This window comes from Paraburkholderia sp. BCC1884, from assembly GCF_900996225.1.
Classification (GTDB): Bacteria; Pseudomonadota; Gammaproteobacteria; order Burkholderiales; family Burkholderiaceae; genus Paraburkholderia.
Genome location: NZ_CAAJGL010000101.1, coordinates 170,698 through 228,368 on the forward strand (window position 1 = coordinate 170,698; position 57,671 = coordinate 228,368).

At 63.1% G+C, this 57,671-nt stretch carries 45 protein-coding genes (2 of these 45 only partly in view); 28 read left to right on the forward strand and 17 right to left on the reverse strand.

Annotated features, from left to right (window positions below):
* Positions 1-1,037 carry the 3' portion of a homogentisate 1,2-dioxygenase gene (hmgA, locus tag FQ705_RS23200; RefSeq protein ID WP_144144675.1) on the forward strand. 310 nt of this gene lie to the left of the window's left edge, so the window shows 1,037 of its 1,347 coding nt (coding positions 311-1,347); the start codon falls outside the window, past its left edge; it ends in the stop codon at positions 1,035-1,037.
* The gene (gene fahA / locus FQ705_RS23205; protein ID WP_144144677.1) at positions 1,034-2,341 is read left to right on the forward strand and encodes a fumarylacetoacetase; all 1,308 of its coding nucleotides are present in this window, start codon (positions 1,034-1,036) and stop codon (positions 2,339-2,341) included. Before hmgA ends, fahA begins: the two co-directional genes overlap by 4 nt.
* Positions 2,342-2,442: 101 nt before the next feature.
* Here the strand turns inward: fahA and FQ705_RS23210 are convergent, their stop codons facing one another.
* Both FQ705_RS23210 and FQ705_RS23215 read right to left on the reverse strand, forming a co-directional pair.
* A complete protein-coding gene (locus FQ705_RS23210; protein ID WP_144144679.1) occupies positions 2,443-3,603 on the reverse strand; it encodes an MFS transporter in 1,161 nt (386 codons plus the stop codon).
* A 107-nt stretch (positions 3,604-3,710) separates the two neighbouring features.
* Positions 3,711-4,874, reverse strand: a complete 1,164-nt coding sequence (locus tag FQ705_RS23215) for an MFS transporter (RefSeq protein WP_144144681.1) — start codon at positions 4,872-4,874, stop codon at positions 3,711-3,713.
* A gap of 435 nt (positions 4,875-5,309) precedes the next feature.
* On the opposite strand from FQ705_RS23215, the gene FQ705_RS23225 reads away from it, so the two are divergent.
* Positions 5,310-5,927, forward strand: coding sequence for a plasmid fertility inhibition factor family protein (locus FQ705_RS23225; RefSeq protein WP_144144683.1), 618 nt, complete (start codon positions 5,310-5,312; stop codon positions 5,925-5,927).
* Between the two features lie 90 nt (positions 5,928-6,017).
* Here FQ705_RS23225 and FQ705_RS23230 read toward each other — a convergent pair whose 3' ends face one another.
* Positions 6,018-7,016, reverse strand: coding sequence for a 2-hydroxyacid dehydrogenase (locus FQ705_RS23230; RefSeq protein ID WP_144144685.1), 999 nt, complete (start codon positions 7,014-7,016; stop codon positions 6,018-6,020).
* A gap of 105 nt (positions 7,017-7,121) precedes the next feature.
* Between FQ705_RS23230 and FQ705_RS23235 the strand changes: the two genes are divergently transcribed.
* The 5 genes from FQ705_RS23235 to FQ705_RS23255 all read left to right on the forward strand — a co-directional run bounded on the left by FQ705_RS23235 (position 7,122) and on the right by FQ705_RS23255 (position 14,180).
* Positions 7,122-7,415 carry a hypothetical protein gene (locus FQ705_RS23235; RefSeq protein WP_144144687.1) on the forward strand — a complete coding sequence of 98 codons (294 nt, stop codon included), beginning with the start codon at positions 7,122-7,124 and terminating at the stop codon, positions 7,413-7,415.
* A gap of 129 nt (positions 7,416-7,544) precedes the next feature.
* Positions 7,545-9,227 carry an aspartate-alanine antiporter gene (gene aspT / locus FQ705_RS23240; RefSeq protein ID WP_144144689.1) on the forward strand — a complete coding sequence of 561 codons (1,683 nt, stop codon included), beginning with the start codon at positions 7,545-7,547 and terminating at the stop codon, positions 9,225-9,227.
* Positions 9,228-9,320: 93 nt separating this feature from the next.
* The gene (gene aspT / locus FQ705_RS23245; protein ID WP_144144691.1) at positions 9,321-11,003 is read left to right on the forward strand and encodes an aspartate-alanine antiporter; all 1,683 of its coding nucleotides are present in this window, start codon (positions 9,321-9,323) and stop codon (positions 11,001-11,003) included.
* A gap of 91 nt (positions 11,004-11,094) precedes the next feature.
* Positions 11,095-12,759 (forward strand): bifunctional aspartate transaminase/aspartate 4-decarboxylase, encoded by a 1,665-nt coding sequence (locus FQ705_RS23250; RefSeq protein ID WP_144144693.1) that lies wholly within the window; start codon positions 11,095-11,097, stop codon positions 12,757-12,759.
* A 185-nt stretch (positions 12,760-12,944) separates the two neighbouring features.
* Positions 12,945-14,180: a pyridoxal-phosphate-dependent aminotransferase family protein gene (locus FQ705_RS23255; RefSeq protein WP_144144694.1), complete on the forward strand. Its 1,236-nt coding sequence runs from the start codon at positions 12,945-12,947 to the stop codon at positions 14,178-14,180.
* Here FQ705_RS23255 and FQ705_RS23260 read toward each other — a convergent pair.
* A complete protein-coding gene (locus FQ705_RS23260; protein WP_144144696.1) occupies positions 14,168-15,499 on the reverse strand; it encodes a DUF1996 domain-containing protein in 1,332 nt (443 codons plus the stop codon). The two genes, FQ705_RS23255 and FQ705_RS23260, sit on opposite strands and share 13 nt — an antisense overlap.
* Positions 15,500-15,779: 280 nt before the next feature.
* Positions 15,780-16,991, reverse strand: coding sequence for an MFS transporter (locus FQ705_RS23265; RefSeq protein ID WP_144144698.1), 1,212 nt, complete (start codon positions 16,989-16,991; stop codon positions 15,780-15,782).
* A 390-nt stretch (positions 16,992-17,381) separates the two neighbouring features.
* Here FQ705_RS23265 and xdhA point away from each other — a divergent pair, with 390 nt between their 5' ends.
* The 3 genes from xdhA to xdhC are packed head-to-tail and all read left to right on the forward strand — an operon-like array spanning position 17,382 to position 21,929.
* Positions 17,382-18,911 carry a xanthine dehydrogenase small subunit gene (xdhA, locus tag FQ705_RS23270; protein ID WP_144144700.1) on the forward strand — a complete coding sequence of 510 codons (1,530 nt, stop codon included), beginning with the start codon at positions 17,382-17,384 and terminating at the stop codon, positions 18,909-18,911.
* Positions 18,912-18,949: 38 nt separating this feature from the next.
* Positions 18,950-21,316 carry a xanthine dehydrogenase molybdopterin binding subunit gene (gene xdhB / locus FQ705_RS23275; RefSeq protein ID WP_144144702.1) on the forward strand — a complete coding sequence of 789 codons (2,367 nt, stop codon included), beginning with the start codon at positions 18,950-18,952 and terminating at the stop codon, positions 21,314-21,316.
* 46 nt (positions 21,317-21,362) lie between these two features.
* On the forward strand, positions 21,363-21,929 hold the full coding sequence (gene xdhC / locus FQ705_RS23280; RefSeq protein WP_144144704.1) for a xanthine dehydrogenase accessory protein XdhC: 567 nt from the start codon (positions 21,363-21,365) through the stop codon (positions 21,927-21,929).
* 90 nt (positions 21,930-22,019) lie between these two features.
* Here xdhC and FQ705_RS23285 read toward each other — a convergent pair whose 3' ends face one another.
* The 3 genes from FQ705_RS23285 to FQ705_RS23295 form a co-directional block, all read right to left on the reverse strand.
* Positions 22,020-23,000: a LysR substrate-binding domain-containing protein gene (locus FQ705_RS23285; protein WP_144144706.1), complete on the reverse strand. Its 981-nt coding sequence runs from the start codon at positions 22,998-23,000 to the stop codon at positions 22,020-22,022.
* Positions 23,001-23,240: 240 nt separating this feature from the next.
* Complete coding sequence (locus tag FQ705_RS23290; protein WP_144144708.1) at positions 23,241-23,891, reverse strand: 2-hydroxychromene-2-carboxylate isomerase; 651 nt, start codon at positions 23,889-23,891, stop codon at positions 23,241-23,243.
* A 93-nt stretch (positions 23,892-23,984) separates the two neighbouring features.
* Positions 23,985-25,424: a TAXI family TRAP transporter solute-binding subunit gene (locus FQ705_RS23295; RefSeq protein ID WP_260854599.1), complete on the reverse strand. Its 1,440-nt coding sequence runs from the start codon at positions 25,422-25,424 to the stop codon at positions 23,985-23,987.
* A 575-nt stretch (positions 25,425-25,999) separates the two neighbouring features.
* Between FQ705_RS23295 and FQ705_RS23300 the strand changes: the two genes are divergently transcribed.
* Together FQ705_RS23300 and FQ705_RS23305 are read left to right on the forward strand one after the other, a co-directional pair.
* Positions 26,000-26,350, forward strand: a complete 351-nt coding sequence (locus FQ705_RS23300; RefSeq protein WP_144144710.1) for a BON domain-containing protein — start codon at positions 26,000-26,002, stop codon at positions 26,348-26,350.
* A gap of 230 nt (positions 26,351-26,580) precedes the next feature.
* Entirely contained in the window at positions 26,581-26,829 is a 249-nt protein-coding gene (locus FQ705_RS23305) for a hypothetical protein (RefSeq protein ID WP_144144712.1), read from the forward strand.
* Between the two features lie 32 nt (positions 26,830-26,861).
* Here FQ705_RS23305 and FQ705_RS23310 read toward each other — a convergent pair whose 3' ends face one another.
* Together FQ705_RS23310 and FQ705_RS23315 are read right to left on the reverse strand one after the other, a co-directional pair.
* Positions 26,862-27,650: a sulfite exporter TauE/SafE family protein gene (locus FQ705_RS23310; protein ID WP_144144714.1), complete on the reverse strand. Its 789-nt coding sequence runs from the start codon at positions 27,648-27,650 to the stop codon at positions 26,862-26,864.
* A gap of 182 nt (positions 27,651-27,832) precedes the next feature.
* Positions 27,833-28,480 (reverse strand): LysE family translocator, encoded by a 648-nt coding sequence (locus FQ705_RS23315; protein WP_144144716.1) that lies wholly within the window; start codon positions 28,478-28,480, stop codon positions 27,833-27,835.
* Between the two features lie 228 nt (positions 28,481-28,708).
* On the opposite strand from FQ705_RS23315, the gene FQ705_RS23320 reads away from it, so the two are divergent.
* From FQ705_RS23320 to FQ705_RS23335, 4 genes are all read left to right on the forward strand, one after another.
* A complete protein-coding gene (locus tag FQ705_RS23320) occupies positions 28,709-29,602 on the forward strand; it encodes a LysR substrate-binding domain-containing protein (protein ID WP_144144718.1) in 894 nt (297 codons plus the stop codon).
* A gap of 220 nt (positions 29,603-29,822) precedes the next feature.
* Positions 29,823-30,800 carry a hydroxymethylglutaryl-CoA lyase gene (locus FQ705_RS23325; protein WP_144144720.1) on the forward strand — a complete coding sequence of 326 codons (978 nt, stop codon included), beginning with the start codon at positions 29,823-29,825 and terminating at the stop codon, positions 30,798-30,800.
* Positions 30,797-32,035, forward strand: coding sequence for a CaiB/BaiF CoA transferase family protein (locus tag FQ705_RS23330; protein ID WP_144144722.1), 1,239 nt, complete (start codon positions 30,797-30,799; stop codon positions 32,033-32,035). Before FQ705_RS23325 ends, FQ705_RS23330 begins: the two co-directional genes overlap by 4 nt.
* Positions 32,036-32,114: 79 nt before the next feature.
* Entirely contained in the window at positions 32,115-33,599 is a 1,485-nt protein-coding gene (locus tag FQ705_RS23335) for an MFS transporter (RefSeq protein WP_144144724.1), read from the forward strand.
* Between the two features lie 441 nt (positions 33,600-34,040).
* Here FQ705_RS23335 and FQ705_RS23340 read toward each other — a convergent pair whose 3' ends face one another.
* Positions 34,041-34,502 carry a hypothetical protein gene (locus FQ705_RS23340; RefSeq protein WP_144144726.1) on the reverse strand — a complete coding sequence of 154 codons (462 nt, stop codon included), beginning with the start codon at positions 34,500-34,502 and terminating at the stop codon, positions 34,041-34,043.
* 314 nt (positions 34,503-34,816) lie between these two features.
* Here FQ705_RS23340 and FQ705_RS23345 point away from each other — a divergent pair, with 314 nt between their 5' ends.
* Both FQ705_RS23345 and FQ705_RS23350 read left to right on the forward strand, forming a co-directional pair.
* Positions 34,817-35,095, forward strand: a complete 279-nt coding sequence (locus FQ705_RS23345; RefSeq protein ID WP_260854600.1) for a POTRA domain-containing protein — start codon at positions 34,817-34,819, stop codon at positions 35,093-35,095.
* Positions 35,065-35,535: a hypothetical protein gene (locus tag FQ705_RS23350; RefSeq protein WP_186307967.1), complete on the forward strand. Its 471-nt coding sequence runs from the start codon at positions 35,065-35,067 to the stop codon at positions 35,533-35,535. The genes FQ705_RS23345 and FQ705_RS23350 overlap by 31 nt, the downstream gene beginning before the upstream one ends.
* 25 nt (positions 35,536-35,560) lie before the next feature.
* Here the strand turns inward: FQ705_RS23350 and FQ705_RS23355 are convergent, their stop codons facing one another.
* Complete coding sequence (locus FQ705_RS23355) at positions 35,561-36,538, reverse strand: helix-turn-helix domain-containing protein (protein WP_144144728.1); 978 nt, start codon at positions 36,536-36,538, stop codon at positions 35,561-35,563.
* Between the two features lie 228 nt (positions 36,539-36,766).
* Here FQ705_RS23355 and FQ705_RS23360 point away from each other — a divergent pair, with 228 nt between their 5' ends.
* Together FQ705_RS23360 and FQ705_RS23365 are read left to right on the forward strand one after the other, a co-directional pair.
* On the forward strand, positions 36,767-37,540 hold the full coding sequence (locus tag FQ705_RS23360; protein ID WP_144144730.1) for an SDR family NAD(P)-dependent oxidoreductase: 774 nt from the start codon (positions 36,767-36,769) through the stop codon (positions 37,538-37,540).
* Positions 37,541-37,607: 67 nt separating this feature from the next.
* Positions 37,608-39,146 carry an amino acid permease gene (locus FQ705_RS23365; protein WP_144144732.1) on the forward strand — a complete coding sequence of 513 codons (1,539 nt, stop codon included), beginning with the start codon at positions 37,608-37,610 and terminating at the stop codon, positions 39,144-39,146.
* 121 nt (positions 39,147-39,267) lie between these two features.
* On the opposite strand, the gene FQ705_RS23370 is transcribed toward FQ705_RS23365, so the two are convergent.
* Positions 39,268-41,220 carry a hypothetical protein gene (locus FQ705_RS23370; RefSeq protein WP_144144734.1) on the reverse strand — a complete coding sequence of 651 codons (1,953 nt, stop codon included), beginning with the start codon at positions 41,218-41,220 and terminating at the stop codon, positions 39,268-39,270.
* Positions 41,221-42,065: 845 nt separating this feature from the next.
* On the opposite strand from FQ705_RS23370, the gene FQ705_RS23375 reads away from it, so the two are divergent.
* Entirely contained in the window at positions 42,066-43,151 is a 1,086-nt protein-coding gene (locus FQ705_RS23375) for a glycosyltransferase family 4 protein (RefSeq protein WP_144144736.1), read from the forward strand.
* A gap of 26 nt (positions 43,152-43,177) precedes the next feature.
* On the opposite strand, the gene FQ705_RS23380 is transcribed toward FQ705_RS23375, so the two are convergent.
* From FQ705_RS23380 to FQ705_RS23390, 4 genes are all read right to left on the reverse strand, one after another.
* Positions 43,178-45,562 carry a PIG-L family deacetylase gene (locus FQ705_RS23380; RefSeq protein WP_144144738.1) on the reverse strand — a complete coding sequence of 795 codons (2,385 nt, stop codon included), beginning with the start codon at positions 45,560-45,562 and terminating at the stop codon, positions 43,178-43,180.
* Between the two features lie 153 nt (positions 45,563-45,715).
* Positions 45,716-46,168 (reverse strand): GDP-mannose mannosyl hydrolase, encoded by a 453-nt coding sequence (locus FQ705_RS23385; RefSeq protein WP_144144740.1) that lies wholly within the window; start codon positions 46,166-46,168, stop codon positions 45,716-45,718.
* Positions 46,169-46,243: 75 nt separating this feature from the next.
* Positions 46,244-46,393, reverse strand: a complete 150-nt coding sequence (locus tag FQ705_RS34195; protein ID WP_186307969.1) for a hypothetical protein — start codon at positions 46,391-46,393, stop codon at positions 46,244-46,246.
* 154 nt (positions 46,394-46,547) lie between these two features.
* A complete protein-coding gene (locus FQ705_RS23390; protein WP_144144742.1) occupies positions 46,548-48,857 on the reverse strand; it encodes a hypothetical protein in 2,310 nt (769 codons plus the stop codon).
* Between the two features lie 800 nt (positions 48,858-49,657).
* Between FQ705_RS23390 and FQ705_RS23395 the strand changes: the two genes are divergently transcribed.
* The 6 genes from FQ705_RS23395 to gmd all read left to right on the forward strand — a co-directional run.
* A complete protein-coding gene (locus tag FQ705_RS23395) occupies positions 49,658-50,659 on the forward strand; it encodes a helix-turn-helix domain-containing protein (protein ID WP_144144744.1) in 1,002 nt (333 codons plus the stop codon).
* 91 nt (positions 50,660-50,750) lie between these two features.
* Positions 50,751-52,328 (forward strand): sugar phosphate nucleotidyltransferase, encoded by a 1,578-nt coding sequence (locus FQ705_RS23400; RefSeq protein ID WP_144144746.1) that lies wholly within the window; start codon positions 50,751-50,753, stop codon positions 52,326-52,328.
* A 58-nt stretch (positions 52,329-52,386) separates the two neighbouring features.
* Positions 52,387-53,772: an undecaprenyl-phosphate glucose phosphotransferase gene (locus FQ705_RS23405; protein WP_144144748.1), complete on the forward strand. Its 1,386-nt coding sequence runs from the start codon at positions 52,387-52,389 to the stop codon at positions 53,770-53,772.
* Between the two features lie 68 nt (positions 53,773-53,840).
* The gene (locus FQ705_RS23410) at positions 53,841-54,980 is read left to right on the forward strand and encodes a polysaccharide biosynthesis/export family protein (RefSeq protein ID WP_186307971.1); all 1,140 of its coding nucleotides are present in this window, start codon (positions 53,841-53,843) and stop codon (positions 54,978-54,980) included.
* A 49-nt stretch (positions 54,981-55,029) separates the two neighbouring features.
* Complete coding sequence (locus FQ705_RS23415) at positions 55,030-57,264, forward strand: polysaccharide biosynthesis tyrosine autokinase (RefSeq protein WP_144144750.1); 2,235 nt, start codon at positions 55,030-55,032, stop codon at positions 57,262-57,264.
* 77 nt (positions 57,265-57,341) lie between these two features.
* Positions 57,342-57,671 carry the 5' portion of a GDP-mannose 4,6-dehydratase gene (gmd, locus tag FQ705_RS23420; protein ID WP_144144752.1) on the forward strand. It continues 789 nt past the right edge of the window, so the window shows 330 of its 1,119 coding nt (coding positions 1-330); the start codon lies at positions 57,342-57,344; its stop codon lies off the right edge, out of view.

The window sequence follows — 57,671 nt, forward strand, 5'->3', positions numbered from 1 at the left end:
CCCCGCCGAACCAGTTGCGTTGGGACGCCTTGCCGATGCTGACCGAGCCGACCGATTTCGTCGATGGCTGGGTGACGATGGCAGGCAACGGCGCGGCCGAATCGATGAACGGTTGTGCGATCCACCTGTACGCGACGAACAGTTCGATGAAGGACCGCTTCTTCTACAGCGCCGACGGAGAATTGCTGATCGTGCCGCAGGAAGGACGCCTCGATATCGCGACCGAAATGGGCCGGCTCGAAGTCGGGCCGTTCGAGATCGCGGTGATTCCGCGCGGCGTGCGTTTCGCGGTGGACCTGCCGGACGGCGCGGCGCGCGGCTACATCTGCGAGAACTTCGGCGCGTTACTGCGCTTGCCGGACCTCGGTCCGATCGGCTCGAACGGCCTCGCCAATCCGCGCGACTTTCTCACACCGCACGCGGCCTACGAAGACCGTGAAGGCGACTTCGAACTCGTCGCCAAGATGAACGGCAATCTGTGGCGCGCGGACATCGGCCATTCGCCGCTCGACGTGGTCGCGTGGCACGGCAATTACGCGCCGTACAAATACGATCTGCGCCGCTTCAACACGATCGGCTCGATCAGCTTCGACCATCCGGACCCGTCGATCTTTCTGGTGCTGCAATCGCAAAGCGATACGCCCGGCGTCGATACGATCGACTTCGTGATCTTTCCGCCGCGCTGGCTCGCCGCTGAAGATACGTTCCGTCCGCCCTGGTTCCACCGCAACGTGGCGAGCGAATTCATGGGCCTCGTACACGGTGTCTACGACGCCAAGGCCGAAGGCTTCGTGCCGGGCGGCGCGAGTCTGCACAACTGCATGTCGGGTCACGGGCCGGACGCGGATACGTTCGAAAAGGCCTCGCATAGCGATACCTCGACGCCGAAGAAAGTCGGCGACACGATGGCCTTCATGTTCGAGACACGCACGCTCATCAAGCCGACCCGCTTCGCGCTCGAAACCGCGCAATTGCAGGCGCATTACTACGAGTGCTGGCAAGGCCTCAAGAAACACTTCAACCCGGAGCAACGATGAACGCATTGAGCGATCTTCAGGCGACGCTCGATCCGTCGCGCAAGAGCTGGGTCGAGTCGGCCAACGATTCGACCAGCGACTTTTCGATTCAGAATCTTCCGTTCGGTGTTTTTAGCAGCAAGCGGGACGGCCAGGGCGGCGCGCGTCGCGTGGGCGTGGCGATCGGCGATCAGATCGTCGATCTCGCGGCGTTGCAGGCCGCCGGTTTGCTGAACGTGCCGGCGCAAGGCGTGTTTGCACGCGAGACGCTAAACGATTTCATCGGGCTCGGCCGCGATGCGTGGCGCCGCGTGCGGGTCCAGTTGAGTCATCTGCTCGCAAGCGACACTGCGATCTTGCGCGACGATGTCGCTGTGCGCTCAAAAGTCCTGGTGAGCCAGGCCGATGCGCAATTGCATCTGCCGGTTCAGATTCCGGGCTACACCGATTTCTATTCGTCGAAGGAACACGCGACGAATGTCGGCTCGATGTTCCGCGATCCGAAGAACGCACTGCTGCCGAACTGGTCGGAGATGCCGATCGGTTACAACGGACGTGCGTCGTCGGTGGTGGTGAGCGGCACGCCGGTGCGTCGGCCGAATGGGCAGTTGAAATTGCCGGATCAGGATCGTCCGGTATTCGGCGCGTGCCGCAAGCTCGATATCGAACTGGAGACCGGCTTCGTGATCGGCGCGGGTAATGCATTGGGCGAACCGGTGGCGTGTGCCGAGGCCGAAGCGCACATCTTCGGCATGGTGCTGCTCAACGACTGGAGCGCGCGCGATATCCAGCAGTGGGAATACGTCCCGCTCGGGCCGTTCAACGCGAAGACGTTCGCGACCACGATCTCGCCGTGGATCGTGACGCTCGACGCGCTCGAACCGTTCCGCGTCGCGCAGCCCGTGCAGGAGCCGCAGCCGCTCGCGTATCTGCGTCACGAGGGCAAGCACGCGTTCGATATCGAACTGGAAGTGACCCTGCGGCCGAAGCAGGCCACCCAGGCCAGCACGATTGCGCGGACCAACTTCAGGCACATGTACTGGACGATGGCGCAGCAGCTCGCGCATCACACGGTGTCGGGTTGCAACACGCGAGTGGGCGATCTGATGGGCTCGGGCACGATTAGCGGTCCGACGGAAGATTCGTTCGGCAGCCTGCTCGAGTTGACCTGGAACGGGAAGAATCCGCTGGAATTGAAGGAAGGCGGAACGCGTGGTTTCATCGAGGACGGCGATGAATTGACGTTGGCCGGATGGTGTCAGGGCGCGGGCTATCGCGTAGGGTTTGGCGTGTGCGTTGGGGAGATTTTGCCGGCGCGCACTTAGCAGGCAGCGTCACTGGGACAAACGGGGAATCCCTTGATCGAGGCTTCCCCGTTTTGCAATTTGCGGTTCGTCAAACGACGTCTTTCACCGAAGCTCGATGGCTAGCCCGCCGCCCGCATCGGCGCACGTCGCTTTTCCCACCAGACCGCAGCCAGAAACGCCAACGCCGTGACCACCAGCACGCCGACCATCGCGTCGTTCCCCACGCTCTTCATCAGTGCACCTGCTACCAGCGGTCCGCCAAAACTGGCTGCGCTCCATGCCGCGCCCACCAGCGAGCTCGCCGACACCAGGGCGACGCCGCGAAAGCGCTCGCCGCATGCCACCAGCGACAGCGTATAAATTGCCCCCGCCGCCGCACCGAGCACGTACAACAGCGGCCAGCACAGCCAAGGCGACTCGATCGCCAAAGGCAGAAACGGCAACAGCGCGACTGCCACCACGCCACAGCCGATATGCACCCGTTCCCGGCCAAGCCGGTCGGCAAGCCAGCCGATCGGGAATTGCATCGTCGTATCGCCGAGCAGCAGAGCCGACGCGAACAGCACGGCCACTTCACTGGTGATGCCATGTGACATGGCGAATAGCGGCAGCAGCGAAAGCGCGATCGTGTCGAACAACGCGAAAAAACCCGTGCCGATCACGAGCGCCGGCATCTGCGGCAGAACGTGACGCCAGCTGCCGTGCGCCGCGTGTTCCTCTGCCGACGCTTGCGGCGTCGTGCGAATTGCGGCGAGCATGGGCAGCGCCAGCAGAAAAATCACGCCGCAGATCAGGAAGCGCGACTGGGTCAGAACATCGATCTGACTGACCAGCACTGGCCCCGACATCTGGAACAAGGTGAAGGCGGTCGCGTAGATCGCGATGACGCGCCCACGCGAGGCGTCGTCGGCAAGCTGATTGACCCATGCCTCGCCGATCGTGAACAGCAGCATCAATGCCGCGCCGCACAGCACGCGTAGCGCGGCCCAGAGCCAGAGATTCGACGTGAACTGCATCAGCGCGGTGGCGAGCGCCACCGCCAGCACCGCGCCGACGATCACCTGCCGCCCGCCGAAGCGCGCCGCGATCCAGCCGGCCAGCGGCACGACGAGCAGACCGCCGCCCGCTTGCGCGGCCGTCAGCAGGCCGACGACGTCGGTGCCGTAACCGGCCTGGGTGAGCGCGAGGGCAGTGAGCGGAAGCGTCGCGCCGCTGCCGAGTCCGACCACGGCGACGCTGAGAATGAGGGCGAGGAAATCGCGAGTGAAGATGACTTTCATCGGCCGAGATGCTACTACGGCCCCAAGTCATAAGCGAATGGCAATAGCGCAGCAGGGCAACGCGGCAGGCGTTGAGCCGGAGGTGAGCGCCAACAGCGGCGTGAACCTCAGCCCGGGACGGCCATCCGTTCGCGCCGATCGATCGACACCGACCATAGCGTCAGCACCAGCGCGCCGATCGAGGTCGCCACGCCGACCCACGGCAAGGTCGTGAGCGGTGCACCCGCGCCGATCGCCATGCCGCCGAGCCAGGCGCCCGTCGCGTTGCCGAGGTTGAAAGCGCCCTGATTCAAGGTCGACGCCAGGTTCGGTGCGTGACTCGCCCGGTCGACGATCAGCATTTGCAGCGGCGGCACGATCGCGAAGGCCAGGATGCCCCACACGAAGATCGTGATCATCGCCGGGATCTCGGCGTGCATGGTGCCCGCGAAGATCGTCAGGATCACGACGATCGCCAGCAGAAACGCCACCAGCGAAGGCATCAGCCGCCAGTCGGCCAGCTTGCCGCCGAGCGTGCTGCCCACCGTCAGCCCGAGGCCGAACAGCAGTAGCACGAGCGTGACCGCATGCGGCGTGAAACCGGTGACGTCTTCGAGGATCGGCGTGATGTAGGTGAAGGTGGAAAAGAGACTGGCCGAGGCGAGCACGCTGATGCCGAGCACCATCAACACTTGCGGGTTCTTCAACACGCTGAATTCGCGGACGAGGCTCGCCTTCTGCATCTCGATCTTCGCCGGCAGGCACACCGCGAGCGCGGCCGCCGCGACAATGCCGATGCCGGTCACCGCCCAGAAGGTGGCGCGCCAGCCGACGGCCTGGCCGAGCGCCGTGCCGAGCGGTACACCCAGCACGTTGGCGAGCGTGAGGCCGGTGAACATCAATGCGATGGCCTGCGCGCGACGGTTCGGCGCGACGAGGCCGGCAGCCACCACCGAACCGATGCCGAAGAACGCGCCATGACAGAACGCCGTGACGATGCGCGCGGCCATCAGCACCGCGTAGCCCGGCGCGACCGCGCACAGCAGATTGCCGATGATGAACACGCCGATCAGGCTCATCAGCGCTTTCTTGCGCGGCATGTTGGCCACGGCGATCGCGACGATCGGCGCGCCGATGGTGACGCCGAGCGCATACGCCGACACCAGCATGCCGGCTGCGGGAATCGAAACGGACAGATCGCGCGCGACGTCAGGCAGCAAGCCCATGATCACGAATTCAGTGGTACCGATGCCGAAAGCGGCGACGGCGAGGGCAAGCAGCGGTAAAGGCATGGTGGCGGAGCGTGAATCGGCGCGACGGGGAATGTCGCGCAGCTGGCGCGCGTTTTCGGGGCGAGAACGCCTGCGCCATGCAAAGGGTAAAGCAGTAGGGGATTCTACCTAAGTCAAAACAGCCTTGCCGATTGTCAGGCTGGCTGTTGTTTTTTGCTTAATGTCGCGGGACGACGTGCGGAAACCCGTACTTGTGCGGTGCGTTCCGGCGTAGCGTCGTGTCTGATCTGGGCGCATCGCGCGGCGCAGGCCGCTCAAGGACGAACGTCGTCACGCCGTTATCCTGGTTAGCTTCGATGCGCACGTGGTCATTGAAATTTTGCGTGGTTATCATCGTTGTCATTCTGAAGGTCAGCGTCCGCCCGTCGTCCCGGGTTCTTGTGCAGTGCGCTCGTGCAGTGTCGTCATGCAGGGCAATTAATACCGTGGCTTGACATGCTTCTTTCACAATCGACTCGTAGCGTTAGCGCACTTTTAATGCGCTGGCGGGTTTTTGCCAGCTTTGCGAGCCTGCCTTTGCCCCTGTCCCATTCACCATCGGCCGCTGCGCCGGGTTGCGCCGAAACGGTCTGGCAAGTGCCGCTGCCCGAACACTCATGGTTCGACCATGTCCGGCTGAAACGCGTTTTCGTCACCGACGGCACGCGGCATCAGGTGGTGCTTATCGATGTGCGCAAACTGCTTGCGTGCGCAGATCGCGACAACACGGATTACGTATTGAAGCCGGTCGCCGAATGGCATGCGGGCAAGGTGCGCGGCATCCGCGAATTTCTCGACCCCGAGAATCCGCGCGTTCCGCAGATGCCCTACGTGACGATCTGCACGCGTCGCGCGCCGGGCCTGCTGGGCTGGCTGGGTCTGGAGCGCGAAGGCGTCGTGTCGTTCCGCAACGGCCAGCATCGTGCGCGCTACCTGGCCGATGCGGGCGCCCGCTGGTTCCCGGTGGAAGTCCACGAACGCGAAGCCGCGTTGCTGCGCGAAATTTGCGGAGCGGCAGACGACGCGCGCACTGCCATCCGCTCGGCGCCGCTGGGCAGCGAGGGCGGCGGTTAAACACGGGCGGACGCCGCGAAGTGCGGCCGGGCTCGCCGGAGCGCTTCGCATTGCATCTGCGGCGCACGCCGGGCACTCCTGAACAGCACCCTAGGCTTGCGGGTGCACCACGTTGCGTGGCGCGCCGGCATGCCACGCCGCGACGTTGTCGAGCGTGGTCTGGGCGATCTCGTTCATTGCCTCGCGCGTGAAAAACGCCTGGTGCGCCGTGACGATCACGTTGGGGAACATCAGAAGCCGCGCCAGCACATCGTCCTGCAGCGGCAGATTCGAGTGGTCTTCGAAAAACAGACCGCCTTCTTCCTCGTACACATCCAGCCCCAGATTGCCCAGCTGGCCGTCCTTCAGCGCGCCGATCAGCGCATTGCTTTCGACCAGTCCGCCGCGGCCGGTGTTGATCAGCATCGCGCCGCGCTTCATCCTGGCAAGCGCCGGTCCGTCGATCAGGTGGTAGGTCGCGGGCACGAGCGGGCAGTGCAGGCTGACGACATCCGATTCGGCCAGCAGCGTAGGCAGCGGTACGTAACGTGCGCCGAGCGCCAGCAGGTCCTCGGCGGGCGTGCCGGGATCGTGCGCCAGCACCTGCATGCCGAAACCCGCCATGATGCGGCCGAACACGCGGCCGATCATGCCCGTGCCGACCACGCCGACCGTCTTGCCATGCAGATCGAAGCCGAGTAGCCCGTGCAGTGAAAAGTCGCCTTCGCGGGTGCGCGCGACCGCGCGCGGCAGCCGCCGGTTCAGCGCCAGAATCAGGCCGACCGCATGTTCGGCGACCGCGTGCGGCGAGTAAGCCGGCACCCGCGCGACGATCATGCTGAGTCGCTCGGCGGCGGCCAGGTCGACGTGATTGAAGCCCGCCGAACGCAGCGCGATCATGCGCGTGCCGCCCTCGTGTAGCCGCTCGAGCACGGCGGCGTCGACGTTGTCGTTGACGAACGGACAGACTACCTCGTAGCCGGCGGCGAGCACGGCGGTTTCGGCGTCGAGATGGGATTCCTGGAAGTGCACTTCGTAGCCGTGCGTGGCGTTGGCCTCGGCGAACGTATCGCTATCGTACTGGCGGCTGCTGAACAGGATGATGCGCATGGCGGGCTCCCAGAAAACATGCCGCCCTGCAAAAGGGCGACGACCGGCGGGCGTACGAGCAGGTCAGTATAAGGGACCTACCGCGGTGTGCAAGGCGCCCTCCCCATGATTCGCACTTTGCTAAAGATCGTTTTTTGCGAAGACCAAACGGTGGCAAATGAAAATAACATTGACAGCGGTGCAGAACTGCAATATTTATTAAAAAAGCAGTCCCAAAAAAGCATGTTCATTCAATCATGCTTGAAAGAAACGGCCACCAGCAGACTATGTCTTTTTCAAGGCGTTAGGCAACTTCGCGAGGGAAGCGTGACTGTCGATCTTTCAACAACGATTTTCCGTAATATCGCCGCAGTGCGGCATATCTTCTGCAGCGCGCCTGACGTCATCTCATTGCCATAAATTGCTTTTAGCGAATTGCTATGCCGGCTGAGTAATTTCTACGCTATGCCGGCTCAAAGCGAATTCGTTTGAATTGTGTTGAGCAATTTTCAGCCTTTTGCTAATAAACCCATAAATTGGCGAGCTGACATGATCGGTGAATTGCTGAGATCTCAACCGGAGATCGCGCTGTTCGCAAGCCTTGCTATCGGATATTTCATTGGTTCGTTTCGCGTGGGACCAATTCAGCTCGGCGGCGTCTGCGGCACTTTGATCGTTGCGTTGGTATTGGGGCAGACCGGCGCGCGCCTTGCGCCCGATCTGAAGAACATCGCATTCGCGCTGTTCATCTTTGCGCTGGGCTTCACCGGCGGACCACAGTTTTTCGCCAATATCGGGCGTGGCTGGCGTTACGGCTTGCTGTCGGTGGTCGAGATCGTCTCGGTGCTGGCGCTGATCATGATCGCGGTGCTCGTCATGCGGCTCGACGTCGGCACGGCGGCCGGCCTGCTGGCCGGCGCCGCCACGGAGTCGGCGGTGATCGGCACGGCCTCGGAGGCGATCTCCAAGCTCGGTCTTGGCGACACGGAAACGCTGCGCCTGCAGGCCAATATCGTGACCGCCTACAGCGTGAGCTACCTGTTCGGGTTGATCACGATCGTGCTGTTCACGAGCCAGTTCGCCCCTTTGCTGCTACGTGTGAATCTGCGCGACGAAGCCGAGCGCGTCTGGCGCAAACTCGGTGGCAGCGGTGCGTTCAGCGAAGGGCAACGGGCCGCCGCGCCGGCACTGGTGGGCCGCGCGTTCCGGGTGGGGCGCGCGGGCGGCACTACCGTGGTCGCGTTCGAGCAGCAGTACGGCTTCAATCTGACGATCGAGCAGGTACGGCGCGACGGCGTCGACGTACCGGTCGAGCCGCAACTGGTCCTTGCGCCCGACGATCTCATCATGGTCGGCGGCCGGCGCGAAGCGATCGTGACGGCGTCGGCCCAACTCGGTGAGGAAGTGAACGGTGCGCAGTTCAGCCAGCTCTTCGCCGAGAGGGTGGACATGGTGTTGACGCGGCGTGACGCGCACGGCCTCACGATTGCCCAGTTGCGTGAACGGGCGGTGCCGGAAGAGGGCCGCGGCATCTATATCGCGGCGGTGACGCGGCTCGAGAACACCGTGCCCGCGCTGCCCGGCACCGAACTGAATCGCGGCGATGTCATCACGCTGGTAGGGGCAAAGGCCGACGTCGAGCGCGGCGTACGGCGCCTCGGCTACGCGCTGGTCGCGACCAACAAAACCGACTTCATCTATCTCGCCTTGGGCGTGCTGGTCGGCATGGCGATCGGCCGGCTTGGCGGGACGATCGGCGGTATCTCGCTCGCGCTCGGCACCGGCGGCGGTTGCCTGCTCTCGGGCCTGCTGTTCGGCTGGATCCGCTCGCGCTATCCGGTGATCGGTTCGCTGCCGTCGGCGGCCGCGCAGATTCTCAAGGATTTCGGGCTGGCCACCTTCATCGCGGCCGTGGGTTTGTCGGCCGGCCCCGATGCCATCAAGCTCGTGCGCGTCTACGGTCTGGCGTTGCCGCTGGTAGGGATTCTGATGGTGCTCGTACCCGGCTTGCTGTCGCTGTGGATCGGCCGGGCGTTTCTTAAGCTCGAGGCACCCATGCTGCTCGGCGCGATTGCCGGCCAGCAATGCAGCACGCCCGCGATCAGCGCGCTGGTCGGCGTGACCGGCAACTCGACACCGGTGATCGGCTACACGATCACCTACGCACTCTCGAACATTCTGTTGCCTTTGATGGGGCCCGTGGTGGTGGGCCTCGCCGGCAAATTCGGCTAGGCACGCAGACGAATCGCGCGGAATACGACACGCATCACTTCGAGGCAGCAGCATCCAGTACTCAGTATCGCAAACTAATCTAGCGAGGGCACGATGGACTGGCTACACCACATCTTTCAGAAATCACCTGAGATCGCGCTGTTCTTGTCGCTTGCAGCCGGTTACTTCATTGGGCAGATCAACTTCGGAAAATTCCAGTTGGGCGGTGTGGGCGGTTCGCTGCTGGCGGCGGTCGTCATCAGTCAGGTGGGCGTGACGATCGACAACGGCGTGAAGTCGGTGATGTTCGCCGTGTTCATCTACGCGGTCGGTTACGACTCCGGTCCGGGCTTCTTCAATTCGCTGAACCGCAAGACGCTGCGTGAAATCGCGATGGCGGTGTTTCTCGCCGCGTCGGCGCTGGTCACCGTGGTGGTCTGCGCCAAGCTGTTCCATCTGAACAAGGGCCTCGCGGCGGGTCTGGCGGGCGGCGCGCTGACGCAATCGGCGATCATCGGCACGGCGGGCGACGCGATCGCGCGTCTCGGCTTGCCGGCCGATCAGGTCAAATCGCTGCAATCGGACGTGGCGATCGCCTACGCGGTGACCTACGTGTTCGGCTCGCTCGGGGCGATCATCGTGTGCGTGAACATTCTGCCCAAGTTCATGGGCCAGAGTCTGCGCGATGCGTCGATCGAAGCGGAACGTGAGCTGGCCTCCGGGTCCGCGGCACAAGCGCCAGGGCAGATCTCGGCGATGCCGGAACTGGTGGGACGCGCCTACCGGATCGATGTCAGTGCGGGCAAGACGGTGCAGGCCGTCGAGACGCAGCACCAGGATATGTTGACGATCGAGCGGATCAAGCGTGACGGCGCGCCGCTCGACCCCGTTCCCGACCTCGTGTTGAAACTCGACGACGTCGTGCTGGTGGTCGGCCGTCGCGATGCGGTGGTGGCGTTTGGCGCGAACGGCAGCGAGATCGCCGACGTCGAGGACATGGGCGTGGTGATGCAAACGCGCCAGGGCGTGTTCACGCGCAAGGGCATGAACCACACGACGATCGCCGCCGCCCGGCAAGTCGTGGATCGCGACATGCGTCATGGCGTCTACCTGCAAAGCGCGACACGCGCCGGCCAGCCGCTGCCGATCCTGCCGGAGACCACGCTGGAACACGGCGACGTGATCACCTTCTATGGCTCGCCGAAAGACACCAAGCGCGCCGTCGATGCGGCGGGCTATGAACTGCCGTACAGCATCAAGACCGACTTCATCTACATGGGTGTCGGCCTCGTGCTCGGTTTGCTGGTTGGGCTGATCGTCGTCAACATTGGCGGCATTCCGCTCACGCTCGGCTCGGGCGGCGGCTGTCTGCTGGCCGGCCTGCTGTTTGGCTGGATGCGCGGCAAGCACCCGATGTATGGCGTGATGCCGTCGGCGGCCTCGCGGCTGCTGCAGGACTTCGGTCTGGCGACGTTCGTGGTGGTGGTGGGTCTCAATTCCGGTCTGCAAGCCGTGGTGACGGTCAAGCAACTCGGTATCACGATCTTCCTGCTCGGGGTGTTCGTCACGTTGTTCCCGCTGCTGCTGACCATGCTATTCGGCCGCTACGTACTCAAGTACAACAATGCGGCGATTCTGGCCGGGGCGCTATCGGGCTCGCGCAGCGCGAATCCGGCTTTCGGCGGCGTGCTCGACAAGGCGGAGAGCGCCGTGCCGACCGCATCGTTCGCGATCTGCTACGCCATCGCGAACGTCGCGTTGACGCTGCTGGGTCCGCTCGTGGTCGGACTCGTGTAGCACGCGTTTTATCGATCTCTTTCACGCCGGCGGTAACGGGGCGTTGCGCCCGACACGCCGGCGTCTTTCACTTGGCTCAGGAGAACGCATCATGGCAAAAGAGAAGGGCGACAAGAAGCACGCGGATATGTCAGCACCGGGACTTTCCGCACTCAGTCCGTTCGAGCTGAAGGATGAGCTGATCAAGGCGGCCGGCGGCGGCGCCGTGGAGCGTGCCGCGAATGCATCGATGCTCAACGCAGGCCGTGGCAACCCCAACTTCCTCGCGACGATTCCGCGTCACGGCTTCTGGCAACTCGGCCTCTTCGCGATGCGCGAGTCGGAACGCTCGTTTGCTTACATGCCCGAGGGCCTCGGCGGTTTTCCGCGACGCGAGGGTCTCGAAGAGCGCTTCGATCTGTTCATTCGCGAAAACAAGGGCGTGGCCGGCATCGACTTTCTGCGCGGCGCGGTGTCGTACGTGCGCGATCAACTCGGTTACTCCGCGGGCGACTTCCTGTATGAAATGTGCGAGGGCATTCTCGCTTCGAACTATCCGGTGCCGGACCGCATGCTCAAGCTGTCCGAACTGATCGTCGGACAGTATCTGCGCCGAGAGATGATCGGCAACCATCCGTTTGTCGGCGAATTCGACGTATTCGCGGTGGAAGGCGGCACGGCCGCCATGACGTACATCTTCAATACGATGCGCGAGAATCACCTGATCAAGGCAGGCGACACGATCGCGCTCGGCATGCCGATCTTCACGCCGTACATCGAGATTCCGCGCCTGAACGACTACCAGCTGAACGTCGTCAATCTCGAAGCGGACGTGGCCAACGGCTGGCAGTATTCGAAGAAGGAACTCGACAAGCTGCGCGATCCGAAGGTGAAGGCATTCTTCCTCGTGAATCCGAGCAATCCGCCTTCGGTGAAGATGGACGACGAGAGCCTTCAGTACATCGCCGACATCGTCAAGGAACGGCCCGATCTGATCCTGTTGACCGACGACGTGTACGGCACCTTCGCCGACGACTTCGTGTCGCTTTTCGCGCTGGCGCCGAAGAACACCATTCTGGTCTACTCGTACTCGAAGTATTTCGGCGCGACCGGCTGGCGTCTCGGCACGATTGCAACGCATCGCGACAACGTGCTCGACAAGCTGATTGCCGAATTGCCGAAGGAACAGAAGAAGCAGTTGCACGAGCGCTACGAATCGATCACGACCGAGCCGGACAAACTCAAGTTCATCGATCGTCTGGTGGCCGATAGCCGCACGGTTGCACTGAACCACACGGCGGGTTTGTCGACGCCGCAGCAGGTGCAGATGGTGCTGTTCTCCCTGTTCGCGCTAATGGACACGCCCGACGCGTACAAGAACGCATTGAAGCGCTTGATCCGCAAGCGCAAACAGGCGCTCTACGAGGAAGTCGGCATCTCGTTCGAAGACGACGATCCGAATCAGGTCGACTACTACACGATTCTCGACATCGAGTTCCTCGGCGAGAAGATGTTTGGGCGTGAGTTCGTCGACTGGTTGCTGAAGAACACCGAGCCGTCGGAACTGCTCTTCCGTCTCGCGCGTGAAGCGCGAGTGGTGCTGTTGCCAGGTCGCGGGTTCGGTACACAGCATCCGTCGGGGCGTGTGTCGCTCGCGAATCTGAACGAGTCGGACTATCGGCAGATCGGACGCGCGCTGCGCAAATTGATCGAAGAGTACATCGAGCGCTTCAACGCGGCGACGGGAAAAAAGCTCGATAAAACGAAGGTGAAATAACACTCGAATCGCGCTTGTTAGTGCAGTAGCAGCCGGCGTTGTCGAATGAGCATTAAAAGCCGGAAGTACTGCCAAAAACCTTGCGCAATCGCGTGGATCAGTGAATGATCGCTCAGACGGCCTCGCCAGAATCACTGTTGGCGAGGCCGCTTGTTACTTTGCGTTCCGACATTCACGTACCGATCATGCCGACCTCCTCATTCACTTCCGCTTCGTCCGCAGTGCCTTGCCCGGTTGTCGAATCGCTCGACGCCATCCTTCCCGAAGAGCCGTTACTGATGATGGGCGCCGGCCCCGTGCCGATTCCCGCTGCCGTGGCCAAAGCGAACACGATCGTGATCAACCATCTGGGCGGCACGATGGTGAAGGTGATCGGTCAGGTGAAGACGATGGCGCGCTATGTGTTCCAGACGAAATCGAAATGGGTGCTGGGTGTCGCGGGTCCGGGCTCGGCGGCGATGGAGATGGCGATTTCCAATCTCGCGTGGGAAGGCACGCGGGTGCTGAGCATCAAGAACGGCTTTTTCAGCGAACGGATGGCGGAGATGGGTCGCCGTGTCGGCGCACGCGTGAGCACGCTCGAGGTCGACGACGGCACCGTGGCGAGCCTCGAACAGGTGGCCGAGGCGATTCGCCGCGAGCGTCCCGAGATTGTGACGGTGGTGCAGGGCGAGACCTCGAACACGGTGTGGAACTATCACCTGAAGGACATCGCTGCGTTGGCGAAAGCCGCGGGCGCGCTGGTGATCGTCGACGCAGTCTGCACGCTGAGCACGATGCCGCTGGAGATGGACGCGTGGGGAATCGACGCGGTGATCACGGGCGGGCAGAAGGGCTTGTCGTCGATTCCGGGCGTCTCGCTGATTGCGTTTTCCGATGCGGCCTGGGCGCGGGTCAAGGGACGGACGGCGCCGAACGCGCATTGGTGTCTGGATGCTTCGCTGGCTGAGAACTTCTGGCACAACGCGGGGTATCACTACACGGCGCCCGTTTCCGGCGTGCTGGCTTTGCACGAGGCTTTGCGGCTCGTGTGTGCCGAGACGCTGGAAAAGCGGTTTGCGCGGCATCTGAAATGTTCGCTGGCCCTGCAGGAGGGGATCGCCGCATTGGGCCTGCACCTGTACGCGCCTCAGGCGTGCCGACTGAATTCGGTTGTCGGCATCGAGGTGCCGCACGGTTTGAGTCCCGCCGATATCTGCGGCCATATCTCGCGACATCATCAGGTCGAGATTTCCGGCTCGTTCGGTTTGCCGATCGTGCGGATTGGCCAGATGGGCGAGCAATGCCGCGAGCACAATCTGTTCAGAACGCTGCATGCGCTGGGACGCACGATGCTGGATCTCGGCGCGACGGTGGATCTGCCGGCTGGAGTGGCGGCCTTGGAGAAGTCGCTGTCGGGCGGCGCGCGTCATTTGAAATAGAGCGCTGGCGCCCAATTACCTTCGCGCGATGAAAACTGCACCGTTCGGCCGCTTCCGTTGCGCAGACAGATGCCGATGAGCGAAGCGCCCGCAGCGACCTGTGAGGCGATGTAGCTGTCCACATCATTCAGCCGGACTTGCGGTGCGTTGTCGAGATAGATCCCGCCGATGCGTTGGTTGGTGCAGGCCGAAGCGGGCGGCAAGTGCGTCGTGTCGTCCCAACCGGTGGCCGCCGCGTAGAGATCGAGCATGACTGCGCTGGCGTCGGTGACGTTTTGCCCGAGCGTCTGGAGGGACGCGCTCGTATAAGGGTAGTCGCCGAGGCCGGCGGGTGTCGGGAACTGCATCAGCACCACGCTGTTCGGTGCGGAGGTCAGCGTTGCGTCGCCTCCATGCACCACATCGTTCGCGTCCACCCACGCGTCCGCGCTAGCGGCGGCGTAATGCGTCGGAATACTCTTGTCGCAGGTAGAGCCCGGCGTGACTGGCGCATTCATGCATCTGTCGATCAGGTACTGCATCGTGTCCACTTTCCAGACATTGATGAAATCGCCGTGCGCCGTGTACATCCCGCCCCATTGCGCTTCCCATTTGCCCTCCCTCCACGTTGGGTCCATCGACAACTGTGCGCCGGACAGATCGCCGTCCTGGCGGAGGTCGTAGGCGACGCTCATCTGTAACTCGGGAAGCTTGATCGGGTAGGCGCCCGGACAGGTGCCGTCGCTCTGACGATAAGCCATGTTCGATATGCCGCTGGCCGGGTTCGGCGCAAGCGTCCTGCCGTCCCAGCAATCCGGAAAGTGGACCGCAATATCGAGTTGCGCGAAGGTCCCGTTGTTGTCCATGACGACGGGACAATTGGTGGGCGCCGTGGTGGAGTACGAGCCGCCGCGGCACAAGAAATTGATGTGCGGATTCGGCGCGGCTCCGCGGTGATTGCCAGCCAGCATTTCGAGGCCGGCCGGGATGGCCTGAAGCGGGACGACTGGCTGGTCGTTCTTGTAGTACGTCTTCTGATACTGCGGTGCGACGATACCCGAGGCACGTTTCAATTGCGGAGCCCAATAAGCCGAGACGTCGGCGCTCGCGTCGCAGGTGGTGACTTTGTTGGCGGTCAGCGACGTGTATGTGCTGTAGGCATTCGTGCCCGTATTGCCAAAAAAATCATGACCCATGGCCCGACCGGGTTGCCCGGCGTGGACGATGGGATCGTCCGGCAGGCTATGAGAATAGCCGCACTGCACGTTGAACTGATTGCCCGCGTGGGCCGAACCTGCGGTCAGCGTCAGCGCGAGGCAGAGTTGGGCAGCTAACTTCATATGAGACTCCGAAGCAGGACGACAGGACGACGCGATGCCACACCGGGTGACTTCGCCGCCAATTGATTCGGAGTGTTGAACGAACCGGCGACGAAATCCTGTGAGCGAGGAGCATCGTAGGTCGAACTTCGGTGCGCTTCCAGCCAGGCAAACAGATAGGTCGGCTAGACCGAGTTTTAGGCGTGGGACTGTTGTTTCAAGTTGCTGGGCGAGGAGACAAGGCCGCATCCGGCGCGGCGAGCCGCGCGAGATGGGTTAGAGGCAGGGACTTGCGTGAAACTCAGGTTGCCGCAGGTGAAACGGGCACGCGGGCATTGCGCAGATACATCATCGTCGACAACACGACGGCGGCGGCGGAAGCCACTGCGGCAAAAAGGAACACCGAGCCGTAGCCGAACTCACCGGCGATATAACCGGCCAGAGGCCCGGTAATCCCGAGCGACAAGTCGAGAAACACCGAATAGGCCGACAACGCCGCGCCACGGCTCGCCGGTGGCACGAGTCCCACGGCTTCGACGCCCAGAGCCGGAAACACCAGGGCGAATCCGAATCCGGTCAACGCCGCGCCGGCCAGCGCGATATGCGGTTCGGGCGCGAGCCACAGCATCAGCAAGCCGGCGCATTCGAACGAAAACGATGCAATCGCGACCCGGAAGCCGCCGTAAGTCTTGATCGTGCTGGCAAACAGCAGGCGCGCGCCGATGAACAGCGTGCCGAATACCGTCAGCGACAACGCCGCATTCGGCCAATGCCTCGCGGCGTAGAAGAGCGTGATGAAGGTAGCAATCGAGCCGAAGCCCGCCGAGCCGAGTGCCAGGCCAATCCCGTGCGGCAATACGCGCGTGAAAACGCTGCGGTACGACATGCGTTCACCGTGCACGATCGGCACCGGCGCGATCGGGCGGGCGAGATAGAAGCCGAGCGCGGCGAGCAGAATCACCAGAATGCCCAACGCCGCAAAACCGACGCTATGCGCAATCGCCACCCCAAGCGGCGCGCCAACGGCCAGTGCGCCATACGTCGCGATCCCGTTCCACGAAATCACCCGTGCGTTGTTGCTCACGCCCACCCGGCCGATGCCCCACAGAATCGCGCCCGTGCCGCACAGGCTTTCGCCGAAGCCGAGCACGAGACGGCTGCACACCAGCAAGACCAGGCTTAGCACCGGCCAGCGTCCGCACAGTACCGCCAGGAGCAGCAGAATCCCGCTCGCGCCACAGCCCAGCAGGCCGATCGTCACGGTGCGCTTTGGCCCCAACGTGTCCGCGGAACGGCCGGCGAGCGGGCGCGAGGCGAGTGTCGCCAGATACTGGACGCTGATTGCCGCGCCGGCCAGCACGGCGCTATAGCCGAGGTCGTCGTGGACGTAGCCGGGCAGCACCGCAAGCGGAATGCCGATCGTCAGGTAGCAAAGAAACGTGAAAAAGACGACCGGAATGATCTGCAGGGTCGTCGCAAATTCGCTGCGGGGTGTCGCTGAATCGGTGGACATGGGGAAAACGAGACTTGAAAACGGCGGGAATGCGTGATTTTCCCATGGAACCGATTCTCTTGCAGGGTTTGCTTAATAATTCCTTCCGAAAATCGAGGGGTTAAAGCTCATATAGTGGTCCGTTTTGCACCCTTCAGCGCCTGTCTTGCCGACCCGGCGAGTGCGTTTTCATTTATGTTATGTGTCTTTTTTTCAATAAAAATAATTAAAAAGTGGCAAAAATGCCGATGCGACATAAGCTGCGCGGCACCCAAACCTATCTCGATATCGTTTCGCGGATATGCCCCCCATGCGAACGGGGCTATGGGTTGTATTTATTGACGGTGATAGTTTTCGAACCATCACTGCTGTACGTCCCCACGGACACCGAACATTCGAGAGTAACGAGACATGACAGAGCCGATTCGCTTTTACCACCGCAACGCGATCCGCGAGATCAAGGACGCGCCCGTCACCCGCACCGTCCTGCAGTATCTGCGCGAAGACGTGCATTGCACCGGCACCAAGGAAGGCTGCGCCGAAGGCGACTGCGGCGCGTGCACGGTCGTGATCGGCGAGCGCAACGAGGCGGGCGGCGTCGACTTCAAGGCGGTCAACGCCTGCATCCAGTTCGTGCCGACACTCGACGGCAAAGCGCTTTTCACCGTGGAAGACCTGCGTCAGCCGGACGGCTCGCTGCATCCCGTGCAGGAAGCGATGGTCGAATGTCATGGCTCGCAGTGCGGCTTCTGCACGCCGGGCTTCGTCATGTCGATGTGGTCGCTGTACGAAAAGCACGGTCACGAGCAAAGCTGCGCGAACAGGACGGTGCCGTCGCGTGAAACGATCAGCAATGCGCTGACCGGCAATCTGTGCCGTTGCACGGGGTATCGTCCGATCGTCGACGCAGCCGTGCGCATGTTCGAAGCGCCCGCGCCGAAAGCGCCGGTCAATCTCGAGGCACTGGCCGGCACGCTCGCCAGGATCGAGCGCAAGGATACGTTCCACTATCAGCATGCCGGCCAGCAGTTCGACGCGCCGCGCACGGTCGCCGCGCTCGCGAAGATCAAGGAAGCCGAGCCGGCCACGCGCATTCTCGCGGGCAGCACGGACATCGGCCTGTGGGTCACCAAGATGATGCGCGAGCTCGGCAACATCGTGTATGTCGGGCAGATCGCCGAGATGCAGAAGCTCGAAACGAACGACGAATGGATCGAGATCGGCGCTGGCGTGAGCGTCGAAAAGGCGTACTCGGAGATCGCGAAGCAGTACCCCGAGCTGACCGAAATGTGGCAACGCTTCGCGTCGCTGCCGATCCGCAATGCCGGCACGCTCGGCGGCAATATCGCCAATGGTTCGCCGATCGGCGATTCGATGCCGGGTCTGATCGCGCTCGGCGCACATGTGATCGTGCGTGGCGGCGAGATCGAACGCGAAATGCCGCTCGAAGACCTCTACCTCGCGTACCAGAAGAAGGATATGGCCGAGCACGAATTTGTGGTCGGACTGAAGGTGCCGACGCGTACCGGCGCGCGCAAGAATCTGCAGTTCCGCACCTACAAACTCTCGAAGCGTTTCGACTCCGACATCTCGGCTGTCTGCGCCGCGTTCTCGTTCATCGCGGACGGCAACGTGGTCCGTGAGCCGCGCATCGCGTTCGGCGGCATGGCCGCCACCTCAAAGCGCGCGACGCACGCCGAAGCCGTGTTGCGCGACGCCGAATGGCACGAAGCCACCGCGCAGGCCGCCATGCTCGCGCTCGGCAACGACTACGCGCCGCTCTCCGACATGCGCGCGACCAGCAACTACCGCCTCGAGGCGGCGAAGAACACCTTGTACCGCTTCTGGCTCGAAACGCGTCCGAACAATCCGCTGCCGAAGAGCGCACTCGACGTACGCGCGGTCGCCGCGGCGTGCGCCCCTGCCGGCGCAAACGCCTGAGACGCGCCCAGCCTACGAAGCATACGGAGAACACCACCATGAATCAGCAAGCCGAACCGTTCCTGAAAGACCTCAAGGAGCTCGACGACTTCACCCAGGTCCACATCTCGCGTCCGCACGAGTCCGCGCATCTGCACGTGAGCGGTCGCGCCACGTACACCGACGATATCCCGACGCTCGCCGGCACGCTGCACGCCGCGCTCGGGTTGTCGCCGAAAGCGCATGCGAAGATCGTCTCGATGTCGCTCGAGAAAGTGCGCGCCACGCCCGGCGTGGTGGCCATCTTCACCGCGGAAGATATTCCCGGCGTGAACGACGTGGGCCCGATCATCCACGGCGACGATCCGATTCTCGCCGACGGTCTGGTGCAATACGTCGGCCAGCCGATCTTCATCGTCGTGGCGACATCGCATGAAACGGCGCGGCTCGCGGCACGTCGCGCCGAGATCGTCTACGAAGAGTTGCCGGCGATTCTCACCGCGCAACAGGCGCGCGCCGCGAACCAGCACGTCTTGCCGCCGATGAAACTCGCGCGCGGCGAAGCCGGCACCAAGATCGCACGCGCCGCACGTCGCGAAGCCGGCGAGATGCTGCTCGGCGGCCAGGAACAGTTCTATCTGGAAGGCCAGATCTCGTACGCCGTGCCGAAGGACGACGACGGCATGCACGTCTACTGCTCGACGCAGCACCCGACCGAAATGCAGCACATGGTCGCGCATGCATTGGGCGTGGCGTCGCACAACGTGCTGATCGAATGCCGCCGGATGGGCGGCGGCTTCGGCGGCAAGGAATCGCAGTCGGGTCTGTTTGCATGCTGCGCGGCGCTCGCCGCATGGAAGCTGCTGTGCCCGGTGAAACTGCGTCCGGACCGCGACGACGACATAATGGTCACGGGCAAGCGCCACGATTTCCACTACACGTACGAAGTCGGCTACGACGACAAGGGGGTGATCGACGGCGTGACGGTCGACATGACCTCGCGCTGCGGTTTTTCCGCCGACCTGTCCGGCCCGGTGATGACTCGCGCGCTGTGCCACTTCGACAACGCCTACTGGCTCTCGGACGTGACGATCGACGGTTTCTGCGGTAAGACCAACACGCAGTCGAACACGGCGTTTCGTGGCTTTGGTGGACCGCAAGGCGCGTTCGCGATCGAATACATCATGGACAACGTCGCGCGTTCGGTCGGCGAAGACTCGCTCGACGTGCGTCGCCGCAATCTGTACGGCAAGACCGAGCGTAATCAGACGCCGTATGGCCAGGTCGTCGAAGACAACGTGATTCACGAGTTGATCGATGAACTCGAGGCGACCAGCGAATATCGCGCGCGCCGCGCCGAGATCAACGCATTCAACGCCAGCAACGAAGTGCTGAAAAAGGGTCTCGCACTCACGCCGGTGAAGTTCGGCATTGCGTTCAACGTGACGCACTTCAACCAGGCCGGCGCGCTTGTCCACATCTACACCGACGGCTCGGTGCTGGTGAATCACGGCGGCACCGAAATGGGCCAGGGCTTGAACACGAAAGTGGCGCAGGTCGTCGCGCATGAACTGGGCATCGGCTTCAACCGCATTCGCGTGACGGCCACCGATACCAGCAAGATCGCCAACACGTCGGCCACTGCTGCGTCGACCGGCTCGGATCTGAACGGCAAGGCCGCGCAGGATGCCGCGCGTCAATTGCGCGAACGTCTGTCGACGTTTGCCGCCGACAGGTTCGGCGGTGGCAAGGTGAGCGCGTCGGAAGTGCGCTTCCTGCACGATCGCGTGGTGGTCGGCGAGGCAATCGTGCCGTTCGAAGAGGTAATCGCGAAGGCATACGTCGCACGTGTCCAACTCTGGTCGGACGGCTTCTACGCGACGCCGAAACTCTACTGGGATCAATCGAAGCTGCAAGGCCGGCCGTTCTACTACTACTCGTACGGCGCAGCCGTGTCGGAAGTGGTGATCGACACGCTGACCGGCGAAATGCGCGTGCTGCGCGCGGATGCCTTGCATGACGTGGGCGCCTCGCTGAATCCCGCGCTCGACGTCGGCCAGGTGGAAGGCGCGTTCATTCAGGGCATGGGCTGGCTGACCACCGAGGAACTCTGGTGGAACGCCGGCGGCAAGCTGATGACGCACGCACCGTCTACCTACAAGATCCCGACCGTCAACGACACGCCGCCCGACTTCCGCGTGCGTCTGTTCAAGAACCGCAATGCCGAGGACAGCATTCACCGTTCGAAGGCAACCGGCGAGCCGCCGCTGCTGCTGCCGTTCTCAGTGTTCTTTGCAGTGCGCGACGCGGTGTCGGCCGTGGGCGACCACAAGGTCAATCCGCCGCTGAATGCGCCCGCGACGAGCGGGGAAATCCTCAAAGCGGTCGGCGCAGTGCGGGCTGCAAGCGCTGCGGCGCGTCAGTAACAGCGGGAGAACACGCGTGAATCATTCACTCACTGGAGTCTCCGCCATGAACGCATTTTCTTCGGTTCAGATCGGCCGGCGCAGCGCCGTCGAGCCGCCGCGTCCGGCGCCGATGCACATCGTGCTGTTCGGCGCGGGACACGTCGGCCATGCGCTCATTCAGCTGCTCGGCAGCCTGCCGTGCGTGGCCCAGTGGGTCGACGAACGCGACGAACTGTTCCCCGACGAAACGCCCGCCAACGTGCAGATCGAAGCGACCGACACGCCGGACGTGATCGTCGACACGGCGCCGCCCGGCGCGTACTTTCTCGTGATGACGCATAACCACGCGCTCGACTTTTCGCTGGCCGCGCGCATCATGCGGCGGCGCGATTTCACCTACTTCGGCATGATCGGCTCGAAAACCAAGCGCGTGAAATTCGAGCGCCGCCTGCTCGAACGTGGCGTGGACCTGGACCGGCTGGTGGAGATGACATGCCCGATCGGGGTGGCGGGTATCGTCGACAAGGCGCCTGCGGCGATTGCCGTAGCGGTGTGCGCCGAACTGCTGCAGATTCGCTCCCGGCAGATCACGGCGCAGGCCGTTACGCAGAAGCTGTACGCCAGCGTGTAAGCATGAAGTGAGCGCCTGCGACGTCAGCGCGCGATAAACAGCGTCGACGACAGCGTTCGACGCGCCCCATCCCGCGTCGAACACCCAACGTCAGCCCACTGCGGCTGACGTTTCTTTTTTCCGCGGCGTTTTCGCGCGCCGCGGTTTTTGCGCCACCAGGCTATCCGACACCTGAGACATGAGCGCGCGCAGCCAGCCGACATCGCTCGGCCGATCCGGTTGCGGATGCCACATCTGATAGCACTTGATGCGCGGAAACGGGATCGGCACGTCGACCACCGCGAGCGGCAGCATGGCCGCGTAGTGGGTCGCGAAGCGCCGCGTGGTCGTGAAGATCAGGTCCGACTGCAGCAGCGTTTGCGGCACGAGCCCGAAGTAAGGCAGCGTAGCGACGATGCGCCGGTCGGCGCGCGCTCGCGCGAAACCAATGTCGATGGCGCCGCCGCGCGCGCCGCTATACGGCGTGGGCGCAAGGTGCGGTGCGGCCAGATAGGCCTCGCGCGTCATCGGCATGCGGGTCAGCGGATGATCGGCGCGCATCAGGCAGACCACGGTATCGGAGAACAGATCGCTGCGCGCAAAACGTGGATCGGGTTTCGGCCAGTTGCCGATCACGAGATCGAGTTCGCCGGCATCGAGCGCGGCGGAATGATCGAGCATCGGCCCGAGCGATTCGATTTCCAGCCGCGCGTTCGGCGCCGCCTCGCGGAACTGCGCGATCACGGTCGGCATGAAGAAATCGTTCAGATAATCCGGCGCGGCGACGCGAAAGGTGCGGCGCGAGCGGCCGGCATCGAAGTCGCCGTGTGGTGTCGCGACGAAATCGACTTCGCGCAGCACACGCTGCGCGGAGGCCAGCAGCGACTCGCCGTATTCGGTCGGCACCATGCCCGATTTGCCGCGTACGAGGATCGGGTCGTTCAGCGTTTCGCGCAGTTTGCGCAGCGCGGTGCTGATGGCGGGCTGGGTCTGATTCAGCCGCAGTGCGGTCTGCGTGACGCTGCGCTCGACCAGCAGCGTGCGCAGCACGCGTACGAGCCAGATATCGAGGGAAGCGGCGGTGTCGTCCATGGTCGAGGCTAGGCGGTGCGGGCGTGTCGGCCCACGTGATGCGTCGTGCGCGAGCCGCCCACGGACAACCCGCGCGCCGGGCACGCAAAGGCTATTACCATAGGCCCGTTTGCCGTGCCGCGGCCATAGCAGGCACGGTATGGCCGGCATCAGCAGGGCATTTTCGACGCCATCGCACCTGGGGCAACGGTGGCAGCCGTCTGGGCCGCGTGCTGATTGACCCCGAGACTTACGTCCAGCCTACGACGGAATGTCGGCGAGACCCGAGGGCAACGTGCTGATCCGTTTCACTTCCTTCGATTCGAGCCAGTTCGGCGTACGCGCACAGTAGAGCACCATCGGCAACGCATCTTCGCCCCAGAACAATTGATCGTTCAGACGGAAGGTCGGCACGCCGTAAACGCCCAGCCCGATTGCATCGGCGGTATTGCACTGCAATTGCGCCTGGACTTCGGGACGCTGGATCAGCGCCGGGCCGTCCGGCATGCCCACGCGTTCGCACAATTCGGCAAAGGCTTCTTCAGTGGACGGATCGCGCCCCTCGCGCCAGATGAAGCGGAAAATCTCGCGCACGAAGTTGACGTCGCCGTTCGCCGCGGTGGCGAGCAACAGCGGCTTGGTGGAATCGAACGGATGCGCCGGCGGCATTTTGTAGGGGATGCCGAGTTGCTCCGCGCGAAATAGCGCGTGCCGGTACAGGAAAGTGCGCTTGGCCGGCACGCCATAAGCCGGCCGTTGGCCCCAATGGCGATACAGGTCGTTCAGCACCACCGGCGTGAACTTGAAGTCGAAGCCCGGCCATTTGTCGTGTTGCTCCAGCAACAGGTACGTGAACGGCGAGACAAAGTCGTAAAACCACAGCGGTTGCCTGGCGTCGATGCCAACGGTCATAAATGTCTCCCGGATTGCCTGTTCCGACCGATGCGTCTGCTGCATCGGCGGATTTGTAATGATCTTACGCGGTGCGGCTTCGGCTTGCACCGGTCAATATGCTTTCGACGGGGCGCCGCCGGGCGGCTCGCCGGAGGCCGGGCCGCCGGGTGCGCCGGCGGTTTCTTCTTCATCCGGGTCTTCCGGCTGCGCGTCGCGCGCGTGGCTGAGCCGCCGGCGCACGAAGCCGATGTGCTCGCGCAGCACATAGAACTGATCCGCGTAGGCAAGCGGCATTTTCAGGCCGTTGACCGATTCCTCGATCGCGTCGAGCCGCTCGATCAGCGAGGCGCGCTCGGCAGCCGAATGTTCGCTGAGCGCGCTGCGCTCGATGGCGATCAGCGCGCCGTACCAGCGATAGATGCGCGACTTCACCCGCCACGCATACAGCGACGGCACGAGGCGCAACGCCGGCACCAGCAACACGATCAACGGCACCACGACGACCAGCAGCCGGTCGGCGAGGCTGGCCAGCCAGAACGGCAGCACTCGATAGAGGAAGCTTTTGCCCGACTTGTAGTAGCGCGCGGCATCGTCGCTGATCGGGAAGTCGTGCGCGAGCGGCGCGGGGAATTCGCCGGCGCGCTGCATGATGTTCGCCTTGCCGTGCACCTCGCGAGCGGCCTCGATCAGCAGATCGGACAGCGCGGGATGCAGCGAGTCGCGCGCCACCAGCTCGGCGGTCGGCGCCACCATGTGAATCGGCGCGGACGGCAGATTCTTGCCGAGGTCGAACGCGCCCATCGGCATTTCCAGCTGGGTCAGATAGGGAAAGCGTCGCGTGTAGGCGTCGGCCTGGGTGAAATCGTAGAACTGCACGTTCGGCGTGCGGTACAGCTTGCCCATCACCGCCGGCTGCGCCGAATCGCCGGCGAGAAACGCGGCGTCGACCTTGCCGGAGACGAGCGCGTCGGCGGCGTCGTCGCCCGAGAGCGGCAACAGTCTGGTGGCGCCGCCCGGCACGATGCCGTTGGCTTTGAGGAGCGCCAGCGCCAGTTCGCGCGTGCCGCTGCCCTCGGCGCCGACCGCGAGGCGCTGGCCCTTGAATTCGGACAGCCGCGTGACCGTGGGGCCGTGATAGAAAATCGCCAGCGGCACGTAAGCCACGCTGCCGAGCGACATCAGACCTTCGCTCGCCGGGCCGGGCGCGACGCCGTCCTGCACGAAGCCGACGTCCACGTTCGAATTCGGATCGGAGAGCCGCTTGAGATTCTGCAGCGAGCCTTCCGACGACAACACATTCAGCGTGATGCGGTTGCGCGCCAGGATCGTCTTGTACTTCTGCGCGGCGTTCCAGAAGGTGCTGCCTTCGGGGCCGGCGCTGATGGTCAGGGTGCTCGGCGGCGCGGGCTGGATCAGACGCACGGCAACCCAGATCGCCGCGATGGCGATCAGCAGGATCGGTCCGAACGAGACGGCGAGGTCGCGCCAGGAGATCGCAACGAAACGGGCGACGAGACGGGGAGGGCTTTTGCGGCCGGTGGCTGGCTTCATCGGATGACGTGACGGCGGCGGTCGGAAGTGAACGGCGCGCGGCAGCGCGCGTGGCGCCGATGGTACCTGAGATTCGCGCGGGCACGGGCAGGCTGGCGGCGTGCGGCGCCGACAAACCCGTAACAAATCGTGAACGTCAGGTGAACGCCGCGTGAACCTGGCGTGACCCTCGTGTGAATCGCGCGAGACTGCCGCGTCGCCCGGTCAGGTGGGTCGCCCCGGCTTGCCCGAACAACTAAACCCTTTGCGCTTCTGGCCCGGCTAGATTAAATTGTGCATCGCTGCCGTGAACCGACGTTTGCGCAGCGCGACCTGGCACGACACACAAGAACCGGGCGCGCTCGTGGACTTCATGGCTCGCCGGTTGTCGCACAGTGTTGGCATGGCCGTCGTTTTATACCGGCCGTCGCATCCTGTGATCGATTACCCGCCTCTTTCGCCTCTCGCACATCGTGTTGCCGCCTTAGTCGGCTGAAGCTGCCGCGCGCCTTGGCGCGTGCGCAGCACGGCCGCCGGTAGTCGTAACGAAGCCGCTTGTTTATGCGGTCCAATGTGTAGCTAAGGAGAAAAGCAATATGAAATCGGTCGGTTTTCTGAAAACGCTGGGCTCGGTGGTGGCAATGGTGGTGGCGTGCAACGTGTACGCTCAGGCAAGCGATGCAATGGCACCGAGCACGGCCGCTCCGGCAACGAGCGCCAAGGCGACCAAGAAGGCCAATGGCCAGTTGGGCCGCAAGGTGCGTAGCGCGCTCGCCAAGACGCAAGGCGTCGACGTGTCGAGCATCGCTGTGCGCGCGCGCGGCGGCGCAGTGACCCTCACGGGTTCGGTGCCCAACCAAGGCCAGATCGACGCAGCCGGCGAAGCAGCCAAGGGCGTCGCAGGCGTGACGTCGGTGTCGAACAAGCTGACCGTGATGCAGCAGTAATCAGCCGCCGGCCCGAGGTATCGGGCAGACGCACCAAGCTCCGGCGTTCAGGCCGGAGCTTTTTTTTCGCGATTATTTTTCGTCGCGCTGACTTATTTTAAAGCGACGATGATGGAACCCAGCCGATGCGGACCCGCGGCCAACGCCGCCACGGTCCGACTGTGCGCTGCGACACATTATCGATGTGCCGCGAAGCGTACTGTGATGCATGGGGAACCGGAGTGATCGCTATGGAAACCACGCTTTTGCGCTACACCGATCTGCCTATCGGCGATCGCGCGGCTTTTGAACTGGTATGCGCGCGGCATGGTTTCGCCCCGGCGCATTTCGACGTCAGCATCTGCGCGGACCGGGACGATCCGCTCAACGAGCGTCTGGTGACCGTGCGGCGCGGCGGCTGGGCGCAAGCCTATCGCAACTGCCGCGGCCAGTGGATCCGGCAGTTCGAGGCCGATCTGACCTGTCGGTTTTTCAAGTAGCCACCCGGGCACAGCGGCGTTTTCCCGATGCTTCAGGCCAGCACGAGGCGCACGCCGACCAGCGTCAGCGTAGCGGCGAGCAGGTTGCGCAGCAGCGCATCCGGCGCGCGCGAGGACAGGTAGCTGCCGATCGCAATGCCCGGCAGCGAGCCCACCAGCAGTGACAGCAGCATTGCCCAATCGATCGAACCCAGCAGCCAGTGACCGGCGCCCGCCAGCAGGGTGAGCGGCACCGCGTGCGCGATGTCGGAACCGACGATGCGCGTGGTGGGCAATAAGGGATACAGCAGGAGCAGCACCGTTACGCCGATGGCGCCCGCTCCCACCGAAGTCAACGACACCAGCACGCCGAGCACTGCGCCAGTCAGAATGGTCAGCGCGAGCGTGCGGCCCTGATTGGGCGCGCGCGGACGGCGCGTGCCAAGTGCCGCGAGTTGCGGGCGAAACACCAGCGCGACGGCCGTGATCAGCAGCGCCGCACCGAGCACCACCTGAATCAGGCGGCTCGCGCCGGGCGTGTCCATGCCATAGCGATGCAGCAGGATCAGGGTGAGCGTGGCGGCCGGCACGCTACCGGCGGCGAGGCGCAGCGTGATCTGCCAGTCGACCGAGCCCTTCAGGCCGTGCACGAGGGTGCCGGTTGCCTTGGTGGCCGCCGCGTAGAGCAGATCGGTGCCGACGGCGGTCGCCGGGTGCACGTTGAACAGCAACACCAGGATCGGCGTCATCAGCGAGCCGCCGCCGACGCCCGTCAGTCCGACCAGAAAGCCGACAAAGAGGCCGGACAAGGAGTACAGCAGTTCGATGTGAGGAAGAGGCATTGAGCGGACCGCTGGCGGTCGGGTGGATGAGCGGGTGAGTGAGCGGACGGAGAAGCGGCGGCGCGGCGAAAGCCGCTATTGTCGCAAAACTGCCGCGATTGCGTCTGAAACGCCACGCGGCACACCGCGAACCCATCGACCGCGTACGCCCAATGCCGCTACGCCGCCGCAAAGACCGCCGCCTAGAGCGCGCGACGAATCTCGACGACGCCGAATGCCGCGAGCGTGAGCCCGACAACCCGATCGATAGCGACGCGCAACTTGCTGCCGATCGCATGGCGCGCGAGCGACACTACCGTCACGAGGAAACACCACCAGGCGATCGAACCGCAAAACACGCCGCCCACCGTAGTCAGCGCAATGCCCGACGAAAACGCTCCGCGCGGCGCGAGCGTGGTGAACAGCGCCGCGAACATGATGACCGTCTGCGGGTTCGTCAGCGTGAGCAGCAGCGAACTCGCGTAGGCTCGTAGCGCGCCGCTTCGGCCGACTTGCGCGAGTTGGCCGTCGCCGGAGGCGGCGTCGTTCGTGGTGTCGGCGGACGCTTTCTGGAGCAGGGCGCGCACGCCCAGATACAGCAGAAACAGACCCGCGAGCAGATGCAAGGGCCGGTCGTAAGCGAGCATGAATTGCGAAATACTCACGAGCCCGAGTGCCGCGAGCAGGCCGTAGGCGGCGTCGCCACTCGCGATTCCCAGGCCGATCGCGAGTCCCGCGCGCGGACCGCCGGTGAGCGTGCGGCGAATGCACAGCATGCCCATCGGGCCGACGGGAGCGGCAATCGCGAGGCCGACGCCCGCGGCGGTGAAGAAGAGGCTGGTGGTGGACATGGATATCCCTGCTCGATGGATCGTTCTGGTTCGACGGCGTGGCTGCCGGCGGGCAGTGCCTGAGCATAGCCAGACGCAAAGGGAACGGCAAGCCGGCCCGCGCAGGAGCCAGCCGTCATGCGCTGCGCTGCGCTGCGCGTATCGGCCGTGGATACCCTAAGCCCGCTTCGAAGACGGTTTTCCTCGGGCATAATTTTCCCACTTCCAACCTTCGGAGCAGATTCGTTCATGTGGCAGATCGATCAGGTGACCTTGCGCTTGTTCATCGCCGTCTGCGAGGAAGGCACCATCGCGCGCGCGGCCGAGCGCGAGTTCATCGCACCCTCGGCAGTCAGCAAGCGGCTCGCCGATCTCGAAGCACTGGTAGAGGTCGCGTTGCTCTCGCGCAGTCAGCGAGGCGTGCGCGCGACGGCGGCCGGCGAGGCGCTGCTGCGTCACGCCCGGCTCATCATGCGCAGCCACGAACGCATGCAGGCCGAGCTGAGCGAGTACGCAGCCGGCGCGCGCGGTCATGTGCGGGTGTTGGCCAACGTATCGTCGATGGTGGAGTTCTTGCCCGAGGCGTTGTCGCTGTTCCTGAAGGAGCATCCGCAGATTCGCGTCGATGTCGAAGAGCGCGTGAGTACGGAAATCGTGCGCGGCCTGGAAGAGGGTGTCGCAGACCTCGGCATCTGCCGCGACGTGGTGCCGATGGGCAGCCTCGACGTCTTGCCCTACCGCGCCGATCATCTCGCGCTGATCGTGCCGCGTGCTCATCCGCTGGCGGCAGAAGCCGCCGTCGGCTTCGAGCAGACGCTCGCCTTCGATCACCTCGGGCTGGCGTCGAATGCATCGGTGAATGCGTTGATGCAGCGCATCGCGGTGGAGAAGGGGCGCGAGCTCAATTACCGCACCTATGTATCGACTTTCGACGCCGCCTATCGCTTCATCCAGGCCGGCCTCGCCGTGGCGATCCTGCCGCGCGAAGCGCTGCCGCGTCACGCCGCCGACGAATACGACATCGTCGCCGTGCCTTTGCGCGAGTCGTGGGCCGAGCGGCGCTTCGTGATCTGCATGCGCGACCGTGGCGCGCTGACGCTGGCGGCCTCGCATCTGCTCGCTCATCTGCTGGGCGCGCTTTGAGGCGCGGCGAAACGCCTGCCCGCTTCCCTCTGAAAAGCCCTTAAGGGTTTCCCCTTTGCGACGGCGCACGTCCGTCCAGTAAGCCTGAGCCGCCATCGTGAGCGGCGATGGAGTGCGTCGTCAACGCAGTCTTTTACCCGCGCGCCGCGACGGGCACGCTGTCACTCAGCAGCTGTCTTCCCCCATCTTCATCTGGCAGCAGAAACCGGGATTCAAGACCATGAGTGACACGCAAGAACGCGTCGTCGTAACCGAAGTCGGCATGCGCGACGGTCTGCAAAGCATCGCCCGCACGATGCCCACCGAGTTCAAACGACGCTGGATCGATGCCGCCTACGCCGCCGGCATGCGGCATATGGAAGTCGCCTCGTTCGTACCGGCAAAGCTGTTGCCGCAAATGGCCGACGCCGACGACATCATCGCCCACGCGCTCACCTACGACGATCTGATCGTCACCGCGCTCGTGCCGAATCTGAAGGGCGCCCAGCGCGCGCTCGACGCGGGCGTGCACCGGATCGTCGCGCCGATTTCGGTGAGCATGGCGCACAGCCTCGCGAACGTGCGCAAAACGCCCGCCGACATGATCGAGGCTTTCGCCGCGATGCGCGAGTCGATCGACGGCGCGTCGCAGGCCGGCGCGCGACGGATCGAACTGATCGCGGGGTTGTCGACGGTATTCGGTTGCACGCTGCAAGGCGCGGTGCCATACGCCGACATCGCCGCGATCGCGCGCGCCGCGTTGCAGGCGGGCGCCGATGTGATCGCGCTCGGCGACACCACCGGCGAAGCGACGCCGCGCCAGGTCGGCGAAATCATCGAACTGGTGCGCGACGTGGCCGGCGACAAACTGCGCTCGCTGCATTTCCACGATACGCGTGGCCTCGGCCTGGCCAACACCGTGGTCGCATTGCAGCACGGCATCCGTGAATTCGACGCGTCGCTCGCCGGCCTCGGCGGCTGCCCGCACGCGCCGGGTGCGACCGGCAACGTCAACACCGAGGACCTCGTGTTCATGCTCGACAGCATGGGCTATCGGACCGGCATCGACCTGAACCGGCTGCTCGCGTCACGCACCGTGCTCGCCGACGCGTTGCCCGGCGAGCCGCTCTATGGCTATCTGGCGCGCGCCGGTTTGCCCAGGCAGTTCCCGGCTGCCGCTCAATTTCTCGACCCTACCGAATCGCAGGTGCTGCAATGAATCCGTGCTCTTCCACTTCGACGTCCGCTGCCGCTTCCCCCTCCGCTTTGCCGCTCGCGGGCCTACGCGTGATCGAGTTGTCGCACATGGTGATGGGCCCCACTTGCGGGATGATTCTCGGCGACCTGGGCGCCGAAGTCATCAAGGTCGAGCCGCCGCGCGGCGACGGCACACGTCGGCTGCTCGGCACCGGCGCGGGTTTTTTTCGCACCTTCAATCGCAACAAGAAGAGTGTCGCGCTCGATCTCGATAGCGAAGCGGGACTCGACGCGTTGCACAAGCTCGTCGATACCGCCGATGTATTCGTCGAAAACTTCAAGCCGGGCCGCATGGCGAGCCTTGGGCTCGACTATGCGTCGTTGCGCGAACGCAATCCGAAACTCATCTACGTGTCGCACAAGGGCTTTCTGAACGGTCCGTATGAACATCGCCTTGCGCTCGACGAAGTCGTGCAGATGATGGCCGGCCTCGCCTACATGACCGGACCGGTCGGCCGTCCGTTGCGCGCGGGTAGTTCGGTCAACGACATCATGGGCGGCATGTTCGGCGCGATCGGCGTGCTCGCCGCGTTGCACGAACGGCACACCAGCGGACGTGGCAAGGAGGTGCAGAGCGCGTTGTTCGAGAACTGCGTGCTGCTGTCCGCGCAGCACATGCAGCAGTTCGCCGCGACCGGCGTGCCGGCCGCGCCGATGCCCGAGCGCATCAGCGCCTGGGCCGTGTACGACGTGTTCACGCTCGCCAACGACGAACAGATGTTCATCGCTGCGACCGGCGACGGTCAGTGGCGCGCGCTGTGCGCGATTCTCGGCCGCGCCGATCTGCTCGCCGATCCGCGTCTCACGACCAACAACGACCGTGTGCTGGCGCGCGAATGGCTTCTGAAGACGCTCGGCGAAACCTTGCGTGGCTTCGAAGGCGCGGCGCTCGTGCCGCAATTCGAGCGTGACCACATTCCATTCGCGTCGATCACGAAACCCGAAGAATTGTTCGACGATCCGCATCTGAAAGAAAGCGGCGGCCTCGCGAACCTCACGCTCGACGACGGTACGCAAACCGGCATGCCGCTGCTGCCGATTTCGCTGGACGGTGCGCGCCTGCAACCGCGTCAGCCGATCGCGAAGATCGGCGAGCACACCGCGGAGGTGTTGCGCGGACTGGGCTACGACGAAGCGCAGATTGCGGCGCTCGGCAGTGGTGTGGCCTCGGCCTCGGCGCCGCGCGAAGCCGCCTGAGTTTGCCGTCGGGTATGAAGTAACCAGAGCAGCCAATCCATTTCATCCGGCGACAGACCGGACTTCAAGGAGACAGACGATGAAGTCGTCGAATCATGCGGTATTTGCGACGGCGCTCGGCGATGCCGGCGCGCTGGGCGGATTGCCCTCGGGCGCCGGCGCCTCGGCTGACGCACAGGCCGATGAAATCGCGCTGGATGGCGCGCGTATTTCCGCGCGGCTCGATCGCCTGCCGGCGACGCGCTCGATCTGGAAGCTGGTGATGCTGCTGAGCCTCGGGCTGTTCTTCGAACTGTACGATCTGATGTTCTCCGGCTATATCGCGCCGGGACTCGTGCGCAGCGGCATTCTCACCGCGACCACGCACGGGCTGTTCGGCACGAGCGGGGTGGCCAGTTTCATCGCCTCGCTGTTCGCGGGGTTGTTCATCGGCACGGCGGCGTGCGGGTTCCTTGCCGATCGCTTTGGACGTCGGGCGATCTTTACGTATTCGCTGCTGTGGTACACGGTGGCCAATATCGTCATGGCGTTTCAGGACACCGCGCTCGGCCTCAATCTGTGGCGGTTCATTGCCGGGATCGGCATCGGTGTGGAGATCGTCACGATCGGCACCTACATCTCCGAACTCGTGCCCAAGCATATCCGCGGACGCGCGTCGGCGTGCTCGCAGGCGGTCGGTTTCTGCGCGGTGCCGATCGTCGCGTTTCTGTCGTATTTGCTGGTGCCGCATCGCTACTTCGGACTCGATGGCTGGCGGCTCGTGGTGTTGACCGGCGTCGCCGGCGCGGTGGTGGTGTGGTGGATCCGGCTGCGTTTGCCGGAGAGCCCGCGCTGGCTCGCGCAGAAAGGCCGCATCGACGAAGCGGATGCGGTGATGACGCGGCTCGAAACCCGTGTGGAGCGCGAATATGGACGGCCGCTGCCGCCGCCTGCGCTGCCTGAGCCGGTCCGCGCGCGGGCTGCGTTCCGCGATTTGCTGGTGCCGCCTTATCGCAAACGCACGTTGATGCTGATCATCTTCCACGTGTTCCAGACGATGGGTTATTACGGCTTCGCGAACTGGATACCGACCTTGCTGATCAAGCAGGGCATTACGGTGACGACGAGTTTGATGTACGCGAGCATCATCGCGATTGCTGCGCCGCTTGGGCCGTTGCTCGGCATGCTGATTGCCGACCGGTTCGAGCGCAAGACGGTGATCATTTTTATGGCGGCGGTGAACGTGGTGTGCGGCCTGGCGTTCAGTCAGGCGCGGGAGACGGTGTTGCTGGTGAGTCTGGGTGTATGTCTCGTGTTGGCGGGCAACATCATTTCTTATAGCTATCACGCGTATCAGGCGGAGCTTTTCCCGACCAGTATCCGGGCGCGGGCGGTGGGGTTTGTCTATTCGTGGAGCCGTATTTCGGCGATGTTTTCCGCGTTCGTGATTGCGGGGTGTTTGAGCCGGTTTGGTGTGAACGGAGTGTTCGTGTTTATTTCCGGCGCGATGGTGGTGGTGATGGTGGCCATCGGGATGCTGGGTCCGCGGACGCGGGATGTGGCGCTCGAGGATATTTCCAGGTAGGGGAATGGGTGATTTACTGATGGCGGCGCCGGGTGGCCGCCTTTGCCCGCCTTGGGGTGGCGGGCCAGGCTTGCTGTTTAATGCTTCTTTTGTGTTGCCGAAGTGCTCGGCGCGACGCGGATCGGCGTGTTGCCCGATGGCGATGTCGCAGGTTGCGGCTTTTTGTCCTGCTTCGGTTTCTTTACTTCGCGGTTACTGCGCATTTGACCTTTTGCCATGATGGACTCCCCAAGTGGCGGTTTTTGCTCCATCCAGGAGCTGTGCGGTAGTGTGCGCCTGTTTTTGGTTTTGGAGTGAGGGTTTTTGACTGATCCGGGCTGGTTTTTTGGCCTTTCCTTGAAATCACGGTGGTCTAATGTCGTTGCCCCTGTGCGGGGCGGCACCCTGAACAGCCGATAATTCTGCGTCTCGCGCTGTGCGCTCTTTTTTTGGCGTGGACGGTCACTGCAGGCTCAATAGCCTGGTCGGCGCGCATGTCATGCAGATCGAGAGGTGGCCGGTCTGTTCGAGTGCGATGAACGTAATCGCCAATGCCACCAGAACCATGCAACCGACGCCGAGCAGTCGTTTTTTGCGCGAACGGCGCGGGACGGCTGCGACGCCCGGTTCCTGGTCGGTCGACGCCGGCTTCAGCTCCGTCGGCGGGGTCGCGTGGAGTGCCTCCACGTCCTTGACGAGCTCCGATAGCACGCCCAGTTTTTTGCTCACCACTTTTCGTTTGAGATGCACTCGCTTGAGTTCGATCTCGAGATCGGCAAAGTACGATTCCAATGACTTCGATTCGGCTTTCAAACGCTCGAGCATCGTCGATACTTCGTCCACCGCTTCCGGTGCGCGCGCCAATGTGTGGTTCCAGTTTTCGGTGACCGGGGTTCTGTAGTTCATCTGGTAGGGAGTGTTCACGTCTTACCTCGCCCTCTGACTTTGCAGGCGAATTGCCAGCGATTGCGCAATGACGCGATTCTCGGGAATCGGTCCGCGCCGGTTGATATGAGAGATCGGTGCCCGATCTCCACGAAAAAATACCCACGACAGGAATCAATTGTAGGGAGCCCGAATCGGCATCTCTATCAGACAATTCTCAAGGTTTGACGAGCATGTTCTTAGGGCTGGTCCGACATCAGTGAGCTTGCGGGTCAACGGAATATCTGCGATGCCAGAACGGGCTGGTATCCAATGCTTATCGTCCAGAGAAAAAAAGACGGACAAACAAGGCTATGAAACAGCGTCTGATGCAATGCTTGTTGGGGACGGCATTGCTGTTGGCGGCCGTAAATGCAATGGCCGACAACAGCTTCAATATCACGCGCTTCCAGGTAGACGGCAATAGCCTGCTGCCGGCCGCGGAGGTTCAACGTCTGCTGGCGCCGATGACCGGCGCGCACCGCGTCTACAGTGATATTCAGCACGCGCTCGAAGCGCTCGAGAACGCTTACCGTCAAGCCGGCTACACCACAGTGGCGGCATGGCTTACTCGCAGACCGTGGGCACGGTAACGCACTTATCCGGCGTGCTGACGGCAAACGTGATCAGTCTGGAGAAGGGCGGCTTACGCTCGGTGACGGGCCTGGTGGGCAAGCGCAATCATGACTCGGTGAGCTTCGACACGCCGGCATCGACGATCGGCGTACGCGGCACGAACTTTTGCGCGTCGCTATGTCAAGGCGACTGTGGTGGCGTCCCCACGCCGACGGGATCGACGTTGCAAAACGGTTTATACGTCGACGTCTCACAGGGTGCGGTGATCGTTTCCAACACGGGTGGCCAGCAGATATTTCAGGTCGGCCAGTTCGGCTATGTGGCGAGTTCAACGACCCCACCAGTCGTCGTTCCGCCGTCGCAGGGCGTTCCGGTCACGATGCCGTTATCGATCAGCAAAAACGCGCCGTCGAATAGCGGCCAGGCCGCCGGCGGCGTGGATTGCGTCGTGCAATAGACCCGGCGCGCACGGACCACAACCTTCACCCTCCCCGCCACTTCCTCCAGGTCACCGAAGGCAACTCGCCAAACTGCCCCCGATACTCATTGGAAAAATTCCCAAAATGCCAAAATCCCCACCGCGTAGCGACTTCAGTGACCGAAGCCGAACCGCGTAACTCCCGCCTCACATGATCGAGCCGCACTGCTCGCATATAAGCCGACGGATTCACCCCCAGCGTATCTTCAAACGCATACTGAAGCGTCCGCCGGCTAGCCCGAAACCGGCTGCATAGTTCAGCCACGGAAAGCGGACAATCCGGCGACTCCTCGACTATCTCCCGCACGCCTCGCACGAGTTGCCAATTCCTTGCGGTCCGCGCTTCGCCGCTTCCATGAGCGTCGACATCGTGGATGTCCTGAAGAACCTCTGCCAACCCGAATATCACCGACTTCTCAAAAGCCGCCCCGACTTGCTGATCGTCGAGCAGAGTAGGCGTAGCGGCGACTGCATCGAGCAAACGCTTGAGCACTTCCCGAAACCCCTGCAACCGCTCGGGATCGACATTCAAGACACCGGCCTTTGCGCCCAGCAACACCCTCAATTCCTCCATCTGCGCGCGCAGCGCCGAGTCGGCAATCGCCTCGGGTTCGATCTCGAGATTCACCACCACATGTTTATCCGGCGAGAGAAACTCAAACCCGCCTTCACCGGAAAAAACATGCAAACCATCACGATGACTCGTCTGCCCACATAACAGCGCATGCCCTTCCAGCTGGAAAGGAATCCCCACCGCGACCCGTGACTGCGCCACCTGCCCACGTTGATAAACCGTGCGATTCAATCGCTCCACCAGTACCCGCACGCCGCCCGCGAGGAACGAACTCACCGAGCCGTCGAAACTGCCGCGCGAGATCTGGCAATAGCTCTGGTTCCATGCATCGAGCAACATCGCCTGCTCGTCGATGTTGCGGCAGCAGCGGATTTCGACTGCACTGCTTGTCCCATTGACCGGCTGCATAGGCATCTCCCGATTCCGTTGGCACGCCCCGAAAGCCTCGTGCCGACCAGTGTATGCGAAAAAAAAGCCCCGTCGTACAGGCCTCACGGGGCATTGCGGCGTTCGTAATGCATTTGTCAGCAAGTCCGAATTTTTACGGGTTTTTTACTTTTTGCCAATTTTGGATAGTCGCCGTTTTTTGCCGCCCCTACTTTGTAGACAACGCAATGCACCAGAAAGGAGTCACGCATGAGCAGACCGGGCAGGCTGGACGGCAAGATCGCAATCGTGTCGGGCGGGGCGACAGGCGCGGGTGGCGCAGCCTCGCTGCTATTCGCACAGGAAGGCGCGCAGGTCGCGGTCGTCGACATCAACACGGATGCGGGCGAAGAAGTCGTCGCACGAATTCGCGCCGCTGGCGGCAGCGCCGAACTCTTCGCCGCCGATGTGTCGAAACGGGAAGCGGTGGACGCCGCCGTGGCGAACATCATGACGCGCTTCGGGCGCATCGACGTGCTCTTCAATCATGCGGGCAGCATCGTCGTGAAGCCCTTCATCGACACCACGGACGACGACTACGACTGGCTCATGAACGTCAACGTAAAGAGCATGTTCATGATGACGCGCGCCGTGTTGCCTCACATGCTCGCGGCGGGCGGCGGTTCGATCGTCTGCACCGCATCGATCTCGTCGGTGGCCGCGACGCCGCTCGAGGTGCTGTACTGCACGACCAAGGGCGCCTGCGCCATGTTCGCGCGCTCCATCGCCGTCGAGTACCGCGATCGCGGGATTCGTTGCAATGCCGTGTGCCCCGGTTTCATCGATACGCCACACGGACGCCGCGAAATCAGCGCGCTCGCCAAGTATGGCTTCGATGCGAGCGAGGCAGCTTTGTCGGTGCAACAGGGGCGTCTGTGCGCGCCGGAAGAAGTGGCGCGCGCCGCGCTCTTTCTAGCGAGCGACGACGCCAGCTTCGTCAACGGCGCGCATCTTTACGTCGACAACTGCTTTACGGCGGCCTGAGCCGCTCCTTCGTCGCGCGGTCACGCCGTAGCGCCGCTTCGTCTTCACCCGTTCAAAGGATCGCGTCATGGACATCAACACGGCCGTGCCGTCGGCGGAATCCGTCGACAACGACGTCAAGCTGTTGCACAAGATGGGCTACGCGCAGGAGTTGTCCCGGCGCATGGGAGCGTTCTCGAATTTCGCGGTGTCGTTCTCGCTGATCTGCATCCTGTCCGGCGGCATCACGTCGTTCCAGATGGGCCTTTCCGCTGCGGGCGGTGCGTCGATCGGGCTCGGCTGGCCGCTCGGTTCGCTGTTCGCGCTCATCGTGTCGGCCGCGATGGCGCAGATCGCATCGTCCTATCCGACTGCCGGCGGCCTTTATCACTGGAGTTCGATTCTCGGCGGCAAGATGTGGGGCTGGCTGACCGCCTGGCTGAACCTGCTCGGTCTCGTGTTCGTGGTCGCAGCCATCAACTACGGCACTTACGATCCGTTCTTCCGCACGCTGATCGCACCGATGTTCGGTGTGAATCCCGACTCGCTCGGCTGGTGGCAGCAAACGCTCTTTCTGACCGTAATCACCGCGTCGCAGGCACTGCTCAATCATCGCGGTATTCGCATCACGAGCAAGATCACCGACCTGTCTGGCTATCTCATCTTCGTGGTGACGATTCTGCTGGTGGGCGCGCTGCTGGTGTACTCGCCGGTCAAGATCAATCTGTCGCGACTCTATACGTTCACCAACTTCACCGGCGTGGACGGCGGCGCGTGGCCGAAGCAGACCATGGCGATGGCGTTTCTGTCCGGCTTGCTGCTGACCGCCTATACGATCACCGGCTTCGACGCTTCCGCGCACACGTCGGAGGAAACGCGCGAGGCGGCGCGTAACGTGCCGCGCGGCATCGTCGGTTCGGTGTTCTGGTCGACTACTTTCGGCTATGTGATGGTCTGCGCATTCGTGCTGGTGATGCCGGATATCGGCGCAGCCGTGAAGCAGGGCACGGGTTTCTTCCAGGCGATCCTTGCGCCGATTCCGGGGCCGCTGCGCATCGTGATCGAATTGCTGATGTTCTTCATCAACTACGTGTGCGGTCTCGCGGCGGTGACCTCGACCTCGCGCATGATGTTCGCCTTTGCACGCGACGGCGGTTTGCCTGCGTCGAAGTGGCTGCGTAAAGTGAATGCCGCACACCGTACGCCGGGTGCCGCGATCTGGACCTCGGCGGTACTCGCGATCGTCGTAACGTTGTATGGCGACGCTTTCACCGTGCTGAGCGCGGGTAGCGCGGTGTTCCTGTTCATCTCGTACGCCATGCCGATTGCCGCAGGCATTTTCGCCGAAGGCCGCACTTGGAAGGAGAAAGGCCCGTTCCAGCTGGGCATGCTGTCCAAGCCATTTGCGGTGGCGGCGGTGTTCGGCGCACTCGTGCTCGCGTATGTCGGCATGCAGCCGCCGAACCAGAAAGTGGTCTACGTGATCGTCGGTCTGCTCGTCGTGCTGCTGGCGATCTGGTATGGCGCCGGCGTGCGCAAGAGTTTCGCGGGGCCGCCGATCGGCAAGGTATCGAAGGAGCGCGAGCAGGAACTGAGCGGCATGGAAGGCCAGCTCGGCGAAGGTTAAGTCTTGTTCTGATGGGTGAGGCATAAAAAAACGTCAGCCGGCCCTTCAGCCGACTGACGTTTTGACGTCTGCACGAACGAGAGGTATCCGTTAAGTCCGGACATCTCTCGAAGCAAAACACTTACATGCCGACGTATCCCACCGGAGTCGTCGCGTTGGACTGGGCCACCGACGCGTTGTTCGACACGACATACATCGGCGACTCGGTCAGGTTGAGCGTGAGCGTACCGTTGCTGTAGGCCGCGCTGGTCGCATTGCCCATCATATCGATCACCTTCACGGTGCCGCTCGTGCCGGGCGCATCGACAGCGAGGCTGTACTGGACGCTATACGTCGAACTGAAGCCCGATGTCGCGCTCCACGCGTTGTTGTTGTGTGCCCACAAGGCGGTGATCACCGCGCCGTTGCCGACCTGCTGGAACGCGTAGGCATACACGCCGCTCGGCGTTCCGTTCACCGGACCCAGCGTCGTGGTGCCGTCGAGCGTGTGCGTCATCGCGCTGATCGCCATCGCGACCGGCTTCGGACTGATGTTCGACGCGCCGAACGCGCCCTGCGCGTCGTTCAGGTCGAAGAACGTGCCGTAGCCGACCTCACCCGGATAGTCCGCGCCGTAAAACACATAGGTCTGATCCGCGCCCTCGCCGAGCGTGATGATGTGCATGCGCGCGGCCACCGCGGCTTGCGCGTATAGCACGTTCGCAGTCGGATAGTTCGGGCCGTACGCGCTGCCGAGGTCGTAGCTGATGCCGGCTTCCGTCGAGAACAGGTGCATGCCCGTGCGGTAGTCGGTGGCCATTTCCGAGCGCAGCGCACGCATCTGGCCACGCAGCGAGCCCGACGCCGTGGACGGATCGCTGTCGTAGCGCTCCGGCGGATGCGACGGTGAGGTGCCCGCGTCGTAGTAGCCGTGCGTGGCGACCGCGTCGATGTACTGGCCGAAGCCGAGCGGCGCGAGGCGCTTCAGGCGCGTCGTGGTCAGGCTCGGGAAAGCGTCGGCCGGTCCCATCACCATCGCGTGCGGGTCGGTCGAATGAATGCCCGTGTAGACGGCTTTGTACAACGCGATGAAATTCGCGTCGGTGTCGGTCCACATCTGGTTCGGTTCCCACGTCACCTGATAGTAGTTGGCCGACTGGGTCGGGAAATACGCGGCGCGAATCGCGTTCGATTCCGTGCCGACCCGGCTCATGTAGCTCTGGTAGTAGTTCAGATCGGTCGGCACGCCCGTGTCGTCCTGGAACGCGCCGGTGCTGCTCGCCCAGGCGGGAATGCCGTCGAGGCGGATCAGGCGCATCACGTTGCCGGACTTGTAGAACGCGTCGAGATTATTGGCCGACGGGTTGAACGTGTTCGGGCCGTTCGGCTCCATGGTCGACAGTTCGCGATCGTCGATCGTCGACGAAATGCCAAGTGCAGCCAGCAGCGGGCCGTTGTCGTTCGCGCCCTGCATGCCGAAGCGATGCTGCTCCTGGCGTGCATAGGTGACGCTCGGCACGATGCCCGACAGATTCGGCAGCACGCCGAAGGTGGCGATGCCGACCGGACGCGTACCGGCTTGCGGCAACTGGCCGCCGTTCTGCGCAAGCGTGCCGGTCGCGGCGAAATAGCCGGACAGCGTGGAGGTGCAGTTCAGCGTGAGGGTCTTCGAGCCGCTCGGCACCGGCGCGCTGCCGCTAGCCGCAACTTTGCCGAGCGTATCGGTGACGGCCCAGTTGAGCGTGTCGGCGCTCGGCGCGTTGGTGTTGAAGGTCAGCGGGAAGGTGCTGCCATTGGCGAAGATGCGTGTGCCGTCCGCGCTCGGCGTGTCGGCGGAAATCGTGGCGCTGCCCGAACCGGCCGAGGTGGTCGGCGCCGCGCAGCTCATCGCCGCGATCGAGTTGCCGGTGGCGTTCAGCGTGGGATTGTTGGTGCTGTTGTTGCCCGCGACGTTCGAGCTGCTGCTCGAACTGCCCGAGCCGCTTGAACCGTTGGCCTGGGTGGCCGCGGTACTGCCCGCGCCGCCACCGCCGCCACCGCCGCATGCAGCGAGCGCGAGGGAGAGAGTGGAGAGTACAAGTAATTGCGATTTCATCGATCTGTCAGCTATGCGTTGGCTGATGAATCGTCCAGCTCTTCGCGCGAAGCGCGTGGGGAGCGGGAGCGAACATCGGGGTTCGTGAACGAGCCAGCCGATGACGAGGCTTCGGTACTGGCGTCCTGTCTGCGCAACGCCTGGGTTGCGCGCGGGTGATGCCTTCCCGGGTTGTCGGCCCCTCGCGCATTTCTCTGAAGAGAAACTCATGTCATACGAAAACGCCCCGCACCAAAGGCGCGTTTGGCGGAAACGAGCGACCGGGGAACCTACGATGAAAACAACCGGCGTCTTGCACAACAGCGTGATTCAGATCGCAATGCGCGAATTCATGGCACTACTCAATGAATCTTTTACTGTTCTGTAAGCAAGGAGGGCTCAAATGGGAAGAATCGACCGCCACAATACGCATTAGTCTGTTTAAAAGAAGTAACGAGTCGTAACGTATGAATAATAAAAAAGTACTAATTGCTTTAATCTCAACAAATGAAACATCTGGTGAAACCAGTCTTTATCCGCCACTCTGAAATGGGGTCGCAATAATTTGAAACGGATGCCTAACTATCGTTTGGCGCCTAATCACCTGAGAAATGGGCGATAGCGCGCATTGGTGCGCCGAAATACTCTTGGGGTTGGCGGAAAAGTGCTGGACCTTCGGTGTAACGTTTCATCGCGACATGGGCTTCGCGGCGGAACTGTCGCTGTTTCAGGAGACGACGACTCGCGGCTTTTTTTGCGCCGGGTCAGATAGATGAAGATGGGACACCGACTGTCCGGACCGTGGTAAACGGGGTCGGGCTCCCCATCCGCTGCGTAAAAAAGGCGGTTATCCAGAGAGATAAATCGTGAGAATTCTTCAACTGGTTCACGCACCACGATTGTCCGGGGCAGAAGTACTGGTCAAAGGTCTTGCCATTCATCATCAGCGCGGCGGACATGAAGTCTGCATGACCTCGCTGTTGCCTCAGCAGGACGACTTCGCCGACATCCGCGCCGAGCTTCAGGCCGCCGGCGTCACGTGTCTCTTTCCGAATGCACGCTACGGCAGAGTGGGCAAGCTGTTGCATCTGTATCGCGTGGTGCGGCAGTTCCGGCCCGACTTCATCGTGGCGCATGCCACGCTCGCGGCACTCTATGTCCGGCTGTTGCCGGTCAATACGCCGATTGCGTGGGTCATGCATTCAGGCGTCAACGACTTCGAGAACGGTGCGCTCAAGCAGGCAGAGCGTCTGCTGTCGCGCCGCGCGAGAGCGATCATCGGCGTGTCGCAGCAAAATATCGACGACTACCTGCGCGAGATCGGCCGCCATCCGTCGATGGTCGTGATTCCGAACGGCGTCGATGCGTCGCTCTTCGCACAGGAGTTGGGCGCTTCGGTGCCGGCACTTGAAGTGCCGGCCAAGCAGATCGTTCAGCTCGGCCGCTATATCGAGAGCAAGAGTCAACTGCATACGATCCGCGCGTTCGAGCGCGTGCTGCAGACCGAGCCCGACGCGCGTCTGCTTCTGTGCGGCGTCGTCGAAGACCTCGACTACCATGCATCGGTGGTGGCGCTGGTCGAGCAACTGGGTCTCTCCAGCAAGGTGCAGGTATGCGGCCCGCGTTCCGACGTCGCCGCGATCTTGCGATCTTCGCGGGTCTTCGCGATGCCCTCGCTTTTCGAGGCGCAGAGTATTGGTTTTCTCGAGGCGCTCGCTTCGGGTATTCCGGTGGTGGGGAGCCGGATTCCGTCCTTCGGGTTCGCCAGTCAGTTTGCGGGTGTCAATCTGGTCGACACGGCCGATGCCGACGCGTACGGCCGTGCGTTGCTCAGCGCGCTCGATATGCCGCGTGCGAATCGGCAACTGGCGGGATACACGCTGCACGATACGGCGGATCGCTATATGACGATCGCGCGTCAGTTCGTGCAACCGCTGCGCGTGTCGGCGTGACGCCTCGGTGATGCGGCCGTCTTGCGCTACGGTGCGAGGCGATCGATTCGCACGGTCTCCGAGAAGAGCCCCGGCAACTGGCCGAGTTCCTCAGGCGCGCCGAGCACGAGTCCATCGTTTGAAGACGGATAGCGCGTCAGCGCCGGCGCTCCACCGGTGAAATAGAAATCCCCCAACGTTGCATCGACTCTGCGATACAGCAGAAGCGCGTTGCCATTTTTGTCGCGGACGTAGGCGGGGAAAATATCTGCCCATGAAAGGCCGCGCAAAGTGCCTGCCGCGACCGGCGCACCCGGTGCCTCGCGCATGTCGATCGTGCTCACGTCGACGAGCGTGTCGTCGCTTTGTTCGTCGAGCGCCGGCGTCAGCAGAATCAACGCGTCGTTGCCGTTGCCATGCAAGGCGCCTGCTGTCACCTTGACGAAGTCGGGGACGATACTGGCCGGCAGCGGCCTGCGTTGCCCGACGTTCAGATGTGTGCCGTCGTTGGCGATCGGCGTCAGCGTGAGCCGACCGTCCATGCTCTCCACCGCGACCAATGACGCGTGCGAACCCGCCGGTTTGAGCGGCAACAGATTGGCGTTCTGCTGCAGATCCCTGGCTTGCGCCCAAAGCGTCGGCGCAGTCCCTTCCGCGCCACGCGGCGACGCTACCCAGAGGTCGAGTCCGCTGTCGGACCGTTTCTGTGCAATGAGTACGCTGGTGCGTCCAGCACCCGTGAAGTCCGCGGCCACATATTGCTGCGCCATTTCGGGCTTGAATGCGGCGCTGGTCTGAAGCCAGAGACGCGGTGCGTCGAAACGATCCCCCGTGCTACGGAGCAACCAGAATGCGGTGCCGCCTGCGCGCGCGGTGATGATCATCAAGTCCGCCTTGCCGTCGCCGTCGAAATCGCCGAGCAGGAAACGCGTGCTGTCGAAACATAGCTTGTCGCTGGCGCAACTCGGCGCCGTGGCGCGTGGATCGAACGGCACGATGTTGGCGTACCAGAGCGCGGGGTGCGCCGTTTTCGCGAGCGCCGCGGCATACACATTGAAACCGGGACCGTCTTTTTGCCGCTGCACGTACACCGCGGACTGCTGGCCCGCGCCTGCAATATCGCCGTACATGGCGGTGGCGAGTCGCGGGTCGTTGGCCTGGGTGTGTTGCGTGGTGGCCCAGCGAAAGCGCGTGGTCAGCGCCGTGCAACCGCGCATGGTCAGCTTACCGTCGTTCTCGCCGAGGCAATGTCGCATCGGCGTATAGACGAGGCCGAAGTCCCACGGCGTCCAGCGCTGCGCGATGTCCCATTGATCGCAGGTTTCCGGTCTCAGATAGCCGTCGCGCTCGGCCATGCACTGCGATGTCGCGACGCTGACGAGCGCGGCATTGCGCGTATTGCCCGGGTACACGGTCAGCGGATCCCAGCGCCATTGCTGCGCGCTCGAACCGTTGCAGGCGGCAAGCGTCGGCGCCTCGCCCGCGCCGCGCGCAGTCAAACAGCGGCTCGCGGCCGCATTGAAGAGTTGCACGGGACGCGTTTGAAAATCCGCCACGCGATGATCGCTGAGATCGGCGAACGCATAACGGCGTGCGATCCAGTTGCCGTCCCATTGAAACTCGCCGAATACATGCGAGAAGTCGCTGCCGTCGATTGAAAAATAACTGGCGACGATGTCGCGCTTGCGTTGCACTTCAGCGGAGGGAAGATTGGCGGGCCAGTCGCCGGTCGGATAGGTGACGTGATAGACGATCGGCACGCTCTTGCCAAGCGTCTGCGCGACGTGCCGCGTGATACGGGCGGAAAAAATGTGATCGGGATGCTCGAGAAACGGCACGGTGTCCGGATTGAGCGTGTAGATTTGCGTGGCCGGCGCGAGAATCGCCTTCAGCGTCGCCGACAGCGAATCGCGATCGTATTTCACGCGCACTGAGCCGTCGGCGTTCATCGGATAAGTGGAGAGCGTGGCGTGTTGCTCCCACAGCAGACCGAGCGGCACGCGGCCGCCGCGTACGGCGCCGCCGGGCAGGCGCAATTCGAGCAGGCGCACTTGCGGCTTCGCCTTGAGCACCATCTGATGCACGAGCTTGCCGGCAATCGTGACGTTCGATTCGAGCCACTCGTCGGGCACGCCCGCCATGCGTGCGTAGGCGAGACGCGAGGCGCGCTCGCGTGTGAGCACATAGGCGAAGTCGGCACCGTTGGCGCCGCCGATCAGATGAACCGTGGTGATGCACCAGCCCGCGTCGAGTCGCTCGCTGATGGCGGGATCGACGAACAGCAGGTCGTCGTCGAGATGGGCGACCACCGTGACCAGGTTGCCCGCGCTGCATTCGGCCGCGCGCGCGGTAGCGGGCAGGACGGTGAAAGCGAGAAACCCGAGAAGCGCAATGAATGAATCGCGAACGAACCTGGCTGCCGATAATCGCATGGTGATCCGAGCCCTGACGGTGGGCTTGATCATACTTTATGGCGCGAGGGCGCCACGTGGGCGAGCTCACAATCGACACGACGTCGGAGAAATACGCAGACTTTGGCGAATGCGCAGATTTACGTTTGAACAGGCTGTTGCACGAGCTTCGACTCAGCGGAAATAGGCCTTGGTGTTCTCGTGAACATCGGCGCGCGTCAGCAGCTCGGCGGGAGTCAGCCACAGGTAGTCGCTGTGCTGATCGGGACGCCCGAGCGCAGCCGTGGTGCCAGACGTTATCGCATACGCCAGCACGATGTAATGCGTCGACACATCGGGCTCGCCGGCGAAGTTGTCAGTGTAGTGATGCTCGAAGACGCCTTCGAAGCGGGCCGCGGAACGCGCCAGCTTCGCAATGCCGAGTTCGGCGTCGGCGATGCGGGCGAAGGCGGCGTCGAGGGTTTCGTCCTTAAGGATGCGGCCACCCGGCACGAACCACGTGCCGCGCGCTGGGCGGTTGCGGCGATGGCCGATCAGCACCCGGCCTTGCGCGTCGCTGACGATCAGGTCGATGGCGACCAGCGGCGTCAGACGCACCACGTCCAGGAAGTCGATCTCGGTCAGCATGTCATCTCCAGCGGGTCGGCGTATCGGTTGAGCGTGGCGGGATCGTGCAGCGTGCAGCGTGCGAATTGCAGCGCGTTAATACTCGCGGTGATGGTCGTCGTCCTTCGTGATCCGGTCGGACACACTCCCCAGTAGCAGCGCCAGCAGAACGGCGCCGATCGTTGCAAACAGAAACGCCCCGATCATGGCGGCGAGCACCAGCATTGTCCATGCAAGGCCGTTCATGGTTCGGCTCCGCCGTGTTGATAGGCATGCTACCTCGCTCAGGGCTGGAGTCTATGTGCGTCAATAAGCTCGGGCCCTGTCACATGACGCCGAAGTATCGTCACATCGCGCCGCGCGCGTGCCGCTGCGGAATCGCCAGCGCGTCGTCGATACGTCACTGCCGAGCCACGTATCCCTCGGGTGTCGTGACCGCATCCTTGAAGACATCCGCGTTGCCGGAAACCACATAAATGGGCGAGGGCGTGAGCTTCAGACTTGCCACGCCGTCGCGATACGGCACGACGCTGGCGTTGCCCATCATGTCGAGCATCGTCACTTCGCCGGTGGTGCCTGGCGCGTCGACCCGCAATCGATACCCGACTGTCCGGCTCGCGTCGAAACCGGACCTGGCGTTCCACTTGTCGTTGTCGTGCGTCCACAGCGCGGTGACGATCTTGCCCGCGCCGAGGCGCCGGAATGCGTAGGCGTAGACGCCATCCGGCAAGCCCTTGAGCGGACCGAGCGTGTCTGTTCCGTCGACGATGCGCGTCATCGCCGCCACTGCGAGTGCCGCCGGCTTCGGGCTGATGCGCGTCGCCCCGTAGGCGCCGGTCGGATGATCGAGCTCGAAGAAAATCCCGTAGCCCGGCGCGGCGTCCGGCATGTCGGCGAGGTAGAACACGTAGCTCATGTCGGCGCCTTCGCCGAGCAGAATCAGATGTGTGCGCGCCACGATCGCGGCTTGCGCATAGAGCACGTTGGCATCGGGATAATTCTTGCCGTACGACTGGCCGATTTCGTAGCTGATCCCCGTTTCGGTGACGAAGAGCGGCGCGCCCGGCTTCAGGTACAGACGCATTTCATGGCGCAGCGCACGCATCGAGGCGATCAAGGCGCCAGGCACCGTGCCCTGGTTGCCGGTGTCGGCGACACGTTCAGGCGGATGCGACGGCGTCGTGCCGATATCGTAGTAACCGTGAATACTCATGCCGTCCATATAGCGGCCGACCCCTTGCGGGCCAAGTCGCCGCATCCACGTCACGTTGCCTTGCACCGAGGAATACGTGAGCCCCATCACCACGGCATGCGGATCGGTCTGATGAATGCCTTCCCAGACCGCCTTGTACATGGCGATGAAATTGGCGTCGCTATCGCGCCACGGCAGCCCGCCGTCGGCGTCCGGTTCCCAGGTTACCTGATAGTAGTTGTCGCGTTGAGTGGGGAAGTAGGTCATACGCGCGCGATTCGATTCGGCCCCGACCCTGGCCATGTAGTCCTTCATCTGTCCGAGCGACGTAGGTGCATAGCTATGCGTTTCCTTGCCCGTAGGACTCGCCCACGCCGGAATGCCGTCGAGCTGGATCAGCCGCAGGATGTCGCCGTGCCGGAAGAAGGGCGTCAGCTGTTTGGTCGCGGCGTTGAAAGTACCTGGGCCTTTCGGTTCCTCGACATACCAGTTGCGGTTGTCGTTCACCCACGACAGGCCGAGCGCGGTGTAGACCGGCCGGTAGCCGTCGCCGTCGCAGCAGTGCTGGCCTGGCGCGAGATAGGCGGTGCCCTGGCCGCCGAAGCGGTGCTGATCTTCATGGGCAAAGCGCACGGCGGGCAACGCGGTGGCCGTATCCGGCAACACGCCGAAAGTGGCGATGCCGATGGGCCGCGTGCCGCGCGCTTCGAGTTGCCCGTGAGCGCGTTCGAGCGACGCGGAGACCGCGAAATAGCCGGCCACCGTCGATGCACAACTCAGCGTGGACAGTGTCGCGCCGGCGGAGACGGGGAAGCGGCCGCTCGCGCGCACGGTATTCCAGCTATCGCGGATCTGCCAGTTGAGCGTGTCGTTCTGAGTGGGACGTGTGACGAATACGAGCGCGAACGGCTTGCTTGCGGCGAATAGGCGCGTGCCGTCGCCGGGCGTATCGGCTTCGAGCAGGTCGCCGTTCGCCGCAGTGCGTACTTGCGACGCCGGGGCGGTGCAGCGCAGGCCTTGTCCGGGCGGCGCTTTCAGATCGGCAGGTGTGGCGCTTGCAACCGGTTGGACTGCGGCATCGCCGTTCGTCGCGGACACCGATGCCGACGACGTCGCGCGCGCTGTTGCTCCAGCGTTTGCCGGAGTCAATGCGAGCGCACAGTGCTTCTCGACGCCGGGTGCGGGGTCGCCGAAGACACCGTTGTTGCAGTCGGCGCTGGCCGTGAAAGTCTTCACCGTATGCTGTGCTGCAGTGCCGTATAAAACGTCGCGCGTGCCGTCGAAGCGACAGGTACCGTATTCCGCAGCACAGGGTGCCCACTTTCTACCGTCAGCGGTGAATTGCGCGTTGCTGTCTTTGCCCGCGGCTGCCGCGGCGCCCGACGCCTGGGGTGACGCCACACCCAGGCTCAGCATGGCCAGAGCCATCGCCGGTGCGGCAGCGCACACTCGCCGCGCGGCCCTCCTCGATGACGCAGCGATCGTGCGCCACGCGCGTTGCTCGCCTACATTCGACATGTTTTCCCCGTCCAGTTGTCTGCGTGCCACGAGACGATGGCGCGTCGCTGAACTGCTAGTTCACCAGGTCAGACCCGCCGCGATTCATCATAAGCCGCAAAGTGTTGCGGAAACCGCATAGTGCATTTCCGCAAACCATTGGCGGAAACGGACCGTCTTGCAACCGACACATTCCGCCATTGGCCTACCTATTGCCGGGTCGCTTAAAGCTGTCTTATATCCGTGTTTCACGTTTGAAACATTAAGCGCCCGGTTTATATTGCCGCGTTCCAATAACAATGAATTAAATAATTTTGTCCTCCTGCAAAGTGCCTATATTAGGTGCTTGATTTAGTCATTTCCGCCCGTTGCTTATATCGTCCGAAGAAATTCAGCGCGATAGCGGGGCCGCCGAATGAAGCGAAGCCGAAGGCGAGTGCCCTCATTTTGCTGATGTTCAAGGTAAAAGTCACTTGAAATCATGGGCTTGAAGGGCGGATCAAATTGTAACTTTCGCGTTTTCGAGTAGTGCGCATGTGTGCGCTGGCGAACGAAATGGCGCTTTTATTTCCATTAAGATTCGCAGAATGCCAATTCATTGATATGCGGAATCGGAAATTAATTCAATGGAAAGGTTCTGCTAGTACGTTTGTTCCGAAAATCACTGGCTCAGCCCCCTGTCCATACGCCAACATGTCTGCTTTTCCGGTCATGGCGGCTAAATGCTTGAATAGCGGTGGCTATGATGCACTGCACAGAGCCGGCCTCTCTGTGTGGCCGTTCAAGGTGAAAAGTAGATCCGTTTTCTGACGAGGATGACTATGACCTGCGCGAGTCTGGAGTCTGCAATGCTGCGCTGGGTGCACGCGCCGAACAAGGGCATGCGCCGCATCGCGATACTGATGTTCAACGACTGCTCGCTACAGGGCGCCGGCGTGGTGGCCGAAGTGTTCCAGGCCGCGAACGAACTCGCTTCGTCCGGCTCGGGCGGATGGCTGTACGACGTGTCGTTTCTGTCCGCCGACGGTGGCATGGTGACGTCGTCGTCTGCCTTGCGGGTCTGGACCGATGGGCTCGACGCGCGTCACTACGGCGGCTTCGACGCGCTGTATGTCGCGGGTGGCAAAGGCGCCTTCGCCGCTGCAGGCGACGAGCGTCTGATCGCCTGGTTGCGCCGCGTGCGCCGCAACACCGGCATGATCCGGCCAATCGCGGAAGGCCGCACGCTGCTCGACGCCGCGTACGTTCCCGAGAATAAGGAAAGCGGCGATTTTCGCCAGCAGCAAGTGGCCGTGCGTCAGCCGGAACAAGGCCAAAGCCAGAGTCAGGGTGCTGACGCGGGCGATCGTCTCGAATCCATGCGCAGCGCGCTTGCCATGATCAAACGCGATCTCGGCAGCGCCACCGCGCGTACTGTCGCCGAGCGGCTGCTCGCCGATTCCTGCTCGAACCTCGCGCCGCTGCTCGGCGAAGACGGTGGCCTCAGCCCCGGCGATAAGGTGCGCGCTGCGGCTCGCTGGCTGCAGGAAAACTGTCAGCAGTCGATTTCGATTGCCGATGCGGCGCAGTTCGCCGCGATGAGCGAACGCAACTTCCTGCGTCGCTTCAAGATGGAAATGGGCATCACGCCCTCGAGCTTTCTGTTGCACGAACGCCTCGCCGTCACCTGCAGTCTGCTGACCGAATCGGAATTGCCGGTCGACAAGATTGCACGGCGTACCGGCATGGGCAATGGCGACCGCCTCGCGAAGGTGTTTCGTAAGCGGATGCGGATTTCGCCCACCGAGTTCCGGATTCAAAGCCGCCGTCTGGTCGGCGAATAGCGTCGACGGGGCCAGCCATCAGGCCGCGTGTGCCGCGGCCTGATGGTCCGTTTTTCCCCGTCAGGCTGTGAAGGTTCTAAGGATTACGAATATGTTGACTCAGGGAGTGGTGAGCGCCGTATCGGTCGACCCGAACGGCAAGAATGCCGGGGCGGTTGACGCGCGTTGCACGCGCATCGTCCCGGTCATTCTCGCGGGCGGTTCGGGTACCCGTCTGTGGCCCGTGTCGCGTGAAAATTATCCGAAGCAGCTGATCGACGTGGTCGGGACCGATTCCCTGCTGCAGGCGACCGCTCGTCGCATGGACGGATTTCCGGCCGGCTGGAGCGTGGAGCGCTCGCCGATCATCGTGTGCGGCGAAGAGCATCGCTTCGTGATCGCCGAACAACTTCATGAAAACGGTGTCGATGCCCGTCTTGTTGTGGAACCTGCACGACGCGATACGGCCCCGGCGTTGACGCTGGCGGCATCGCTTGCCTGCGCGGATGGTCACGACGCGATTCTCATCGTCATGCCGGCGGACCACTCCATTGCGGATGTCGGCGCGTTGCAGGGCGCGCTGGAACGCGCCGCGCGTCACGCTGAACAGGGCGCGATCGCGACGTTGGGCGTACCGCCCACGCGTCCCGACACCGGCTTTGGCTACATCCGCATCGGCGCGGGTCTGCCGGATGGCGCGCATGTGATCGACGGTTTCGTCGAAAAGCCGGCGGAAGAGCTGGCAGCGCAATACGTCGCGGCAGGGACGTACTGGTGGAATAGCGGCATCTTCATCGTTCGGGCCAGCGTGTGGCTCGAGACGCTGAAGCGTTTGCAACCCGACATGCACGCGGCGTGCGAAAGCGCGTTCGTTGGCGGCAAGACCGATGGAGCGGTTTTCCGCCCGTTGCTGGATGCCTTCCTCACGGCGCCGGCCGATTCGATCGACTACGCAGTGATGGAGCGCCTGGCCGATGTCGATCCCGTCGTGGCGGACCCGGCGCAAAGCGCGAGCGAGTCGACGGCCGGGCCGGCCGTCACCAACCCCAGCGGCGTGGTCGTGCCGCTGGACGCGGGCTGGTCGGACCTCGGCTCGTGGGACGCCGTCTGGGCGGCGATGGACAAGGACGTCAACGGCAACGCCGGCCGCGGCCGGGTGACCTTCGAAGGCTCGGTGTCGAGCTACGCGCATTCCGAAGGACGGCTGGTGGCCTGCGTGGGCACCACCAACGTGGTGGTGGTCGAAACGGCGGACGCCGTGCTGGTGGTCGACCGTTCGCACGTGCAGGACGTCAAGGGGCTGGTGGCGCGCATCAAGGCCCAGCACGCACCTGAAGCCGACGCACATCGCAAGGTACGCCGCCCGTGGGGCTTCTACGATTCGATCGACCATGGCGAGCGTTTCCAGGTCAAGCGCATCGTCGTGACGCCGGGCGCGCAGCTCTCGCTGCAATTGCATCACCACCGCGCGGAGCACTGGGTCGTCGTGCGCGGCACGGCGCTCGTCACGCGCGGCGAAGAGCAGTTTTTGCTGAGCGAAAACGAATCGACTTACATCCCGCTCGGTACCCGTCACCGGCTTGAAAACCCGGGCAAGGTGCCGCTCGAAATCATCGAAATCCAGTCAGGCGCCTATCTCGGCGAAGACGACATTGTGAGGTTCAACGACAACTACGGCCGCTGCTCGTGAGCACGCACCGGGCCGGGACTCATTTGCGGACAAGAACGGCAAGAACGAGGTAAGCAAAATGCGCAAGTTTCAGGATTTGCTCGCGCGAGTTTTCGATGTCGCGTTGGTGTTGGCGGGTGCGGCCGTGGCGTCGCAGATCCGCTTTGATTACCTCGCTCAATCTGGGTTTCTTTGGGCGCTCGTGATGTTTTCCGCTGCCTTCGCGCTGGCTATCTTTCCGGCGTTCGGCGTCTATGAGTCATGGCGCGGTCGTTCGAAGCTCGCACTGGCCGGCCAGGTGTCGCTCGCCTGGCTGATGGTGCAGGGTTGCGCGCTGGTGTTGATGTATTCGCTGCACCGCATCGATTTCGTGTCGCGCTTGTGGTTCTCGTATTGGACCGCGGTGACCGGCGGCTTGCTGATCGCTTACCGGCTCATCACGCATGCGGTGCTGGCGCGTGCGCGCGGCGCCGGGATGAATCTGCATCAGGTGGCGATCGTGGGAAGCGGCTCGCAATGCGATGCCATTCTGCGCCGCATCGAGTCTGCGCCGACCACCGGTTTTCGTGCCACCGCCGTGTACAACACGCGCCCGGACGACTCGACGGTGACCAGCTCGCGCGTGCCGGTGTTCGACACGGTCGAGGCGCTTGCCGAATACATTCGCACTAACGACGTCCACGAATTGTGGCTGATGCTTTCGCTCACCGAGGAGCCGCTGATCTGTTCGCTGATCGGCGAGTTCCGCGACGATCTGGTGAACATCCGTTTCATGCCCGACGTGCGCAGTCTCGCGCTCTTCGAGGGCAGCGGCGTGATCGATCTGCTCGGCGTGCCGGCGATCAACCTCGTCGCTTCGCCGCTGTCCGCGAGTTCGATGCTGAAGAAGGAAATCTTCGACCGCCTGTTCGCCGCCACGGCCTTGCTCGGCCTTGCGCCGATCCTGCTGGCGATCGCGATCGCGGTGAAGCTGTCTTCGCGCGGGCCGGTGCTCTTCAGGCAAAAGCGCAAGGGTGCCGACGGCCGCGTCTTCACGATCTACAAATTCCGCTCGATGCGTCCGCACATCGAAGCGAAAGGCACCGTCAGTCAGGCGACGCGCCACGATGCGCGCGTCACCCGGGTGGGCGCGTTTCTGCGTCGCACGAGCCTCGACGAACTGCCGCAATTTTTCAACGTGTTGCGTGGCGACATGTCGGTCGTTGGACCGCGTCCCCATGCACTCGAGCACGACGACCTCTATCAGAAAGTGGTCGCGGGCTACATCAATCGCTACCGCATCAAGCCGGGCATCACAGGTTGGGCGCAGATCAACGGCTTTCGTGGCGAAACCGACCGCATCGAAAAGATGGAACGTCGAGTCGAACATGACCTGTATTACCTGGGGCATTGGTCGTTCGCACTCGACATGCGGATCATCGGCGCGACGATTGTCGCCGGACTGGTGCATCGAAACGCTTACTAAGTAGTTAACAAGCACGCTGGGCGCTACCTCCCCCGAGGACAGTCGCTCTGGCGCAAGGAGGAAACATCATGAGCTCGCTTGGTTTACGCACGGGAAGTCTCCTGGTTTTCGCTACCGCAACTCTGCTTTCCGGCTGCGGGATCGTGCCGGGTCAGAGAATGGTGACGCCAGCCGCGATTCAGGACACAGGTGGTGATTACAGCACGGAGCCGAATGCGCAACAGCAGATTCCGATCACCGACATCAATCTCGCGCTGCTGCGCAAGATGAACCAGGCGCAAACGACCGCGCCGCTGTCGACGCAGACGGCCGCGCTGTTCGGCAAGCCGTCGGCGTACAAGGTCGGTCCCGGCGACGTGTTGCAGATCGTCGTGTGGGATCACCCCGAACTCGCTGCCGCGCTCGGCCAGCCTGCGCAGAATGCGAGAACGACGGATGCGGCGCCCGGTTTCCTGATCGATGAAAACGGCGACGTGCAGTTTCCGTATGCCGGCACGGTGCACGTGGCCGGCAAGGACGTCTCGGCGATCCAGAAGGAGTTGCACAAGCGTCTGAGCGTCGTGTATCAGAAGCCTGAAGTGACGGTGCGGGTGGCTTCGTTCCGCGCGGCGCAGGTCTATATCGACGGTGAAGTGCGCACGCCGGGCACCCAGTCGGTCAACGACATTCCGATGTCGCTGACGACGGCGGTCGGCCTGAGCGGCGGCTTCAGCGCGAATGCCGATCGCAGCCGCGTGGTGCTGATCCGCAATGGCGTGGTGTATCCGCTGAACATCGACGATCTGATCAAGCATGGTCACAACCCGTCGGACATCTACCTGCAAGCCAACGACGTGGTCCGTGTGGCCTCGCGCGAAGACAGCGGGGTGTATGTGATGGGCGAGGTCAACAAGCCCGCCACCATCCTGCCGATGCGCAACGGTTCGCTGACGCTCTCGCAGGCGATTTCCGACAGCGGCAGCTTCGACTCGAACACGGCCGCGGCACGCCAGTTGTTCGTGATCCGCAATTCGACCAGCGAAACGCCGGAGGTCTATCACCTCGACGCGACCTCGCCGGTGTCGATGGTGCTCGCCAATCAGTTCGAGCTGCAACCGAAAGACGTTGTGTACGTGGGACAAGGTGGACTGGTCCGCTTCAACCGTGTGCTGAACCTGCTGCTGCCGGCGATCAATGCGGCTGTGACGGGTGCCGTACTGGCGAAATGACAACCGTGCAACTTGACCTTGAACCGCCGGGCTTTGTTGGGTGAACAAAATGGCAATCAACTTCGAAAACCGCTACACAGACGTGTCTGGGCCGGATGAGCTTCATCTGACCGACTATCTGCGCACGATCGTGCGAGGCTGGCGCACGGTTGCGATGGTGACGCTGATCGCGCTCGCGCTGGGGTGCGCGTACGCGTTTCTTGCGCCGCCGACTTACCGCGCGGACGTGCTCTTTCACGTCGAGGACAAGACGGCGAATGCCAATGGCAACGGCAAGGATTCCTTGCCGCCGCTCACCGGCATGTTCGATACGAAACCGTCGACCGCTGCCGAGATCGAGTTGCTGAAGTCGCGGCTCGTCACGGAAGAAACCGTCAAGACGCTGCACCTCGATATCTCAGCGGCGCCGCGCTATTTTCCCGTCATCGGCGGGTTGATCGCGGGGCTGGTGAACGGGCAGTGGGGTTTCAGGCTGCCGCAGTTCATCAACCTGTCGGGCTATGCCTGGGGTGACGAGAGCATCACGGTGTCGCAGTTCGACACGTCGAAAGAGATGTACGACACGACCTTCACGCTGATTGCGGGCAACGAAGGGTCGTACGTGCTGCGCGATAAGAACGGCATCGCCATTCTGTCGGGCAAAGTGGGCGAGACCGTGCAGACGGACACCGCCGACGGCCCGATCGCCTTGCACGTCGACAAGCTGGTCGGCCCTCCCGGCGCACGTTTCGAACTCTCGCGCGCCTCGACGCTGAGCACGGTGGACCGGTTGCAGAAGGCCATGGTCGTGCAGGAAACCACGCTGCAATCCGGCGTGATCCGCGCGAGTCTCGAAGGCGGCGACGCCGGCCTGACCGCGGCGATCGTCAACAGCATGGCGCGCGAGTTCGTGCGTCAGGACGTGGAAAGCCGTTCGACCGAAGCCGAGCACATGCTGGCCTTCCTCGACCAGCAATTGCCGGGCTTGCGCAAGGAACTCGACGACGCGGAACAGCGCTACAACAAGTTCCGCAACACGCACGGCACGGTCGATCTCGGCGAAGAAAGCCGCTTGCTGCTGCAACAGATCGTCGACAACAAGACCAAGTTGCTCGATCTGCAACAGCAACGCGCGGAGATGTCACAGCGCTTCACGGCGAATCACCCGGCAGTGATGGCGCTCGATGCGCAGATCGCAGCCTTGCAAGGCGCGGCGAGCAACATGAACCGCAGCGTCGCGGTGATGCCGGATACGGAGCAGACCGCCTTGCGCCTGCTGCGTGACGTGCACGTCGACACGGAGCTGTACACGAATCTGCTTAATAGCGCGCAGCAACTGCGGGTGGCGAAAGCCGGCCAGGTGGGTAGCGTGCGCGTGGTGGATTTCGCCGAAGCGCCCGACGAACCCGTGCGTCCGAAACGCGTGATCGCGATTCTGATCGCGCTCGGCGGCGGTCTCGTGCTCGGCATCATGCTGACCTTCTTCAAGCGTGCGATGTACGGCGGCGTGGAGCGTCCGGACGAACTGGAAAGCATGCTCGGCGTACCGGTGTTCGCCGTGGTGCCGCGCAGCCAGAATCAGCTCAAGCTGCAGGAAAACGTCATGCTGCGCCGCCGTGGTCTGCATGTGCTCGCACAGCAGGCGCCGGAAGACATCGCGGTGGAGGGCGTGCGCAATCTGCGCACCTCGCTGCAGCTCTCGCTCGATCACGCCGAGAACAACGTGGTGATGATCACCGGCTCGCGGCCCGATTCCGGCAAGTCGTTTCTGTCGGTGAATCTGGCGGCGCTGGTGGCCTCGGCCAACAAGCGCGTGCTGATCATCGACGGCGACATGCGGCGCGGCGACGTGCACTCGCACTTCGGTATCGGCCATCAGCCTGGTCTGTCCGACGTGCTGAGCGGCGGCGATCTGAGCGCGATGATCCAGCGCGACGTGCTGCCGGGTCTCGACGTGCTCGCCAAGGGCACGCTGCCTTCGCACCCGGCTGAATTGCTGATGAGCAAGCGCTTCGAAACGATGCTCGAAGAGTTGAAGTCGCACTACGACCTCGTGATCGTCGACACGCCGCCGGTGCTGGCGGTGACCGACTCGACGGTGATCGGCAAGCATGCCGGCACGACCCTGCTGGTGGTGCGCCACGGCCGCCATCCGCTTAACGAAGTCATGGAAACGGCCAAGCGGCTGCGCAATGGCGGTGTCGGACTGCGCGGCGTGCTGCTCACCGATGTGCCGCAGGAAGGCGCGTTTCTCGGCTCGGGTTATCAAGGCGGCTATTACGGTTACGACAGTATCGCCGGTTGAGGGGGCGCCGCCCTCGCGGCGGTGCGCTCAACCATGCTTTGGCAAAGGAATCGCAGGTTCTTTTAGGAGAGAGCTCCATGAAACGCAAGGTCGCGCTGATCACCGGCATCACTGGACAGGACGGGTCGTATCTGGCGGAGCTGTTGCTCGCCAAGGATTACGACGTACACGGCATCAAACGCAGGTCTTCCCTGTTCAACACAGACCGGATCGATCATCTTTATCGCGATCCCCACGATCCGGATCAGCGGCTCTTTTTGCATCACGCCGACCTGACCGACTCGACCAGCCTTCTGCGCGTGATCCAACGCGTCGAGCCGGACGAGATTTATAACCTTGCGGCGCAGAGCCACGTCGCGGTGTCGTTCGAGGAGCCGGAATATACGGCCAATGCCGACGGTCTCGGC

What these genes read in the sequence shown, in the direction of transcription:
- FQ705_RS23285 (WP_144144706.1), bottom strand. Translation starts at nt 23,000, where the DNA reads ATGGACGACACCGCCGCTTCCCTCGATATCTGGCTCGTACGCGTGCTG.
- xdhA (WP_144144700.1), top strand. Translation starts at nt 17,382, where the DNA reads ATGACAGAGCCGATTCGCTTTTACCACCGCAACGCGATCCGCGAGATC.
- FQ705_RS23370 (WP_144144734.1), bottom strand. Translation starts at nt 41,220, where the DNA reads ATGAAATCGCAATTACTTGTACTCTCCACTCTCTCCCTCGCGCTCGCT.
- FQ705_RS23230 (WP_144144685.1), bottom strand. Translation starts at nt 7,016, where the DNA reads ATGCGCATCATCCTGTTCAGCAGCCGCCAGTACGATAGCGATACGTTC.
- FQ705_RS23335 (WP_144144724.1), top strand. Translation starts at nt 32,115, where the DNA reads ATGAAGTCGTCGAATCATGCGGTATTTGCGACGGCGCTCGGCGATGCC.
- FQ705_RS23405 (WP_144144748.1), top strand. Translation starts at nt 52,387, where the DNA reads ATGCGCAAGTTTCAGGATTTGCTCGCGCGAGTTTTCGATGTCGCGTTG.
- xdhC (WP_144144704.1), top strand. Translation starts at nt 21,363, where the DNA reads ATGAACGCATTTTCTTCGGTTCAGATCGGCCGGCGCAGCGCCGTCGAG.
- FQ705_RS23265 (WP_144144698.1), bottom strand. Translation starts at nt 16,991, where the DNA reads ATGTCCACCGATTCAGCGACACCCCGCAGCGAATTTGCGACGACCCTG.
- FQ705_RS23315 (WP_144144716.1), bottom strand. Translation starts at nt 28,480, where the DNA reads ATGTCCACCACCAGCCTCTTCTTCACCGCCGCGGGCGTCGGCCTCGCG.
- FQ705_RS23350 (WP_186307967.1), top strand. Translation starts at nt 35,065, where the DNA reads ATGGCTTACTCGCAGACCGTGGGCACGGTAACGCACTTATCCGGCGTG.
- FQ705_RS23385 (WP_144144740.1), bottom strand. Translation starts at nt 46,168, where the DNA reads ATGCTGACCGAGATCGACTTCCTGGACGTGGTGCGTCTGACGCCGCTG.
- FQ705_RS23260 (WP_144144696.1), bottom strand. Translation starts at nt 15,499, where the DNA reads ATGAAGTTAGCTGCCCAACTCTGCCTCGCGCTGACGCTGACCGCAGGT.
- FQ705_RS23360 (WP_144144730.1), top strand. Translation starts at nt 36,767, where the DNA reads ATGAGCAGACCGGGCAGGCTGGACGGCAAGATCGCAATCGTGTCGGGC.
- FQ705_RS23395 (WP_144144744.1), top strand. Translation starts at nt 49,658, where the DNA reads ATGACCTGCGCGAGTCTGGAGTCTGCAATGCTGCGCTGGGTGCACGCG.
- FQ705_RS23290 (WP_144144708.1), bottom strand. Translation starts at nt 23,891, where the DNA reads ATGACCGTTGGCATCGACGCCAGGCAACCGCTGTGGTTTTACGACTTT.
- FQ705_RS23235 (WP_144144687.1), top strand. Translation starts at nt 7,122, where the DNA reads ATGATTCGCACTTTGCTAAAGATCGTTTTTTGCGAAGACCAAACGGTG.
- FQ705_RS23210 (WP_144144679.1), bottom strand. Translation starts at nt 3,603, where the DNA reads ATGAAAGTCATCTTCACTCGCGATTTCCTCGCCCTCATTCTCAGCGTC.
- FQ705_RS23250 (WP_144144693.1), top strand. Translation starts at nt 11,095, where the DNA reads ATGGCAAAAGAGAAGGGCGACAAGAAGCACGCGGATATGTCAGCACCG.
- FQ705_RS23345 (WP_260854600.1), top strand. Translation starts at nt 34,817, where the DNA reads ATGAAACAGCGTCTGATGCAATGCTTGTTGGGGACGGCATTGCTGTTG.
- aspT (WP_144144689.1), top strand. Translation starts at nt 7,545, where the DNA reads ATGATCGGTGAATTGCTGAGATCTCAACCGGAGATCGCGCTGTTCGCA.
- FQ705_RS23310 (WP_144144714.1), bottom strand. Translation starts at nt 27,650, where the DNA reads ATGCCTCTTCCTCACATCGAACTGCTGTACTCCTTGTCCGGCCTCTTT.
- FQ705_RS23300 (WP_144144710.1), top strand. Translation starts at nt 26,000, where the DNA reads ATGAAATCGGTCGGTTTTCTGAAAACGCTGGGCTCGGTGGTGGCAATG.
- FQ705_RS23415 (WP_144144750.1), top strand. Translation starts at nt 55,030, where the DNA reads ATGGCAATCAACTTCGAAAACCGCTACACAGACGTGTCTGGGCCGGAT.
- FQ705_RS23355 (WP_144144728.1), bottom strand. Translation starts at nt 36,538, where the DNA reads ATGCAGCCGGTCAATGGGACAAGCAGTGCAGTCGAAATCCGCTGCTGC.
- FQ705_RS23295 (WP_260854599.1), bottom strand. Translation starts at nt 25,424, where the DNA reads ATGAAGCCAGCCACCGGCCGCAAAAGCCCTCCCCGTCTCGTCGCCCGT.
- FQ705_RS34195 (WP_186307969.1), bottom strand. Translation starts at nt 46,393, where the DNA reads ATGAACGGCCTTGCATGGACAATGCTGGTGCTCGCCGCCATGATCGGG.
- FQ705_RS23380 (WP_144144738.1), bottom strand. Translation starts at nt 45,562, where the DNA reads ATGCGATTATCGGCAGCCAGGTTCGTTCGCGATTCATTCATTGCGCTT.
- xdhB (WP_144144702.1), top strand. Translation starts at nt 18,950, where the DNA reads ATGAATCAGCAAGCCGAACCGTTCCTGAAAGACCTCAAGGAGCTCGAC.
- fahA (WP_144144677.1), top strand. Translation starts at nt 1,034, where the DNA reads ATGAACGCATTGAGCGATCTTCAGGCGACGCTCGATCCGTCGCGCAAG.
- FQ705_RS23225 (WP_144144683.1), top strand. Translation starts at nt 5,310, where the DNA reads ATGCTTCTTTCACAATCGACTCGTAGCGTTAGCGCACTTTTAATGCGC.
- FQ705_RS23320 (WP_144144718.1), top strand. Translation starts at nt 28,709, where the DNA reads ATGTGGCAGATCGATCAGGTGACCTTGCGCTTGTTCATCGCCGTCTGC.
- FQ705_RS23325 (WP_144144720.1), top strand. Translation starts at nt 29,823, where the DNA reads ATGAGTGACACGCAAGAACGCGTCGTCGTAACCGAAGTCGGCATGCGC.
- FQ705_RS23255 (WP_144144694.1), top strand. Translation starts at nt 12,945, where the DNA reads ATGCCGACCTCCTCATTCACTTCCGCTTCGTCCGCAGTGCCTTGCCCG.
- FQ705_RS23215 (WP_144144681.1), bottom strand. Translation starts at nt 4,874, where the DNA reads ATGCCTTTACCGCTGCTTGCCCTCGCCGTCGCCGCTTTCGGCATCGGT.
- FQ705_RS23330 (WP_144144722.1), top strand. Translation starts at nt 30,797, where the DNA reads ATGAATCCGTGCTCTTCCACTTCGACGTCCGCTGCCGCTTCCCCCTCC.
- FQ705_RS23365 (WP_144144732.1), top strand. Translation starts at nt 37,608, where the DNA reads ATGGACATCAACACGGCCGTGCCGTCGGCGGAATCCGTCGACAACGAC.
- FQ705_RS23305 (WP_144144712.1), top strand. Translation starts at nt 26,581, where the DNA reads ATGGAAACCACGCTTTTGCGCTACACCGATCTGCCTATCGGCGATCGC.
- FQ705_RS23400 (WP_144144746.1), top strand. Translation starts at nt 50,751, where the DNA reads ATGTTGACTCAGGGAGTGGTGAGCGCCGTATCGGTCGACCCGAACGGC.
- aspT (WP_144144691.1), top strand. Translation starts at nt 9,321, where the DNA reads ATGGACTGGCTACACCACATCTTTCAGAAATCACCTGAGATCGCGCTG.
- FQ705_RS23390 (WP_144144742.1), bottom strand. Translation starts at nt 48,857, where the DNA reads ATGTCGAATGTAGGCGAGCAACGCGCGTGGCGCACGATCGCTGCGTCA.
- FQ705_RS23410 (WP_186307971.1), top strand. Translation starts at nt 53,841, where the DNA reads ATGAGCTCGCTTGGTTTACGCACGGGAAGTCTCCTGGTTTTCGCTACC.